The organism is Moorena sp. SIO3A2 (assembly GCF_010672265.1).
Lineage (GTDB): Bacteria > Cyanobacteriota > Cyanobacteriia > Cyanobacteriales > Coleofasciculaceae > Moorena > Moorena producens.
Map to the genome: position 1 here is coordinate 1 of NZ_JAAHHC010000016.1, position 57,671 is coordinate 57,671.

Genomic DNA, 57,671 nt, shown 5'->3' on the forward strand with positions numbered 1-57,671 from the left:
AAAACATTTTGGTTGAAATCAGTATTAATGATTAGACAACTTTGGCCACCCTACTGTCAAGGTGGTAGGTGGTAGGGTGGGCAAAAGCATTTTGGTTGAAATCAGTATTAATGATTAGACAACTTTGCCCACCCTACTAACTCTATTGGTATCTGTGCAGCTCAACCATTAGTTGTTATGATTGGGAACTAACCCAAAAAATCCCAAGGGAGGGAAAGTTGACCGAATTTCTAGATTTTCTTAAGCACAAATATGCTTATGTTGCCATTGGTGAATTCAAGCCAGGCAAATTTCAAGAAGCTCAGGATCTTTACGAGAAAGCTGTATCTACCTATATCCAAGGGTTCAAAGGCGCTTACCTACTGCAAGAACCGGGAACCGATAGAGGCATTGCTGTGATCTTTTGGGAAAGCATAGCAGACATGGAAGATCATCAAAGTGAAGCCTATGAGGCAATCTTAAACCAAATGTCTCACTTGTTTACCAAAGCTCCCACCACATCGTTCTACGAAGTTTGCAGTGAAATCCAGCCTCCCAATTAGCTGGAGAATTGAGAATTGAGAATTGAGAATGAAGAATTTAGAATGAAGAATTTAGAATGAAGAATTTAGAATTTAGATCGCATTAGCCGTAGGGTGCGTTAGGGGCGGAAAGCCTCTGATTTTTTGCCTCGTTGCCAGGGTTGACATAGCCAGCCCCGTAACGCACCACCTGTCCAGTGCGATCGCATTCAACAAAATATATACAAATAATATCTCAAGAGCGGATGGGGGGAATCGAACCCCCATCATCAGCTTGGAAGGCTGAGGTTTTACCACTAAACTACATCCGCACTGTTTCCAGCACTTCTAGCATCATAACATAAGAAAATCAAAGTGCCACATTTTTTAGCTTCCGGCAAAAGAAGCCCCACAACGAACATGCGCAGCATGAGTGTGGGATGAATTTTGCACAGAGTCTTTCACTTTAGACCAATCGATGTGTTATACTGGAAATACTGACTTTCAAAGCCGAAAATGCTGGGAAGTTGGTCAAACATTATTAAACAAAAGACCAAGAAAACAGAGCGGCAGGGCAGTCCGTTCTTAAAGCCCAGCGCCTCCTAAGCAATAGCTGGATTGGCGCTTGTTGCCCACACTGAACTCAAAGAGTCAGTGTGGGAGCTGTCACATCAAAAATCTGAACTCTTGCCTCTTGCCTTCCCCTCCTGGGAGGGGTTAGGGGTGGGTTCCTCTTGCCTGTTCCCGACAACTGCCACGAAGTCTACTAATGACTAATGGTCAGTTGGAAGCGATAAGCTTGCACAACTGCCTGACCTGCCATGTAAGTGGGGGCAAACAGCCAATCGCGAATCACTTGCTGTGCCAGTTGCTGAGCCTGCTCAATACTAATATTGCCTTGCCGCACTTGAATATAGTCCGGTAGCAGTTCCGGTTTACCATTTGCATAAATTAACACCACCACCTTCAACACTAACTCTTCCGATAAATCAATACCTGTCAAATTCAGCTCCTGAGCGGAAAATTCCGTTTGGTTAGCTGGTAGCGGTAGAGCCAATTGGTCTGGAATATCGTGATTCGGATTAGTCAGACCAAAGTTACTCATCTTAGCCAGAAAGCTATCTTTTGATGCCGACTCTTCCGGGATGCTGGAAGCCGGTGGCTGAATCGGTGGTGGCAGAGGTAAGGGTGAAGGTAGGGGGGTTTGGATTACTGGAATAGGCTTAACAGGAGTGATCGGAGTTGTTGGTTCAGGTGCGGGTACAGGTATAGTTAATTGATAATCTGTTGGCAGTGTTAGGTCTTTAACTGGTAAGCTTTCCTCTGTTGGTGTTGGATCTAAGTCAGGCTCAGTGCTATCAATGGTAGAGTTAGAGAGAGTTTGGTGATTAAGATTCCCCTCTGACCTAGGACTGGTGAGAGCTAAATCAGTGCTTTGATGGATTAGAGCTGTTGATCGGTCTTCTGGTGATGTCTCTTGCTCAGCTATGTCTTCCGGAATGATATCAATCAGATCTATGGCAATCAAATCCTGACTGGGTTGCGAACTCTCGAAGCGCCCCATCAAGAGCATATACAGTATCCACAAGAAGCATAGATGAATGACAATAGATGCCAAAACCATTGCCAACCATAGCATTGGCCGGTGGCAGTGAGGTGGTTCAGGTAAATTAGGGGGATTATTTGGGGGCAAATGTTTTGGCGTTGCTGATTATGCGTATGGTTTTGCCCCCCTAGCCCCCCAATTCTGCGGTGCGACCCGTGGCGAATTTAATTCGCCGACGGAAAGCGCACCGGTGGGGGAACAAAACTATGAAGCGATGCAGCGCGGTCTTGGGGAGGCAGCGCGGTCTTGGGGGTTCCCCCCACTCGCTATTGCCGTGGTTTCCCCCACTCGCTATTGCATCAAGACAAGTCCCCCAGAATTGGGGGACCCACGGGGGCTTTAAGACAACCAAATTATCGCACATTCATTCCTTAATTCAGCAACGCCAATGTTTTAGGGTCATTCCTAGCTAGAGCGTTGATTGAGAAATGCAATATAAGCATCAGCTATCAGCTATCAGCTATCAGCTTTGGGCCTGTGGCCACGCTACACCGAACAGTTTATGCCCATAGCGCACGCTACTGTTCGCGCAGCGTGCGCGTAGCGCAATCGGTGCTTTTAGCTGAGGGCTGAGGGCTGAGGGCTGACCGCTGACGGCTGAATGCAAGATAAGATCAAGCTCCCATCCCAGAGTAATGCTTTAACCCCTTACGCCATAACCAGCGGTTGACTAGGAAAAATACCAAACTCCAACCTAGAATTATCAAGATTCCCCCCACCACATTCACTGGTAAACCAATAAATAGTGCTGCTGGGAAGTGCATCAAATAAGGGAAGGGTGTCCACTGGGCAATTTGCCGTACCAAAGGAGGAAAGACTTCCAACGGAGCAATTAACCCAGAAAGAAATAAGTAGAGCAAAAATGATAATTCTTCAATAGCACTAGCTCGTTCTGTCCAAAAGGCGAACATGGCAAAGGTATACTGCATCAAAAAGCGTAGGGCAAAGCTCATTGCTACCACCAGGCAACCGAGTAACAAATTGCCAAGATTCGGTAGCCAAGCTGCTTGGGGATACAGCAGAAAAAACAAACCGATTAGCCCTAGGTTAAACGGCATACGGATAAATCGTTCTGCTAAGTGAGCGGCTACGTGATGCCACACTGGATCAATTGGCTGTAGTAATCGTGGGGAAAGTTTCCCTTGCAACACTTGTTCTTGAAATTCAAAAATAACCCATACCAAGTTGAACTGGCGGATAAAAAACACTGAGATAAAGTAACGGGCAAATTCTGTAGAATTCAGACCAAATTCTGCTTCTTGGGATGCCTTGATCCAAATCCCCATTAGAATCAGAGGTAACAGATTCGACAGTACCCAAAAAAATATTTCTGCCCGATATTCCATCATATGGGCGTAATAAACACTCAGGAAGGTTTTAACGATTCTTAGGACGCGCTTCATTTATTTTAGATAGTAGGGAGTAGGGAGTAGGGAATCGGGAATCGGGAATCGGGAATCGGGAACTTCCAATCAAAAAAATCTAAATTTTACAGTCTAAATTATTAATTATTAAGGCTGCATTATTAAGGCTACATTATTAATTTTTAATTCTTAATTCTGCCTTCTAAATTCTTAATTTTTAATTCTTAATTTTTAATTCTTAATTCTGCCTTATGACCGACAACCTTTAACCAGCTAACCTTTGCAGCAAAGTTCACTCTACTACTCCTGCCTGGAAAACACGACCAATAACTTCTTCAATGGGAGGGTCAGTTACGCTTAAATCTATCACCTCCAGCTCAGCGAGAATCCGAGCCACAGTCTCGGTAAGCACTTCCCGACGCACTAGGAAACGCACGTGGTGACCATCTATTTCTTTGAGTTCACCATAGCGCTGTAAAGACATTTCCTGGCCATTCTTTACCTCAGGTAAGGGCTGGGCAAGTTCTACCGTGATCTCACGATAGGGAGCAAAGCGGTCAAGTAATCCGTCTAGAGAGCCATCATAAATCAGCCGACCTTCATGGATTAGTAGCACCCGTTGGCAAAGAGCAGTGATATCGGCCATGTAGTGACTGGTTAAGAGTATTGTTGCTCCTGTGCGTTGGTTGTACTCCCGCAAGAAATCCCGCACCGCCAGTTGAGCATTGACATCTAATCCTAAGGTAGGTTCATCTAAAAATAGAACTTGGGGTTGGTGTAGCAGTGCTGCTAGTAGTTCCGCTTTCATGCGCTCTCCTAGGGAGAGTTTTCTTACTGGCTGAGTGAGTTTCCCTTCTAGGGAGAGCATCTCAGTAAGTTCCCCAACTCGATACTTATAGTCAGTATCAGAAATACCATAGACAGCGGCATTGATTCTCAAGGAATCTAGGGCTGGTAAGTCCCAAAGCAACTGTTGCTTCTGCCCCATAACTAGGGTAATTTTTTTCAAAAAGCCTGGTTGACGTCGTTTGGGAATGTAATCCACAACTCTGACTCGACCCTTAGACGGATGAATCAGTCCAGTGAGCATCTTGAGAGTAGTGGTTTTGCCAGCACCATTAGGCCCTAAGAATCCGACCACTTCTCCAAAGCCAATTTCAAAGGAAACGTCTTGGACAGCTTTGACTGAACGGTAGGTACGGCGGAAGAAATGGTTTAAGGTACCTTTTAGTCCTGGTTGTTTGATTGCTACTGGGTAGATTTTGCTGAGGTTTTCGACAATAACAATAGACATGAAGGACACAGGGAGTAGGGAGTAGGGAGTAGGGAGTAGGGAGTAGGGAGTAGGGAGTAGGGTTAAGGTTGTCGAATTTTTCTTGTTACATCATCTGCTAAGCAGATGATGTAAACCTGCATGGTCTTTTTTGATTGGAGAATAAAACTGAGGCTCTCTTGCCTCTTGCCTCTTGCCTGTTGCCTTTGAGAGTATCTTCACAACCCAGACACAAAAGCTATATCTTATCAAAGATACCCAGCTTGAGATGATGTCGGGGATGATTGGCTTCAGCTTCTGCCATGGCAGCTTCCCCTTGGCTAATCGCTTCTGGGCCTACCGACTCATCTCCAGCTAATTCTTGAGCTAATTCTTGCAAACGCGATCGCAAGCAGAACATTGCCGCACTCAGATGCCGTGAATTATTTTCCTGCCATTCACCCATGCTTGACCTATGCTCACCTTCACCAGAATACATTCCACACTATCCACACCAGCTTCCACAGTCAAGACCAGTAAGCTATCAGCGGTCAGCGGTCAGCGGTCAGCGGTCAGCCTAATGCAGACGTAACTCATATTAAAAAAATGGTTACCTGTTTGATTCAAAAGCACCTCAAGTAGCACCATCTGTAGCGCATTAGCTGAATCCTGATAACTGATAACTGAAAGCTGAAAGCTGAAAGCTGAAAGCTGAAAGCTGATACCTGATAGCTGATACGCGACGCGCTGATAGCTTACCAGTCAAGACCAAAAAAAATAGCCGTGGAAAATACTTCCACGACTACAAACGTAAACCAATTCAAGGCAATGACTACAAACGTAAAGCAATTTAAGGCGATGTAGCATCTACTGATTAATTCTAGTTTACGAGGAATTTAGGCTAAACCCCTCTGTGGCTCTGACCCCTCATAACAAGGCATAGTACAAAACCAATAAACTAGTCTTAACTGTCGCACCTGGGGGGAAGACCCCCCAGCTACGTTATAAGTTTAATCTAGAATCAGATTGCGCTGCAAAATACAAATGTATTCCCCAGGATTGTAGGTCCGTTGGAGTGGACTCCACTCGCTGACTGTGGCATAGCCCAGAGTCTGCAAATTCCTGATTGTGATATAAATCGCCCGCTTAGAACCAGTCAAGGTATGTTTAATTGGTTCTTGGTAGGGATAAAACCCATGAGAAGCTGGGAGAATTATTTCACTAGATTGATTCGGAAAAGGTGAAACAATGAAATTGGTGTACATCGCCTTAAAATTAGGACGTTAGTGTTCATTAATTATTTAAACATAAAAATAAACTTTGTGCAAATTCTTACATATATTTTAATATAATTGTAAGCATTCAGCCTTCAGCATTTAGCATTTAGCATTCAGCATTCAGCATTCAGCATTCAGCATTCAGCATTCAGCATTCAGCATTCAGCATTCAGCATTCAGCATTCAATAGGCCAACGGCTGACGGCTGACGGCACCTCAAGTAGCGTGGCCAAAGGCCAACGGCTGACGGCTGAATGCTTACATATAATTTAATCATTAATTTTGTTAAATGCTAATTTGAGGTAACATAGAATCGGGAATCGGGAATCGGGAATCGGGAATCGGGAATCGGGATTTTCGGTAAGGGAAAAAACGGTAATTATTTTTGATAACTAAGTCTACAGTTATAGCTAAGTTTGACAGAGATAGTTGACAGAGTTAGTATAAGTAAGGATAGCAAAAGTGCTGAGATTAGGGTCAGCAAATAATTAAAATTAGATAATTTTGGATAGTTATATCTAGTATTTATTGATTACCGTTTTTTTGACATAACCCAAAATCCCTCTATAGTTGATTAACTCTTGCCTCTTGCCTTTCCCTACTCCCTACTCCCTACTCCCTACTCCCTTGATGAACATTACCATTAAAATCCCAGAGCTAAGCATAGAAGGAATGTAAGTATTCAGCCGTGAGCTTTTAGCTCACGCTATGCGAACAGCTGTCAGCTGTCAGCCGTCAGCTTAAAATAAACCTCTTTTGTAAACTTCTTTTGGTATAATTTAAGGTAAGCATATGCGCTACGCGCACGCTACTTGAGGTGCCGTCAGCTGTCAGCCGTCAGCTTAAGATCAACCTCAAACGGGAGAATTTAATAGTTCGAGATTTTGTAAGCATATGCGCGTAGCCGATAAGCTGAAAGCTGACAGCTGAAAGCTGATAGCTGACGGCTGAATGCTTACGAAGGAATTGACCTGAATCGACTAGAACGGGTACGCTTACAAGCAGCGGTGGAAGCATAATTATCCCGTTTGCTTAAGGTGAAGGGACTACCTCTAAATTGGCAAGATAGTACCAAGATTCCCACTGTACCAGTGAATTTAAACTTAACTAAAACCCACAATCCTACAGATATGGGTAAGGAAATTGCTCAGGCTATTTATAGAGGTATGGCGCAATGACAAATCTAGGAGTAAGTCGGACAAATCAGCTAAAACAGAGGAAGATATTACCTCTTTTCTCGACCACTTTCTGGCAGTTGTCCGACAATACAGTATCATCATTGCCTTGAAAAAAACCTAGTCTAAACCCTGCTATAAACTAGTTTTGGCGGACAGTTACACCGAGACTAGTGTTCAGTGTAAGACCCATTACACCCTTCGCGACTGATGGGTCTTACCCCAATTATTTTTATAAATTTTTATTAAGAAAATTCCGATTATTACACTTAAGAGACTAGTTTACTCTTTAATAAAATAAGATATGAAAATCCTAAGCATCCAGCCGTTAATCCCTCAACCTAAAAAACTGAGTGATAGCTGACTGCTGAAAGCTTACGGCTTACTAAAATTATTGACTAAGTAAAAAAAGATGGTAGCCCAATCAAGTTCTACATCCAAGGTCAATGTCAAAAACTTTAGCCGCTCAACACTGGGAGAGTTTGATGCCCCAGTAATTGAGGGGAGTTGGCCAGAAAATTTATCCGGTTATGTTTTTATTGTTGCTCCTTATCACCGAGAGAAAGAGCGTCATCTATTTGCCGGTGAAGGGGTAATTATTAAATGGGATCTCAAGAGTGATAATGGCAAAATCAAGGTTTACAGTAAAAGACTAAAAACCTGGGATAGTGTTTGGCATAAGATCCTCCCCATATACAATTTATCAAAAGGATTTTTTCCCGCAGTCATCAGTCCGTTAGGGGTGTCAGAAATTGCTAACACAGCCATTGTCAATATGAACGGCAGGCTGATATTGACGGCGGATGCAGGACGTTATTGGGAAGTCGATCCAGTCACCCTTGATACTATAACCCCAATCGGGTATTTTGACGAACATGTGGTTTCTGTTCCCCTATCATTCTTCCCAATGGTAGCCAATACAGCCCACCCATTAGTTGACCCTAAAACCAAACAACTGATTACTTGTGAGTTAAAATCTAAACCCAATCCAGGGGATTTATTCACTGATATGATCAGTGCTGTTTATATTACAACCTGGGATGGGGAAGGAACCTTAAAACACTGGGAATTAGAAGGAACAGTTCTGGAGGGGAGTCCTCATTCAGCGATAGTAACTGAAAAATGTATTATGATTCCAGATATGCCATTCCAAATGGGATTGGCAATGCTATTAGGAGTCAAGATTCCGCCTCTGAAAGCTTATCCAAAAACACAGATTTATATCGTTGATCGTGATGAACTCAAACCAGACCAGGAAACTGTTCCATCCCGTTTAGTCACGTTTGATGGGGATAGCTATCACTTCTTATGTAACTATCATCATATCGATGGCAATATCCATTTAGTTGGGATCCAGCAAGCAACAATTAGCCTCACTGAAGCCTTGCGACCGGATGATGTGAAACACTTTAGTGGTGAGAAGTATGATAAAGACTATTATGGTATCCCTTGGATGTTTGGTTTCGATCCTGGCGTTTTGCGCAAAGTGGTGATCCAAGATACTCAAGTGATTAGTGAAGAAACCTTTGTCCATCCAGGATGGTTTACCACAACCCTCTTCACTGCTGATCCACGAGAATTCTTGGCGGAAAAGGGATACTCTGCTCTCTATCAAGTTTATGCTGGATATTACCAACAGTTTATCTGTCGTCGTCAATATCTTAGTTTTCGGGATAGTAAAAACAGAGTTCTAAGGGATGATCAACTTCCTCAACAGGACTTACCTTCAGTTCTCGCTAAAATTCCTCTAGACACGAATTGGCAAGAACTGACTGAGCAGATCAAACAAGAACAGGAACAAAACCCTGACACCCATGTGTGTGATTTAGGCAAGGGATTGCTTGATTTTTATGTGTATCCTGTAGGAAGTATTTTAAATAGTATTCAATTCATTCCCCAAAACCAAGGGTATCTTTTAACTACTGTGTTGACCCCAGATAGCTTGGAGGCTTGGCTATTTACTGCTGATAATATCAGCAATGGACCAATTGCTAAAATTCGTCTCCCAGACAAGGTAACTTTTGGCTTCAGCTTACATTCAGACTATTTTGAGGAGGTGACTCCTGCTCCACGTACCTACAAAGTGAATAGACTAGAATCCGATTTACGGAGTATAATGGTAGTTCCTTGGGAATTTTTATTCAACCAACGCAAGGATATTTTTAAGAGAAAGTAATATAGTAAAGGGAATAGGGAGTAGGGAGTCGGCAGTCGGGAGGTAAGCTATCAGCGCGTCGCGTATCAGCTATCAGCTTATGGGTTAAGTCCCAGCGTCGAAGCCTGTGCCACGCTACTTTAAATGCTTTTGAATAAAACAGGTAAGCTTTGGCCTATGGCCACGCTACGCGAAACTTTAATCTGAGTTACGGAAGGCTGATGGCTGAATGCTGAATGCTTACATATCCTGCTCCCTATTCCCTACTCCCTACTCCCTACTCCCTGCTCCCTTGCTATATTGACTTTGACCATTGACAATTAACAATTAACAATTAACAATTGATGAGTTAGCTCAATAATAAGTATTCAAACAGACTTGAGAACAGCAGTTTATTAACCACAAGGATTTCATGGCTACATCTCCCCTTTCCCCTCGTTGGTTGAGAGGAGCAATAGTCGCTCTAGACCCTGCTAACCCCCTAGCTAGTGTGATTCTTTTCCAGTACAATCCCGAGACGATGACGCGATCGCTTACGCCCCGGACAGCAGGAGCGGATTTGTCTGCACAGGGTAAATCTGACCTAGACACTACTGAAGCGAAACGAATCAGTGGTCCTCCGAAAGAGAGCATTAGTCTAAAAATGGCCCTTAGAAAAGCAGGGACTGATTGAGATCACTCCTGGAGAGGATCGGCGGACACGATTGGTGGCACTAACGGCAAAAGGCCAGGAAAACCTGACCGAAGCTATTCCCCTCTGGGAACAAGCTCAAACAGAGGTGATTGAGAAGCTGGGTGTCGGTCCGTGGCACAATCTATTGGAGCGCTTGACTGAAACGGTTTCCATCGCATAATTGGCAACAGACTCCTGATCACAAGCCCCTCTTTTTTATTTATTTAAATAAGTGTATATACATTTAAGCGTCAGCATTCAGCTGTCAGCTTTCAGCTCTCAGCCTAATGCTTCAAATAAATCTCATTTGGGAGAATTTAATAGTTCGATATTTTACAGAATTGAAAGTCTGGGGAAAAGCCCTTGGCCTATGGCCATGCTACTGTTCGCGCAGCGTGCGCGTAGCGCAATCGGTGCTTTTGAATAAAATAAGCCGTTCGCGAACGGCTGACGGCTGACGGCTGACGGCTGAATGCTTACCAAAAACCTACCTTTATGAGGTTCCCTCTTGCCCCTCTTTTTATCATTAATTAATAGAGGCATATTCCCGATTGGGTAATTGACAAATGGTTTCCAAAGTCTTATTTGTATTAGTATAGCATAATCTGATCATTGGTAACACATTCACTAAAATAATTATCACAAACGTTGAATAAATATAAAAAAAGATTAATTAATTTTTTATAAATTTTAAATTTTATTAATTATAGTAAAAATCTTAAGAAAGTATAAATTCCACCATTTAATATTAAGTATATTTATATACTAAAAAATTTAAGTAAAATCACTGAGATTTCACCCTAAGGATCAGCTACTAATAATCCCCCTTACTTGGTGCAGCTACCGGGGCACTTTTCCTAGGCATAATAAAGATTTTACCCTGCTTTCGGTAGGTTTGATTTGTCTAGTGTCAGGCAGATATCCGTGGGAAAATCCCTAGCCCTATTTCCTAAATATATGTATTTTTTATTACTTTATTAGTACGGCGGAATAATTTCTACCGTTTGTTAAAACTAAATATGTATTCTTGGAGTTGATAAAAAGAGTTGATAAAAACCTCAAAAGACTCCAAGCAACCACTCAATAACTCAGTTTGTACAGGAGAATGAACAGGAAATTGATCAAAAATTGGAAAACCTTAGAAACCGCTGTTTGTCAGTGCTACTAGGGCAATTATTCCGGAAGCGAAGGGCCTGTGATCAGTTAGTTTGACAGAAGAGGTATTGTAGAGGTATTGTAAAGTATCGGGAGCAAGCCGAGATACCGTGGAGGGATTTGCCGGAGAGATTTGGAGATTTCCGTTAAGAGCTATTTGGAATTTTATTCATAACTACAATAAATGTTTGTCGGGTAGATTATGCCATCACTACATGTTTATCAATACCCTGACTATATAAGTCGGTTATATAGAAGCGATCTAGGATTTTTGATCTGCTACATTAATTCATATAATGCTATCAAAGCTTGAATTGTTTTTTAGCAACATTTTCAGAGTAATCAGAATTATGTATGTCCCAGAAGAATTAAAAGACCGTGATTACACCATCATTATTGATAAAAGTGGCAGTATGACCATTAAGGACGAGAAAAGGGGGACAAAAACTAGATGGGAGGTTATGGAAGAAACTACAGAGGCTTATGCTAGATATTGTGAAGAAATCGACCCCGATGGGATTACTGTTTATGTATTTTCGAGTAGATTTAAGCGATACGATAATGTTACGACAAATAAGGTAGAACAAATCTTTAAAGAAACATATCCTATGGGTGGAACATACCTTGATGAGGTTTTGCGGGATGCTCTCGAGAATTATTTCCAACGTAAAGCAAACGGTAGTGCTAAACCAAATGGGGAAATTTTCTTAGTATTTACAGATGGAGCACCTGATGATAAGCCTCCAGTAATTGATGTACTTGTGAACGCAACTCGTCGAATCGATAAGGATTCGGAAATTGGTATTTCTTTTATTCAAGTTGGTTCAGATCCCCAAGCAGCACAATTTCTACAAGAATTGGACAAATCTTTAGAAGAAAAGGGAGCAAGAACTGGTATTTGTGACACTCTAACTTTAGGAGATTTAGAAGAAATACCTCCACCAGAAGTACTCTTGAGAGCTATTAATATAGGATAAGAAGCGAAAAAAATCTGTTTTTTTTATGAACAATATTATTTGAAAAAAATGTGATCAGTTTCCTTTAGATACGCTTACGGAAATTTAAACAAAGTCATAATTAGTGGTCTCATCTTAAATTATCATGTCAAAGGTTGAACAACTGCGTGATTTTAATAATTTCGCTGAATCTATACTTAATAAACTTGAGGAATATGACTCTGTTATTCAGACTCAATCCCTTCAGCAGGATAGTATTTTAACTGAAATTAGCAATCAAGTTGAAATTGTCCGAAAGCAAGCCGAAGAAGTAGTTAAATCTTCTTCTTCACCAGTTAAAATTGCTGTTATGGGAGAATTCAAAGCTACAAAAACTACGGTCTTAGGTAGTTTACTTGGTTATGCAGGAATGTTACCAGACAGTCGAGTGGCAGCTACTGGGAATGTGACTCATCTCAATATCGTTCAGGTAAAAGGCTCGCAACCAACTGAATTTAAGTTTAGCGTTAAATATTTTAATCAGAACGAAATTGATCAATGTCTTGACTTTATAGTTGAGGAGTTGGTTGTACAGGCTGAAGCACAATTACCTAGTACGCAAATCGCTAGTTTAAAAAACTTTACTTCCAAAGATCCTGATGTTTGGCAAAACATTATCAAATGGTACGATGAAGTAAAAAATTATGACAAAACTCCTGGATTAGAAAACGCAATTCAAGAACTAGTAGTGTTTGTTGAATCTTATCTACGTTATGGAAATAATTTATGCGGTCAATCCTTGCCTATTGATAATTCTACTCATGCTTACGCAGGTCTTCAGCTACCTAATGACCCCCGTTCGATCTTAGATATTAAGAAGTTTGAACAGTTTCCTCCAGAAGACGAGGAGCAGTTTCCTAAGTTTTTGCAAGCCACCTTTCCTCTAATCGGACGAATAAATGTTGAAGTCAAAGTGTCAGATAAAATTTGGGATCTTTCATCTCTTCAAGAAGCAAACAAGTTAGTTTTACTAGACTTGCCTGGATTAGGGGCTGATAAATCTGAGCTTCGAGATCGATTTGTAAATGTCCATGAAATGGAAAATGTACAGACGATTTTACTATTGACCTATGGTCCTCGTCCAGGAAGTACAACAAACAATGAAATCATCGATCTGCTCCGAAAGCAAAGAAAAAACCAAAATCTCGATGATTTTATCCTTGTAGGTGTGGGGCGATTTGATGATTTGCCTGGGGCAGAAGTTGGTATTGACAAGCTTCTTAGTAACACAGAGCAACTAACAGAGCAGAAAATTTTCGATGAAATACCAGCTTTGCGTAAGGTTATTGAAAATTCCCGTAAATTGACGAAAGGGAATGATGAGCAAAGAATCGTTTTTATGTCAGCATTTGCTGCTCTTGAGTATTTGATAAAAAACCTAGACAGCACCATTAAAATTGCGACACCAACTGTACTAGAAAACCTCAATATATTTCAGAAGCATTTTCCTGATCTAAACGAAAAATGGCAGCAGTTAAGCGAAAGGTTAAAAAAATCTGAACCTGATAGTATTTTAGTAACTTGGCTAGATGCTTTCACAAAAGATGGTGGTCTTTCTAGACTACGGTATCTGCTTGAAAATCACGTGGCAACTCATGGTCTTGAACAATTATATAAAGATGTCAACGTTAAAGTACAAACTTTGGTTAAGGAACAACAAAATTTAGCACAGAAAGTTAATAATCCTTCACTGGCTAAATTGCTGGCTTCTGAGAATCCCAAATTACGAATCCTGCGCCAAGCACTCCGAGAATTAGCAGATAGCTATCAAGCGTTAAAAACCCATTTAGAAAAAAATCCATTGGAATTGGGAGTAGGAATAGATGAAACAAGAAGCAAAATTTCCCTTCGAAAAGAGGTTGAAGAAAAAGTCAATTCTGAAATCTCTCGCTGGAGTGAATGGAGAACCCTATTTCTCAAAATTGAAAACGGAATCGTCAATTTGCAACCTAACAGTAGAGGGGAATTTTCTTCTCGAAGAACAACTCGAAGAACAAAGAGAGAACGAAAACCTTTTACTAGAAGCGATGAATTTTACGATCGTTTTAAGGACGCTTGCGATAACATAGAGAAATTTACTCAGGAGCGTGTTGACCAGTCTATCAAAGACTGGTTAGATGAATTATCAAATAACCTAATTTCCTTAAAGGATAATCAAAGGACAATCAATATCAAAAAAATACGGTATGAAATTGAAAATTGTGTTGTGAAAAAAGAAGAAATACAAGAATATATACAAGAGTTACTTGATGATTTAGCATCTCCGAGCGAATGGGAATCAGAGCTACTCGAAATAGTCAAAGAAAATAGTTTTATAACTATAGACCCAGAAACTTTATTTCCTTTACCCCGTGAAGACAAAAACAGTAATGAACCTGCTTTGATATTCGGGTGGTCTCCAGACCATAAACAAGCTAATCAAAGAATACCACTCTACGAAAACCATCTAACTTTTATACTGGGACTTCGAGATACAATGATTTTTAGCGTTAGTGATAGCTTTATTCAACTTTTAAGCAAAACAAATCAAACAGTCAATAAGGAACTCCAAACATCATTTTTAGAAGATGCTATTGGAAGATTGGAAGAAGATTTCTTAGCAGATAGAACGTTGCTAAAACAAATGGTAGGTGAAGAGCCAACTGAAAAAACCACACCAGATTGGTTATTAATTCTACAGGAGCTAGTAAATATTCCTCTTTAAACTTTGCCAAAGATGTTGATATGCCTGTTGGAATTAAGATTGTAAATAAATTTCTGTTGAACCAAAACCAAATTAAAACAGTAAACAATACTAAGTGGTTAAAGCTTCCTGTAATAGACCTGATTCATGAGCACGACGATCCAGCTAATCTTATAAGGATTGATCATATCAACTGTACTATAACAGGAAATCCTCTAGAACTTAGAGATAAAATTCAACAGGCTTACAATAATTCTTTTAAGAATTATCCAATACCATTTTATCTGGATTCGCTATTACGTTTTTCTCCATACTGCAAACTCGATAGATCTCTGCCCATTTCTGCCAATTATTTTTTAGGATTTAAAATAGATTATATCGAGCAAAATAGCAACGTAAGTGAATCGCACACAAAGTCTCAAACCTGTAATTTATTTTACAAAAAAACAAGTAAGGGGGAAAAAATGCTCTCACATGGTGGATGGATTGCTATCGATTTTGGTACTTCAAATTCTACTGTTACTTTTTACGATCCTAGAGAAGCAATAGAACCAAACGAATTATCCTTGGAACAAAAAGACCTATTATTTAAACTTTTTAACGAATGGTTAGGCTCATCTGACTCAAAATTACCAGGAGTTGGTGATGATGAATGGCAGGAATATATCGAACAAGTTGAAAATAATTTGGGAAAATCTTGGCCAGAAATTATCGACAATAAAAATAGCTCGCTCTTGTTAGAGGGAATTCGCCAACTAGAAATTTCCTTAGGTACTAGACTAGATGATCCAATCTACCCGGTAGTTAGTAAAAAACTTAACGAAATTTACCGTCAATTATTTCAGTTACCACCCTTACAAAAGGAACGTATCGTTCTGGCAAAAATAGATAAAAATCTACCCCAAGATACACAAATTACTAGCGAACTGGAACTGGTTGGTGTAAATGGATTCTTGGAAGTGGAAATGGGGGAAATAGCTAGAAATAATCGATTGGCAGCGATGTCCCAAGAGACTACTGATGAAAACCAGGAAGATGAAAACCAGGAAACATTTTGGCGAAAAATAGAAAGTAAGTTTCATCATTCTCCGAAGCGTTACCTTAATAAAACCATAAAAAAAGGAGAAGAAGATAAAATCAAGATATATTGGGAAGGAGAAGAGAAAAATATTGAATATAGTGAGCTAATTCAAGCAGCAATGAAATGTCTGATTGAATTAACAGAAAATTTTAAAGATAAACCGGAAAACAAACAACGTTATGATAGCGGTAAATTTTACAGAGTAATAGTTACTTATCCGACGGTATCTAAGCCAGAAAATCGTCGTAAACTGGAAGACTTAGTAAGTCAAATTCTTGAGCAAAAATTTACAGATACAGATGTCAAAGTAGACGTAAAAAAAGATTTTGATGAAGCAATCGCTGCTGCTATTTTCTATGTATGGCGAGAATTTGGTGGAAACCAAACTATCGGTATAGAAGCTTTTAAAACTCGCTGTCGTCGTAGCGGTCAAAAATGGGCTCAAAACCTAATGGTATTGGACATTGGTGGTGGAACGACAGACTTGGCTTTAATTCGTTTACTTCTGAGAAATGATAGTCCATTTGACCCAGGAGAAGATCGAGGAGCTGGTGGACGTTACTATGTTCTGACTCCAGAGTTGATGGGGTCTTCTGGACACTTATTTTTAGGGGGTGAGTTAATTACTCTACGACTCTTTCGCGTGCTTAAAGTAGCGATTGTTGACAATTTGTTAACGGCATTTACAGAAGGAAAATTAAAGGATGATAAGTTAGACCTGCTGATCAGAGGATTAGAGCCAAGATTTTTGCAACAAGATAATCACAACAAATACCGCACTCGCTCCCTATTAGAGTGCATTGACAAAGAAAACCCAGAAAACGATCCATTTTATTCAACAGTTTTAAACTATGCAGAAGAAATATTACCAACTCGATGGAAAGAGGATCGAAAAAAACTACAAGCTTTTTACACCCTTTGGCGATGGGCTGATGATGCTAAAGTTGAATTAAGCAAAAGTAGCGTTGAATATGATGAATATGAAATTCCGCCGAATCAATTAGAACAATTTATTCGCGTTCAACAAGCTATTGAGCTTGGTGAATATAATCCTGGCATCAAGCTATCTAAACAACAACTTGAAACAGCTGCTTCAAAAGTGGTTGGAGAAGCAATCAATATTGCTAAAGAATTGCTAGAAAGCCGATTGCCTAAAGACAGTTTAACTGGTAAAAAAGAACCTTTGGATTGGTTAATTTTATCTGGACAGACTTGCCATCTAGATTTAGTCAGGCGTAAAATTAATGAAATCTTTAGCAATACCAAGAACGATTTCGAGTGGAACCCAGCCAGGATTACTTTTGTACCTGACTATGCCAAATTAGCTACGTCAATCGGGGCTTGTTATGGCATGAGCCGACAGCAGTTCACTTATTCTCCGAAATCAGCGAAAGACAAGCTAAAAGAAGGTAAAAGCGAACTCTATATCGAAGTTAATAATTTACTTTACACATTGCCTTGTGCTTTCTTGAGGCAAGTTGTAGGTTCTTTAGAACCAGTTTTTCAAGCACGACAGCCATTGTATAAATTTAATCCTAATGAGGAAGCTAAAGCTCGAAGTGAATGGTTCGGTGTTTTACCAACTACGAACATTTATCGTCGAGACTTTGAAAGTCAAAGAGAAATTTTATGGGCTAAATTTAACTTTGAAGAGATTGCCAAACAAATCGGAATATTTTCCCAGAATAATAATCAATGGTATGAGGGATTCCAAGCTCAGTTTGAAGTTAACCAAACCCTAGAAATTGAAATGGTAGTTTGTCGGGGCAAACCTCATTATTTAGTAGGGGATCAGGTGGATGACAATAACTCTACCTTAACAAATATTAACCAAACAATATCGGAAGAGCTAAAAACACGAACAGAAGAGTTGGAGAAAGCAAATATACAAGAAGAAGTTCCTCAAGCTATGATTATCGATAGTGTACTTCAGTGGGATATTGCTATTGGGATCAATGAAGAATCTCCACACCTAGTTTTCAAGGCTGGGGAAAAACTTGATGATATTTTTCACAATGAAGACGAAGGAGAACAAACAACTAAAGAAACTAAAGGAGCTATCAGCAAAGATGAGAACCAGAAGCCTCGACCTCTCCCACCATTCCCCAGAAGTGGCAGACACACCTTCTATGCTTACTATCCCAGCTTAGAGAGCCCAAAACTGAAGGAAATATATCTTGGTACATTAGGATTTGAGGAAAATCAGATTAAGGATAACTGCAGATACTACATTACAATTGATGACCAAAGTAATCTGCGTATTCATGAAGGGGAAGTTCCTTATTGGATATCGGATCAACCAGAAGTTTTAAAAGAAAAAGATGGATGTGTACTTAGAGTTAAGCGTAGTCCCATAGAAGAAGAGAATAACGATGAGCAAAACCCCTTTAGTGGAGTACACTGATGGTGATGGATTGAGTCAACTGCTCAAACAGTTGTTAGTAAGAGACTCGGAGCTAGGGCGATATCTACGGCATACTCTCAAGGGACTGTATGCCTCTTTGGAATCAGCCCGTGCAGAAGCTATTTCATTAGACAATTCAGAAGAAGCTACCCTTTGTGGTCAGCTATCCGAACTACTAGATCAGCTTTTAAAAGAGAATACTTCTAACGAGGCTCTCTCTAACAAAGATACTTCCAAGAATACAAATTCGGAAAATTTAACTGATTTTAAAAATCCAGGATTAATTCTCCAAGATTTCTGTAATGACTTCTTCACAGATAAGAAACTTTACCCTTATATTGGTGATTCAAAACCTCGAAGCACTAATGACTCAGACTTATGGGACGAAATTCAAAAGCTTTTACTGCGTGTTCCAGGGTCTATGGCTCAAAAGTTGCAAAATAAAGCTCTACAGTCAGCTAAAAAAATCAAGGCAAAGGAAGATGATACGAACAACAACGAACTTCCTTTTTCAGAAAATAAACTTCTCTATCCTGGTTTAACAGGAACAGTTAAGGCTCAAGGGTTGTGTTTATCAACTGAAGCTTCCTTAGACTCAGAGATTAACGATAAAAATCTAGATGGGGATCTGAAATTTCTTGCCCAGATCGTATCTATCTGCATATATTTTATTCAAAATGACCCCTCCCTACATCATTGCCTGAAAAGTATTAAATTTTTTGGTATAACCCGTTTTAATTCCCAGCATAGAGAGGATTATATCAAAACCTTGATACTTTTTTTCAAAAAAGTCAAAGACCATGAACAAGATCCGATTAAATCCTTAAAGGCAAGGCTGGACTTAGACGAGGCGATTAACTCATTAGTATATCAGCCTTTAGCTGACCCAAATTCCTGGTGGTGTAATTTGCAGAAAGATGCAAGAAAAACCCTTGACAAAGCAGTGGAAAGAGTTAATAGTATGGAGGGTGATCAAGCAGGATGTCAATGGCTTTTAGGTGTTCGAGATGATATTATTAAATATACAGAGAACAAAGATGACGTAATCGATAAATTACAGGTTAGAGGTACTCCTGGTAAAGTCTTAGCTTGCTTGCGTGTTTACGCTTGGATTAATCAAGAAAAAATGCCTGGTCGAGTAATCTTTTACCCAAAATAGCTTATCCTTTGTCTGACCAAGGCAAGATACTCCTTGAAGTGTGGAATTCCATAACTCCTGAAAAAAACTGACCTAACCGAAAAATCCGCCCATCCCAACTCATTCTTGACCTGCTTAAATCCCAGAAGTGTTGAACGTTTTAAACGTTCAGCACTTCTGATTACACCCATGGAGCAGTCTTGATTGATCTTTACATTGACCCCGCCTATCGCTGACGAGGCTTAGGTGCAGCGTTGATTTATGCGATCGCAAACGAAATGACCTGCATAAACTGGACAGTTATGGGAGGGCTAGGCCGTGTTTTCAAAGTTTTCCGCAAGATTTAGATCCCCCCCAACCCCCCGCGCGGAAGGGGGGAGCCATTCTCAAAGTCCCCCTTTTTTAAGGGGGATTTAGGGGGATCTCCGAGTTTGAAAACACGCCCTAGTACCAGTTAGCTGAAATATAGTAAAAACAGAAAGTTTTTGAGCTATCCTTAAAAATACGATTGATCAAACAATTCTGCGATGAGTATCGGGTGCATCTCATTAAAGCTGTTTGACCCGGTGGCTGGAATGGGCATCTTGTTGTGGAACGGGCATCTTGTTGTGGAACGGGCATCTTTTGTGGAACGGGCATCTTTTGTGGAACGGGCATCTTGTTGTGGAACGGGCATCTTGCCCGTGGGAATCCTGCCCACCCCACTGATATTCATCCGAAGATTCAGCAATGCTAAAAAATGTACCTCACCCAATTGAAAACTGCTATAACTAATAACTAATAACTTTAGTACAAACCCATCAGGAAACAGTAGAAAAGTTATGAGCGCTCCCATCACTAACAGACAGAGAACTCTTCCAGTCCTAGAAAATGGAGATCTGCTGTCTCGTGGAGAATTTGAGCGGCGTTATCAAGCCATGCCCCACCTCAAAAAAGCAGAACTAATTGAAGGAATTGTTTATATAGGATCCCCCTTACGGTTTGAAGCCCACGCTGAGCCCCATGCTAATTTACTCGTTTGGTTGGGCAACTATAAAATAGCAACTCCTGGTGTAAGATTAGGTGATAACCCTACAGTGCGGCTGGATCTGGATAATGAACCCCAACCTGATGCGGTTTTACTCATTGATAGCAATTGTGGTGGCCAAAGTCGTCTGGACGATGATGGTTATATTGAGGGCGCACCAGAACTAGTGGTAGAAATTGCGGCAAGTACTGCTTCCATTGACCTGCGAGATAAAAAACGAGTCTATCGTCGCAATGGAGTAAAAGAATATCTGGTCTGGCAAGTAATTGACCAGCGTTTTGATTGGTTTTCTTGGCAAGACGGAGAATATGTTTCTCTTGTAGCTGATCAAGAAGGAATTATCCGCAGCCAAGTTTTTCCGGGATTATGGTTAGCAGTTTCGGCACTTTTGGCGGGGGATATGCTTGAGGTGATGGCAACCTGGCAAGCTGGGTTGGCGAGTTCGGAACATCAACAGTTTTTGCAGCAGTTGGCAAGTTTTTCTTAATTAATTGTGGTTATTTAGTACTTTAGCAAAGGGAGCAGGGAGCAGGGAGCAGGGAACAGGGAATAGGGAACAGGGAACATTTGAGAATAATTGACGCCAACACTATCAGAAAAATACTTTGGCAAGAGGTCTATTAATGAATTGTGATAATTTTTAATCCGAAGTTTCCGACTCCCGACTCCCTACTCCCGACTCCCTACTCCCTACTCCCTACTCCCTACTCCCTACTCCCTTGCTGTCAAAACCATTAAATTTAAATAAAGACTAGCTAATACAAGCCAATCATTGATAGTGTAATCAGAGTCAATTCATCTATCTTTTGGAGAAAGACAGTCGAAAATGTCGAAAAATAAGGTTTTGATGGTACTGGTATCGCTCATCCTACCCTTTGTGCTTGGTGTCCAACTAGCAATGGCCGATACCAGCAACTCGGCTCAAACCTGCTTACGAGGGTTACTGTACCTAAACAACGGTTGCAGTACAGTAGATTATATGTCCATTGATTACACTCCTCTGATGAATGACAAAGCTGAAAGCTTTTTGAAAGAAATTAAGGCACGGCAGCTCAATGTTGTCACAGCGGAGTCTCTGACCAGTGGCATGATTATTTCCACCATCGTCAACATTCCCCTCTATGGCTCCTACACCTACGGTGGATTTTCCACCTATGATAGTGATGCTAAGCGCAAGATGCTCGGGGTCAAGAAAGGCGATGTTTATACCGAAACCACGGCTCGACAAATGGCTGCCGGTGCTTTGAAAAATAGTCGGGCGATGGTCTCCATTGCAGTTACCGGAAACGCCGGACCGGTTGACAAAAATAAATTGGACGACCTTGGTGTTGTCAACGCAGCAGTTTCTATTCGCACCATCTCTGAGAGCCAAGACAGTGACATCCACGAGCAGCCCATTGTCTTCAATACCAGGCACCGGCGCATGGCACTTTGCGATGGTGATGGATTGCCTATGACTGAAGTTGTTTGTCAACAATATCGTTCCGAAGCTGAGGCCGACCCTAAGGGGTATGTATCCGCTCCAACCTTGTCCATGACGCGGAAATTGATTCGGCAAAATGTGGTGATTGACGCTCTGGAACTGGCGCAACAACACCTCCAAAACTTTGTCTGTACCAGCGACGGCGATAATGTCACTTGTAAAACTCTCGACTCCATGTGTCAAGAACCCTATGATGGCCGTTACATCAGGTATGGTGAACCAACTTGGGTGATCAAGGAGCACATCGAGCGTTGTCCAGTGGGTATGGCAAAGGGAAGAGGGAACAGGAAACAGGGAAGACGGAACAGGAACTAGGGAGTAGGGAATATGGCATCAAAAATTATCACAATTGATTTAGGTACCCTATAGTTAGTCGAGGGAAGTGTGGGGACTGTGGGGCGGGGGAGCGGCGAGTGTGGGGAGCAGTAAGTCCTAGGTCTCAACCCGTGCTTGGTGAGGGTTGGGATACAGGGATTAGCCCCTTCAAGTTGATCATGGAGAGGAATTAGATCAAATCAGGATAATTGCCCACACTTACGATATCCAGAACATTATCTTTCTCCCCCTGCTCCCATTAACCCAAGACGAAGGGACCTCACCCAATTGAGAACTGCAAGAATGAATCAGGAGTAAAAACATAACAATTTCTTAAGAAATTGTTATGTTTTTACTCGAATACCCCATTGTATAATAGTATTATTTTTGGCAACAAAATTTGATAGTAGGATAAATAGACTATGAGTGCAACTACTACGAATGACAACCTATCAGTGTTTGGTAACGAAGTTGAAATTGACGGCGTATTGTATGTCTCTGTAGACTTCCTCAAGCATTATCCAGAATATCTAGATAACGAATTAGATCGGGAAATGGATATTGATGATCAAGAGGATGATACTGACACTCCTGAAGAGGGAGAATTTGACGAATCTTTGAGTATCCATAAGAGCGAGATTGATATCAACGGCACGACCTATATTGCTGTTCCTGTGCTGAAGAGCAATCCCAACTATGTGGAACTTAAATACAACCAGAAAGCGGATGTTTCCTTAAGCACCTTTATCCCCAATAAGATGCTAAATGAAAATGCAGCTGTTGCTGCATTTCGCTTACGTCGTCGGAGTCGTAATTAGTACCGGGGTGGATGACAAGTTATGACAAATCCTATAGAATCTTAACTTGTCACTAATGGTCCGAGGGAGAGTCCGGTTTTATTGTGAGTTTGAATGACGACGGGCGCGAATTTATTCGCCGTCTAATTCTTATTCAATTGACCACGCTGGGTTTATAGGAATCCCCGCCAATTCAATGCGGGGATTCTCAACTGCGAAGGATTTTTGTTTTAGTTAGAGAGACTATTTTGAGGATTTATCAGCCTCTCACCCTAGGGGAATTTTATTGATATCCACCTAATTATCAAAGAACGGTGCTAGGAGCGATGCAAAGAGAAGTACCTGTATTAACCAGTATTACCCAAGCCGAATTTTATCAAGATTATTTCCTCAAAAATACTCCGTGCCTGATTCGAGGTGGGGCTAAAGATTGGCCAGCTGTTAAAAAATGGCATTCTGATGATTATTTAGCTAAACTTGCTGGCAATAGAAAAATTTTTAAAACCACATCTATTCGCCATGATTTTGGTTTTAACCACCAATCTCCCATGAAATATATGAAATTTGGTGAGTTTTTAGATCACTATCAAGATAATTCTCAATATTACATTAATGACTCCGATATACCGAGTATTTTAGTTCAAGACATGGGCAACCATGAAATATTGGAGGGATTCAATCGGTTAGAGCACTATCATAAGCGAACTGGATTCTTTCTCGGTGCAGGAGAACAATATGCGCCACTCCATTATGACGATGAGGAAAATATCTATGTTTTGATTGATGGCGAAAAAGAGTTTCCTCTCTTTGATATCGCAGATTTTCGCAAAATGTATGCTTACGATCATCAAGATAGTCCAGACTTTTCGCCAGTAGATGTGAATAATGTGGATTATCAAGCCTTTCCCCTCTTTAAAGAAGTCACCAGATATAATGCTCATCTTTATCCAGGGGATATGTTATATGTTCCCGGATACTGGTGGCATAGCGTCCGTTCCCAAGGCAGGAACATGGCATTATCTTATGTAAGAACCGATCGGATTTCGCAATTAATGGCCTATATAAAGTTAGTAAAAAACGATGCTTTACCTATCTCTGAATCAGAAAAACATACTATGCTGACTATGTTAGAAAATCGAGAGGAAACGGCGATTAATACTCAGCAATATCTGCAAAATGAAGGTGGTTTAATGGAGTTGAATATTTTCTATTTATATTTAAAACTTAGTCTTTTGTATGAATATTTAAAAAATAAACAACAGGATATTAGTCCTGTTTATAATGCGTTTAAACGTGTTAAGCCTATGGTTAAAATTGAACTTCATTCAGGTAACTATAGTTATCCAGTTTTATATTTGATGCAAAATTTTTATCGAATAAACCCTGGTATTTTTGAGGTATAAATTAACCGAATAAATGCATAATTTATAATAACTTATACTTATTATGTTAAATTTAAGCATCGAACAGCTATCAAACCATCATCCAATAAACCTCAAAAATCCAATTCCTGTAGCGGAAGTCAAAACGATTGATAATGAAACTTTTGCCAATGAGTATGTTGCCAAGCACCGCCCCGTCATTATTCGCCAAGGTATTCAGCATTGGCAGGCCATGCAGTGGGAAGACGACTATTTAAAAAAAGTCGTCGGAGAACAACCAGTCAAGGTTTATATCTTTTCCTATTATCAGGAAGGAAAGGTAAATCTTAAAGATAGTCTTCAGGAAAAGATGAGCGTCGCCGACTTCATCGAACGCTATAAAAGTATTGATAAGAATTACTATATTTCAGACCAGAACCTATTTCCTGTTTTACATCAAGATTTGGGAACTCATCCTGTTTTGGAGACCTTCCCTATTTCCAGGAGAAGGACGTTATTCTGGGGCAATGGCGGTCAAAAATCCCATTTGCACTATGACGACAATGAAAATATCATGTGCCAATGTGATGGGGAAAAAGAATTCCTGCTGTTTGATATCACCGATTTCAAGTACCTGTATCCGGCAACCCCTGAACAGTTTATTTCTGCTATCGATCTCGATCGGCTGGATTCTGGGCAATTCCCTCTCCTAAACCATGCCACTCCTTACGTAGCTCGCATTAAAAAAGGCGATATTTTGTATGTTCCTTGTTACTGGTGGCATCGCGTAACGTCCTTTGGCAGGAATATTGCAGTGTCTTACATCATCAACGAGACAATGGCTCAACGGCTCAATGTTGTAGAGAAATTGGTAGACTGCGACACCCTTCCGGTGGATGAATCGGTAAAGAACGACTTACTTGCCATCATTAGATCTGAAGAAAAAGCTTCTAAACGTAACGCTCAACTGAAAAAATATCACCGGAAATACCTCAAAGAGCAGGGAACTTCTTACTATTTTCATCAAATTTTTCGCCGTTTAATAGAAGAAAGCCTTTTTGATATTCTCTACGGTCATAGTACCTACTGAGCTTGAGTAAACTTATGGAAAAGCGATCGCGATGAATATATTATCCAGCTACAACATAAAAAATAAAAGAGCGAGGGTTCCCAAAGTCGAACAAATATCCAAAGAGGAGTTCTACGGAAACTATGTGCAAAAGAATACTCCATTAGTTATTTGCGGAGGAGTAAAACACTGGGATGCCATTCACCTGTGGACAAATGAGTATTTGGAGCAGGTTGTGGGGTTTAAGACAGTAGATGTCGAAACATCCAGAGATCAATTTGAGGGGAGAATTTTCGACGATGCTGAGAAAGTTTATATGCCTTTTTCCAGATTTTTAGAGAGATTAACCCTTCCAGAAGGGGAAACCGACTATTTTGTTGGTAGTTGGCTATTCCCAGCTCTGATCCAGAATGTCCCAGATATCGATCTCTTCCATGCCTTTGATGTATTTTCCAGACGTCGCATGTTGATGACCCGAGGAGGAAATCGTATTGCCTTTCACCATGACTGGTATGAGAATCTCCTCTGCCAGGTCAGCGGATATAAGAAGTTGACGCTGGTCGATATTGCCCAAACAGCTTATATGTATCCAAAAGGCGGAGAGGAAAATGCCAACTATTCACCTATTGATATTCATCAACCAGATTACCAACAATATCCTCTTTTTGAACAGGCAACTTTGTATGAAACCGAAATCCATCCCGGAGATGTCCTCTACATTCCTTGTAGTTGGTGGCATACAGTGGAGAGTTTTAAACGCAATATTGCCCTTTCGTTTTCCTTTTACGAAGCCAATTCGGAATTACTATTAGTTCTCTCGAAAATGTTTCAAAAAAATGCATTTGCTTTATCGGCAGATGATACCGAAGCTCTGCAAACTATTTTTGATAATGAAGAGAATCCTGGCCAAAAACTAAAACGGATCCAAAAATACGCTCAAAACCATAAAATTTCTACTATTTTACTAATGTTTAACCAGAGAAACAAGCTTTGGTTTGGAGTTTGAAATAAAAACCAGGATAAATCCCATGTCTAAAGGCGAAAAAATCCTCCAAAACTACTATCCTAACGAAAGCATAGATTACCTAGATGCTAGTGTAACTAGTCGCACAATTATTGATGATTATCTTTATAAAAGAAAACCGGTTATCATTCGAGGTCTAATTGATGACTGGGAAGCAAGCAAGAAGTGGAGTTTTTCCTGGTTTCAGGAAAAGTATGGTAACATTTATACCAATGTTTTCCCTTCTGGCAACGAAGCTAAGTCATCTCAAATGAGATTGAAAAAAATGTTTGCGAAAATGCAACAGGGAGAAATATTATACTCTAGCCTATATACCAAAGAACTATTTCCCATACTCTCCCCAGATTATCCCCTTGCCGGGACAATTCTTTCCGATACTAAATTTAACTGGTTATTGGATCTTCCCAAAACTATTCATGGGGACATGAATGTAATTTTTATTGGCAATACTGGCACGGGCATTAAGAATCATCAAGATAGTATGGGGACTCATCTCTGGTCAGCTCAAATTATGGGCACAAAGCGCTGGATTGTTTCTCCTCCAGAAGAATCTGAGTTTATGTATGAGGGTAAAGCTGACTGGTTAAAACGAGAAGAATCGATTGAAAAATACCCTAATTTCAAGGAAGCCAAAGCCCTCGACTTCATTTTAGAAACTGGTGAAATTTTAATTATTCCCGTTGGGTGGTGGCATCAAACTGAAATTTTATCAGATTCTATTTCTATTACCCACGATCTTGTCAATGAGACAAATTATCACCATTATATTTCCGAACTCAATAAATCTCACCATATCGATCCTAAAGTAGAGACATTTTATCGCGCCAGTCAGTCAATTAAAGCAAATTGGGCTGCTCAACTTACCCAAAGAAAAACGACTCCTATTGAGCGTATTTATTACTCCATTTCTTTTGAAGAGTTGTTAGAAAAATACCTCATTCCTCATCAAGCAGTTATTCTCCAGAATCAAATCAATCATTGGCCAGCTCTGCACAAGTGGAATTTAGATTATTTTCGAGAGAGGTTTGGCAATGCTTTCATTCAGTATTTCCATGGTCACGACGATAAGTCTAAAAAAATACGATTAAGAAAGTATCTGGAAAGCAACTTCGACCAACCCCATTATTCCATGTGGTGTCTGGATGACTTTTATGACATCCTTGCTGAAGATTTTGATACAATTGAACCCTTGAACAACAAGGAAAAAGATTGGATTTTAGAGCTACCTAAAAAAGAATTAAATGCCTTGACCTGGATTTTTATGGGAACTAAAGGTTCTGGGATTGCCAATCATACGGATAGATTAGGACAGCATGTGTATTCTGCTCAAATTTCCGGTCGCAAAAGGTGGCTACTTCACCCACCTGAAGATACAAAGTGGATGTACGATGGTCAAGTTGACTTAACCAATCCCGATTTAGTTAAATATCCGCTTTATATGAACGCATCTGCGCCTTATGATTTTGTGCTCGAACCAGGTGAAGTATTAATTTTACCAAATGGTTGGTCTCATCAAACCTTAACTTTATCAGATTCTATTTCCTTGTCCCATGATTTTATGAATGTTTCCAATATTGATTCTTTCTTAGAAAGAATGGAGGCGAGAAAAGGGGAAAAATACATGAAATCGGAAACCATGAAACCGATTATTTGCAATTGGAAAGAGAAACGAGATGCTTTACGACAGCAGACAATAATATAATAAAAATTCGATAGATATATTAAATTAATTCAAATATATTTGATTATAAATTAGAGTTCAATCTGGCTCAAAAGTATCTGTTACAAAATATCTTTGGCTTACATTTAAACAACGGCTTTCTGCGATAATGCCTAAATTGCCTCTAACCCTAGACATCAATCAATTAGATCCTTTAATCAACTGTTATCTAGGAATAGCAGAAATTACCGATCGCATTCGGGGTAAATTTTACAACAGTATCGAGGAATTTATCAATATCTTCTTTGCTTACGATTTTAGAGTTAATGAAACATTCTTCAATCAGCGAATTTATCAACAAGAGGGTCGGGAATTCACTCTGTATCAATATTTCCGCTCCAAATCATTTGCAGACTTCCTAGAAATCATGGAGCTAACTCGGAAAAAAAAATTTCCGGATCTGCTGCCTATCCATGATTCCTATATTTGGGAGTTTCCAATTCATTTTTATCTAGTTAACTTTAGCGAAGAAGACTATATCATAGATCTGATCGACCACCCAGAGATTTTAGCCTATGACTTACGACAGTTTCTTCCCAATCATAATTACGACATTCAGAGAGATTATGACTCAATCAAAAAGAATAACGATCGAGCTTACTTGAAATGGTTAATTGAAAAGAATCTGGAAAAGGTAAATTTTGAATTTTCTATGGAAGGGGCAGAGTATGCTAAAGAACATCTGCGCAATTATTTATTACCTTATTCGGATTTTTACCAAACTTGTATTGACCGCATTGGAGCCATGGGATTTCGGTTTCGATTAACTGGAATTTCCGAAGTCCATACTCGCAATCCAGTGAAAACAAACAAAGGAAAGTGGATTGATGAAATTACCACATCCCCAAACTGTTTTAATGTTGCGATCTTAATGCAACGGGATTTATCCAGACGCAATCTTGGGGGTTATGCCAATTTGCCCCAAATCCGATATCGCCGCAAATTTTATCCTCGAAAAATTGGTTTTTTGTGCCTGATTGTTGATACTTTAGGATACGATCGAGCCAACTACCTTAATCAAAAATATGACTGTGAAGCTGGTAGTACTCTTAGCCATGAATTAGGACATTGTTTTCAACTGTATCACCTTGGTAAACATGGTAAAGATTTTAATAAGCCTTGCCTGGGGATAGCTCCAGATACCATCTGGAATCCGATTAATATCAAAAAAGCCAGTATTTGGCCTTGGGATAAAAAATTTGCTGAAAATCTGCATGCCAAAAATATGTTCATGAATCTAATGAGTATAGATACTGAACTGAATGAAAACTTATTCTTTACTAAAGCACAAGCTGCCCGTGCTAGAACTGTCGCTATGATGTACTATCGGCATTGGATGCAAAGATTGGAGTCTTGGGAACAGGCTAAGGATTATTTAGCCATTAAATCCCCAAATAATTCCTACTTACTAACAAAAGACTTCGGAGCATATCCAGAAGACAGACTAATACTCAGAAGAGTTACTGAATCGGATCAAATCTAAATTGTTCATGCCAAAGTTTATAATAAATTCCTTGACTTTTAAGGAGTTCTTGATGTTTTCCTTCTTCGACAATTTTGCCCTGATTCAAAACAAATATGCGATCGCAATTTACCACTGTGGATAATCGATGAGCAATGATTATTGTCGTTCTACCTTCGGCAACTGTTTTAAGTGATTCTTGGATAATATTTTCTGATTCACTATCAAGATGAGATGTGGCTTCATCCAGAATTAAAATTTGAGGATTTTTTAAGATTGCTCTAGCAATTGCAAGCCTCTGCTTTTGTCCTCCAGAAAGTTTTATGCCTCTTTCCCCAACTATAGTTTCATATTTTTCTGGTAAAGTTTCAATAAAATGATGAATATGTGACAGCTGGCAAGCTTCTATAATTTCTCGGTCTGTTGCGTTTAAGTTTCCGTACTTTAAATTTTCTTTGATTGTTGTATTAAATAACAATGTATCTTGAGAACAGACTCCTAAAGCTTGCCTTAATGATTTGATTTTTAGAGAGCTAATATCAATATCATTAATCTTGATCGAACCCTCTTTGGGATTGTATAATCTAAATAATAAATTAGTTATTGTAGTTTTTCCTGCACCGGAATTTCCTACAAAAGCGATGTTTTGACCTGCTTTGATATCAAAAGTGAGATTTTTCAAAATGGGTTGACCTTTTTGGTATTCAAAATTAACTTTTTCAAATTTAAAGGAATTGATTTTGTTGACTGTTAAATCTCCTTCTTTTTCTGTGTCCAGTTCTAAATATTCCAGAATCCTTTTGATAGCTGGGATGGTAGCTTGTAACTTTAGATTAACCTTAAAAACAGAAGATAAAGGCTCAACAATAAGACCCAATAAATAGTCAAAAGCAATTAAACTACCTAAGGTAAGTTGATTATTTATGAGAAGATATCCTCCTAATCCATATAAAACAATTTTTGAAGTTAGAGGTATAAGTTCTCCCAAAGATTCTACTAGTTTGGATAACGTCACAAATTTAATATTATTCCTTATATAATTTTGGGTAATTTTGGTATGTTTTATTAATCTATTTTTTTCTAAACCAAACACCTTTATCAAATAGTGTAGTTCTATATTTTCGTTAAAAAATTTTTGAAATTCAGAAATATATTTTCGATTGATAGCGCTTAATTTCTCTATCTCTTTTTCTTTAATTTTATAGGCCAAATTCAATAAAGATGATAGGGGAATTAATACTAAAGCTAAAAGCCAATTAAACTTAAATAACAATATACTTATCAAACATACAATTAATATATTTTCGATTGTACTCGGGAAAACTACTAATAAAAAATGTTCTAAATAATTAACATCATTAAGTAATCTTGATACCAGTTCACCATTCGGTATTTCACTGTAGGTTATAAAATCGATTTTTTGAATATGAGAATATAATTTTTGTCTTATTCTAAAAATTATTTGCGGGCCAAAAGAAGCAGATAAATAGTCCTCAAATATTTTTAGTAAAAACCAAAAAATCCTGGCTACCCCAAAAGCTAAAACCATTAAAAATAATAAATTAATATCTTTGTTTGGAAAAACATTATCGAAAATATTCTGAATAATAAGGGGTTCTATGAGGTCAGGAATTATTAATAATAGTACTGTTACTAAAATGAGTGCATGCTTGACATAGGGGTATTTGATAATTTGAAAAATCTGTAAAACGTATTTCATCCCTTACTCCATATCATTGTGAAAAATTAAGTAAACGCCGTTTTACTATTACGAGTATTACGAGGCATCGGGTTTCTCCATCTGAGCAGCTAATTGGTCTCCGACTTTGAAAGCAGTATTTTTGGGTTCATATCCATTGTAAATTCAAACTTGAAAATTAAAACAGGACTTACGGTGAGGGGGGCAATAGACGGATTACCACTCCATGTTTATAATGGAATATTTATAATTAAGAGGAATTCTTGGATGATGCTTCCTCCACAAACTGCTGTTGTGTGTGTTTGAGAGGTTGATACATGTTCCATTGCTGTTGACCAGATAACTGACCTATGCATGTATTTATCCTAACTCTCGGTTCCCGTGGCGATGTCCAGCCCTATGTAGCATTGGGCAAAGGTTTAAAAGCAGCAGGACATACCGTCACAGTCTGTACCAGTGCCAGTTTTGAATTATTCATCAGGGAGCATGGCTTAACTTATGGCTATATGAACGATGAGATGATCAAGCTGATCAATTCAGATCAAGGTCGGGATGCCATGGAAAATACGACCAACCTCTGGGAAACCATCAAACTGACTCGCAAGTTATCTAAACAAGTTGCTCCCATGCAACGGATGATGCTTAAGGATAGTTGGAATTCCGCACAACAAGCCAACCCTGATCTGATCATCTTCCACCCCAAAACCTATGGGGGCCCTCATTTCGCCGAAAAATTGGGCATTCCAGTGATCATGGCGGTTCCTTTGCCGATGCTGGTGCCTACCGCTGAATTTCCTAACATGGGCTTCCCGAAATGGCCTTTAGGGGGCTGGTATAACAAACTGACCTATCGCTTCGTCAATCGATTAATGGAGTTTTCAGCAGGCAAACCTGTTAAAAGGTGGCGAGCTGACCATGATTTGCCACCCCAACGGGGGGATTTTAATATTCTGCGTACCACTACCGGTGAACAGATTCCGGTTTTATATTGTTACAGTAAGTTTGTGTGCGATGAAGCTACGGATTGGCCTGAGAGTGTGATGGCAACCGGCTACTGGTTTCTAGAGGAACAAGATACATGGCAACCACCGGCTGAGTTACAGAATTTCCTTGATGCTGGTAATCCTCCGGTTTATGTCGGTTTTGGCAGTATGGCTGGACGAGATCCCCAGCGGTTGACGGAAATTGTGATTGAAGGGTTACAGCAAGCCAATGTGCGGGGTATTATTGCTACCGGTTGGGGTGGCTTGGCAGTGGCTGACTTGCCAGACAGCATTTTCAAAATTGATAGCGCTCCCCACGATTGGCTTTTCCCCCGTATGGCGGCAGTGGTGCATCATGGTGGGGCTGGCACAACCGCTGCTGGCTTACGGGCAGGTCGTCCCACTATCATTTGTCCCTTTTTTGGGGACCAACCCTTTTGGGGCGAGCGTGTTCATGCCCTTGGTGTGGGCAGTAAACCGATTCCCCAGAAGACGTTGACTGCCGAGAAGCTGGCTACTGCTATCCGCGAAGTGACGACAAGCCAGACCATTCGGCAAAATGCTGAAGCCTTGGGGAAACAAATCCGGGATGAAGATGGCATTGCTAATGCGATCGCTATTATTGAATCTCGATTGGGTTAGGATTTTAGGGAGTCGGGAATCGGGAGTCGGGAATCGGGAGTCGGGAGTCGGGAGTCGGGAGTCGGGAACAGGGAAGAAAGAAGAGGGAATTGTTAATGGGATGGGTGGGTTATGAACATACCTTACTACTCACTTCTTGCTTGAATAACTATGGGATGCGATCGCGATGGATGTTGCGATCGCACTTTCTTTTTTCAAAGATAAGTCACCGGGCAAAAGGCACTGCTTCTACGGGGTTTGCTAAACTCGATTAAGTGACCTGGATAACGCCCTGCCATGACTGACTCAATTACCTTAGATGACTTCTATAAACTCTTTCAAGAGAGCGAACGTCAACGTCAGGAAACTGAGCGAATTCTGCGGGAGTCTTTAGAACGGTCTCGCCATGAATTTCAGCAGAACCTGGCTGAATCAAGAGCTGAATTTGATCGACGGGCGGCTGAGGCGGATCGACGGCTGGCTCGCGTGGAAGCTATTGCGGCTCAGACGAATCAGGCCGTTAATGCCTTGACCAGTCGCTGGGGCAACTTTGTGGAGAACCTGGTGGCTCCTGCGGTGGTTCGTCTGTTTCAAGAACGGGGGATTTTGGTCACTGCCATATTCCAACGGGTAAAGGCAAGGGCAGGATCTCAGAACCTGGAAATCGATATTTTGGCAGTCAATACCAATGTGGCAGTGGCGGTGGAAGTAAAATCTCGCCTGACCCAGAAGAATCTACGACAATTCCTGACTAATTTAGAACAATTTAAGACAATCATGCCCCATTACAAAAACTATCGTCTGTATGGTGCTGTGGCTGCCATTGAAATTGATGGGGATGTTGATAAGTTTGCCTATAACCAGGGGTTATTTGTGATCCAACAAGCGGGGGAAAGTGTTTTGATTAGCAATGCCCCTGATTTTGAACCCCGTGCTTGGTAGGTAAACCGATCGTGTCTGTCAAATGACATATATACTGTGGAGTCATCAAATGCGCGAACAACAGCGTAAAAATCCTCCTCCTTTTCTTGAAAAACTCCGACAGTTTAAAGCTGAAAAAGAGGCTGCCTATCAAAAGACTAAAACAGTAGAGGCTAGTTAGATGAATATCAAAACCAAATTAGTTTTATGCCTCTACTTTAAAATTTGATAATAGTAATGTTATCAAACTTCCCTATTTTGAATTAACTACTCCCTGCTCCCTGCTCCCTGCTCCCTACTCCCTACTCCCTAACACCCAAATTTTGTCCTTACCTATGACACAAGAACTTATAGACCTCAAAACTAGCATTGTAGAAGGACGATACGCAGATGCTTTAGCAATTGTCGATGAATTAGAAGGGATGAGTAAACAGGCAATTTTGCGTAATATTGATTCGTTCCTAGTCAGGCTATTTATCCACTTAATTAAAAATCAAGTTGAGCAGCGTTTAACCAATTCTTGGGCAGCTTCAATTGCCAGTTCAATTCTGGAAATTAAAAAGCTAAATCTTAAAGATAACAAGACTTCCTATTATATTAAACCTGAACAATGGCAGCCCAGATTAGAGGAAGCACTAGAAGCAGCGATCGCTCCTGCTAGTCTGGAAGTTTTCAATGGAGAGTTAAGGCGGTCTCAACTTTCCCAGAGGCTGGATAAACCACAGCTGATTTTGACTGCCAATAGTTTACTTAGTCTGACTTACCGCTATTCAGCTAAAGAACTGCCAGCAGTTTTAGATGATTATTTAACTGAATTACCAGGTGGCGAAGAGTGGGGTAGATAATTTATCCTGAGCAATAGTAAGCTATTTTCCTACAGGATTTACCTCATAAATAGCGTAAAAATCCTCCTCCTTTTATTGAAAAACTCCGACAGTTTAAAGCTGATTTGTAAATAAAAGCTTAAGAAGCTAATCGGCGAGTCATAAAACGAAAGAACGAGCCATAAATCATCGCTTCGCACTTTGGTAGTGTACAACTCATAATCCTTATATAGGTTACAGGCTAATCAGCCCGTCATTGAGTTCCCTTTATATTATCTTTACAAATCAGCTCTAAGTTCGCGGGGATAACGTTTATAAATTACCCTTGGTGCATCTCATTTTTACAAAAAAACTAGGATTATCAGGCTTAAACCCTTATAATCCCGTTCCCTGAGTTATTGATTGCCAACTTTGAGATTCACCCATTACCCATTACCCTTTACTAGTCTGTCTAAGCACAAAAAATCAAAAAACTAGATTATATAAGTTATTTTTTTGTCAAAAAATAATCTTATAAGTTTTACTTATAATTAAGAGAAAATTAAGATTAATAGTTGATAAAAATACGTCGAAATACTGATTGTCAATTAGAAGGAAATATGATAAAAATATCACTACAAATAGCGATAGGTTAGGAGTTGGCTGTAGCGATTGGCCGTAGGCCACGCTACGCGAACGCATCATCACTACCCAGCCCAAATGCCAAAACCACATCACCAAGCAGTCAAGTAAAAAAACGCGATGTTCCTTTGGAACCGCTTCGCGATTGGCCGTAGGCCACGCTAAAAGCGATCGCGCTGTTGCTGAATCAAGCTATGAACGAACAATAGAATTAGCTTGTGCTAACGTCAGCTGACCTTAGATCTTATTGGTAAATTAGACATAGCACTGGTTTCCCAAAGCAAAGAGCCTTATGACTGCTAAAACGATCTCGCGCTACGTTACTCGTAATCCGGAAATTTTGAACGGAGAACCAATCATCATCGGCACTCGGACATCTGTGCGTGCTATTGTTGGTTTATGGCGCTTGGGTATTATGCCAGAAGAAATTCTAAACCATCTAACTCATTTGACTCTGGCGCAAGTATTTGATGCCTTAAGTTTCTATCTTGACAATCAGGGTGAGATTAATGAATACATTGAGCCGAACCAAGTCCCTGATGAATTGGTGCATCCATCTGTAAAGTCTATCTTAGGTTGATCGTGAACTAAAAAAACGCGATGTTCCTTTGGAACCGCTTCGCCATCGCGCTGTTGCTGAATCAAGCTATTAACCAAAAATAGAATTAGCTGGTGCCAAGGGAGTCAGTACTTAATTTCCTGACTCCCATAACCGCTGACCGCTGACCGCTGACTGCTGACCGCTGACCGCTGACCGCTGACCGCTGACCGCTGACCGCTGACCGCTGACCGCTGACCGCTGACCGCTGACCGCTGACCGCTGACCGCTGACTGCTTAAGCTCTACAACAAACCAATGATGCTCATAGTGAATATGCTCTTATCAAAAAAGTCGCTATTGCCAGGTGCCAGGGCAAAGTCAACTACCGACCCTTTTTGCACTGTGCTGGATACAGTGAAATCAACCCCAAAACCATCCCTGCCATCGATTGCATCAGACCAAATTTTAGTACCATCAACAAAGATATAGGCAATCACACCATCGCTGGCAGTACGACGGTCTTTCTTGGCCAGGTGACCCTTGAACGTAACTTCCCCCTCAATGTCACTAACCCAGCGACGAACTCCCCACTGCTCAACCCTTTGCCGTCTACCGCTGGTTTTGGGACCGTTGGGATGAGCAATAGTGCTAGATAGCTCAGTCCAGTATTTTCCTTGCTTCACTTTCCAGGACCCCTTAGTGTATTGCTGCATTTCATGGAAATCAGCACTGGTCAGGGAACCATCGTAGTAGCCATAGAACCAGTTATGCTCTCCTTGAGTGTCAGAAAAATCCTCCACTGAATTAGCAATTTCAGTAGGCACGGGAACATGGTTAACCTGAATTTCAAACCCATTGCTGACAGTTTTGCATAGCTCGTCAGACGCTGTTACAGTAATTGTGGTTGTGCCAATGTCCTCGCTACTGGGAGTACCACTGAACGTAGTGCCATCGAAATTCAACCAGCTCGGTATGGTTGCACTAAAGCTCAGACTATCTCCATCGCGATCGCTAAATGTTGCTTCCCCAATTGTCAGGGTAAAAGGCTCATTCTCGTTAATGCTTTGAGCGCCAATGGGATTAGCCACTACAGGGGCAGAATTATTTGGGGGTTCATAGACGTAGAGAGATCCACAGTTTTCCCAGCGAACTTCGTCGAGACTGGAACGGTCTTTGTTGGTATTTGTCAACCAATCGCCATTAATCTTTAAATAATCCAAATCTGTCAGCACTTGCATTATCTCTAAATTCGTCGCTGCTTCATTGCTGTCAGTTTTTATCCATCCACCCTCTGCATTCAGAGGTATGGTGTAGGGAGTCCATTGGTCTATAGTGGGCGTCGATACATGGTTCTGTAGTTCCAAACCACCACCACTTATGGTTAAACCATTTGTTAAACTGTTATTTAAACTATTGATATCCTCGGTAATCTGATCGCTATTTTCCAAATTAACCTGAACAGAAAACCTGAGGTTTCCATTGAAAAAACTGGATTTGTCACCAACAAACTTCTCGGGGGCAACGTAATCGTAGGGTCCATCACCGACTTGATCATCATTATGAATGTAACCACCAGTGATGAATCCACAGATTTTAGACTGTTCGGGGTCAAATTCTTGATCATTGAGGTCAACAACGATCCAATCCTCTGTGCCAGTATCAAAGTAACTGACCGGCTCGATTACGCTTTCAATCGCCTGAGCTGGCTGTGGAATCATGAGCATGGCACAAGACAATAGTGCCGCCCACAGAACAATACGGATTTTTTTCATCAAAATTTTCGCAGCAGAATACACCACTTACACCCTAAGGGTGAGAGTTAGCACGGGGCTTTCAAGGTGTGGACGCAATACCGCACTCAGCCCCTTTCCGCTGCACCTCCAACTAATGGTTTACAGATTAATCCGGTACTACGTGTGAGTAGCCCTGTTGTGTTTTGCTGCAAGTAACTGCAAACAGCTCAATGGTCCCCTTTGTGGAAACCGTAGCTAAAGTATGGTCAAAGGCTTTGCAGATCTTAAATTTTGCCCAAACTCTAATTTTATAGGAGTTTAGGCTTTTTAGATATTTTTTTTGATTTACAAGCTCGTGTATCTTGATAGATAAGGGTTTCAGGAATTATCAATTACCTTTGCTGCTCCCCTTATTGAGAATAGATTTTGTTTAATACCATAAGATGCGCATCTGATCAAATCCTGTTATTTTTGACTGTTGAGTTTTTATAGGACTTACGAAGTTTAGTTGGTTTTGCCCCCCTAACCCCCCAAGTTTGGGGGGGAATGATGTCAAAGTCCCCTGCCCCCCTAACCCCCCAATACTGGGGGGGAAGAGCGCGGATGCTTCGCTTTTTGACAGTGGGGGACCAACGGGGGCATGCGTAAGTCCTGTTTCTCGATGAGCTCCCTGGTGAAAAACCAATGGTATTCCTAAGATGAACCAATCAACCGAGGGGCTATATAATCTATTACCTGCGATCTACCGGCAGCGAGATTTTGCCCAAGGGGAACCCCTACGGGCGCTGTTGGCGGTAATGGAAAAGGTAATGAAGGATATATCCAGTTAAACAATGACCTAGAAGTTAAGTTTGAATCCGGAAACTACAGAACTGGGGATTATTGGTTGATTCCGACGCGAACCTCACAGACCGTTGAATGGAGTCAAGACAAAGCCCATCCCCACGGCATTAGTCATCACTACTCTCCCTTAGCCCTACTGCGCTGTGATGGCAGCAAGTGGGAATTGGTAGAAGACCGTCGCGCTATTTTCTCTCCCTTGACTGGAGTAGTGAGTCAATCCGGGGGTACCATGACTGGCTCCTTGACCATTGAGAGTGCTCTAACCGTCAGTGATAACGTCACCCTAGGGAATAGCGATCAAGATACAGTGACTATTTATGGCACAGTGCGATCGCAACATTCATCTGGGTCACTGCGGATAGCGGATGCCTTAAACGTCTCGGAAAACCTGACCGTTGAGGGTAAGGTTGGGATTGGCACAACACAACCAGGGAATTACAAGCTTAAGGTTGATGGGGGAGATACCCATTTAAATGGAGCAGTGACAGTCTCCGGGAATCTAGAGGTAGAGGGAAATGTAACATTTCGAGGCGATGTAATTGCTCGGGACGTTGAACATCAACCGGGAGATGTGTTACTGGGAGACCAGGATGAAGATCAGATTACCTTTCATGGCACAGTGCGATCGCAAAATTCATCCAGGAAACTGGAAATAGCTAATGGTGTGAACATAGCCGAAGACCTGAGTGTTAATGGCAATGTTGGTATCGCTATAGACACTCCAGAGAAGAAACTTCATGTTGAACTGGGTGAACTCAGAGTTAGAGCTAGCCACAATCAGATAACTGCTGATATTGGAGCCTTCTATGCCCAAAATCTCACCCAAGGCATTGGGATTGGCTATAACCGTATTGAAGCGATTGGCAGTAATGCTAGCCAAGATATTGTGATTCGTCCCAAAGGCACTGGGCAAGTCATTCTAGATAACAGCAACCTTCAAGTTGCCGGTAACCTAACCATTGCTGGGATTACCAAGACCCAAGCCCTTGATGTGGGTGGATTTAGTCGCACTCAGCATATAAATAAAGATGGTGCCTTCTATCGTTACGGTGGACAGGCTTATATAGCCGTTGATGATAATCTCTACATCCGTGATTTTAATAATCCTGAGGATAATTCTAACAATATCAAGATGCACTTCAATACCAATAATGGCAGACTTGGTATTAACAAAACCAGTCCACAGGCAAATCTAGATGTTAATGGTAATCTGAAGCTGCAATTGGGTGTAGCAGTCAATGAGTTTTCCAATGATCAAAATCTTAAAGGTAACAGTGATTCAGCCGTACCCACCGAAAGGGCGGTAAAAGCCTATGTTGATAACAAAATTAGTCAGGGTGTTGTTGCAGACGGAGGCACAGCAACAGGATATAAATTTTATGCAGACATAAAATTTGATGGTCAAAATATTAAAAGTTCAGGAACCCATGTCATATAATTTGTTGAAAAGAATGACCATTACCAGGTTTTTGATGATCAAAGCAATGCGTTTATCGCCCCCAGATCAGGCTATTACTTTTTTGCTGCCACATTACAATTTTCAGGAGGGAATGGTCAGGGCGATGGTGTGATTGTGGGCATTTATAATAATGGTGATAGTAATGACAATAATACAACGATTATTGTGGTTGAACCTGGGCTGATTAAAAATTCCACAGCACAATCGATTACAGCAATGATGAAATTAGATCCTAAAGACCGTGTCGATGTCAGATTAGAAGGTGTAGACAAAAGTACCTTTACTGTGTCTTATAGTTCTTTTATGGGATTCCTGATTGGTCAATAGTTGGTAATATAGCAGTTTGAACTTCCTTGTGGCTTTTAGGGAGTAGGGAGTATTTGAATTAAGAATGTAGAATTGAGAATTGAGAATTAAGAATTAAGAATTGAGAATTGAGAATTGAGAATTTGGAATTCTACATTTTGCATTCTACATTCTACATTCTGCATTCTAGATTCTGCATTCTGACAGACAACCTACCCTTCGGGAACGCCAAAGGCGAACAACCAGCTAACCTTAAACCAGCTAACCTTCAACCGACTAACCTTCAACCGACTAACCTTCAACAGTATGATCAACCCTATAGACCCGGAAGAAAAACTCTACCGGTTGTTGGGTAGATAATGCGTTCGCGTAGCGTGGCCTACGGCCAATCGCGAAGCGGTTCCTTACTGGCAGTGCCAGACGCTGCGCGAACGGAACATCGCCCTTAATTGAGCTTAATCAAAACTCCCTACTCCCTACTCCCTACTCCCTACTCCCTACTCCCTTAGGTTGCTGAACTTCCCATTTTCAACCAGCAAAAAATTTCCTCTGCTGTCAACTGAAGCTCGATACCATCTAACACCACTAGAGAGTCACTTCCCTGACACAATTCCGGTTGTTGGTTAGGTAGAAAAATCAAGACCGAGCGGTCATAAGGATCAATTAGCCATCCTAGTTGAGAACCATGTCTTAGACAATGTAAAATGTTACCTGTCACTCGGTTTGAACTCTGGCCTGGAGAGATAATTTCAATAGTCCAGTCTGGAGCAATAAACACATCATCTATAGGCTCCCCTTCATCATCAAATTTAATTTGGTTCCAGGGAATAACTGCTATATCGGAAACAATTGACCGTCCGCCAAAAGTACATCGTAGCTCTGGGAAAGCGTAGGCAATTTGCCGTTTCTCAACAACAGAATTAATTGTACTCGTCAACTTGCTCTGAAGTCTGGAGTGGCGAGTTTTAGGCATTGGTTTCTGGCTAATTTCACCGTTAATATATTCCCTAGGGGGTTTAGTCTCTGGGAGTTCCAGAAACTCTTCGAGAGTCAAAGGTAAGTAAGCTATCTTTACCATTAGCAGCTGGTTCCAGAAACAGATGTCATCATACTATAGCAATTCTCAATCGGGTTGCTTTTATAGCAATTATCTTTCCTCATGAGGTACAATTTTCTGGGTTTTAGGGAACAGGGAACAGGGAACAGCGATGCAGCGCGGTCTTGGGGGTTTCCCCCATGAGCGACTGCATCAAGACGGGAACAGGGATAAGGAAGCAATAAGCAGTAAGCAGTAAGCAGGTAATAGGTAATAAGGAAATTAAATTTTTGTACCTCATAGCTATGATAAACTATATATAATGTCGGGATAATTGCCCTTAATAAGAATCTCCCCCATCTCCCCATCTCCCCACACTTCCCACCCTCCCCACACTTCCCACCCTCCCCACACTTCCCACCCTTCCCCTGCTCCCTGTTCCCCACAACTGCCACGAAGCCTTATAATTGCCTAGGCGAAAGGCAAATGCCATACGTCCTCCACCGAAGAAAATCGGGGTTTTCCAAACTACCGGAATTATTTCATGACCAATAAAAAGTATCGAATACTAGCTATTACTGATCATCATACCCACGGGGGAATAAGTTCAATCTATCCCCTACTGAGAACTATGGCTAAACATCCTGTTTGTGACTCTATTAAAGTGGCAAGCAGGGGAAACCCCAAAAATAAGGAATTTTTCTATGACTATACTTCCACTGAGTTAATGAGCTTGTTGGTTGACGATAACTTTGTTCCTCAAGAAAACGGGGAACAATTCTTAAATGCTAGCATCAAAACAGACCTCAACGATCATGATTTAATTTTTCTCAGGATAGACCGACCAATACCCGATGATTTTTTTGAATTCATTACCAGTCATGTACCGGAAGATAAAATCATTAATCGTCCATCAGGAATCAAAAAAACAGATACAAAGGCATCGCTTCTGAACTTTCCAGAACTGTGTCCACCCATGAAACTTTGTAGTACTTTGGAGGAAATTTTAGAATTTAACCAAAAGTTTCCCATCGTTTTAAAACCTCTGCGCAGCTATGGAGGTAAAGGGATTATCAGGATAGTTGATGACCAGGCTTGGGAAGGAAATAAGCAATATTCCCTTGATGAATACAAGTCAGTCATTGAAGAAAGCTTAAGGGATAGTGGTGACTATTTAGCCATGAAGTACTTAAAAAATTACAGCAAAGGTGATAAAAGAGTGCTAGTGGTGAATGGTAAAGTTACAGGAGGTTTCCTCAGGATTCCTAAAGAAGACTCTTGGATCTGCAATATGTCAGCAGGGGGGTCTACAACTGTTGGCGAACCGGATCAAGACGAAATCAGAATTGCCGAAACCATTATTCCTAGTTTCTTGGAGCAAGGCATAGTCATTTTTGGCTTCGATACATTAGTCGATGACGATGGTAAGCGAGTGTTATCTGAGATTAACACATTAAATGTTACTGGTTTAGAAGAAGCCCAAACCCACTCTGGGAAACCAGTGGTTCAAGAGTCATCTGATTTAATGTGGTCTTATATTTGTGAACATATTGGATAACTATAGCATTTGTATCTGGGTTGTAAACACACGAATTGCCGAAAAAGGCAAAAGGCAAGAGGCAAAAGGCAAGAGCAACCCACCCCTAACCCCTCCCAGGAGGGGAAAGAGATCCTCAGTTTTATTGTCCAAGAAAAAAAGACCTCCTAGGTTTACATCTCAAATACAAACGCTATATCCATAGGAGCGCAGGAAATGCGGTAGTGGAAGACAAGTAGTGATTTTAGCTCCCGTTACCTTGACAAGACTGTAGCAAAATCACTACATCTTTACCACTACCGCCACAGGTTTTATTTAAGATATAATTTAAATATGACTATGTAAAAAAAATCATTATGGCTACTATTATTTATCCATCAAAACTCAGCCTTAGTGACGTAGAAGATAAATTTAAGCTCCAAGAAGTAATGGAGCCGGAGTTTTTTCCAGAGTGCCTGGAAAACCTCCCCCAACTAAGTGAACTAGAAAGGCAAATGCTCGATAGAGCAAAAGCGAATTACAAGTACTTGTCTAAAGATTTGGTACTAGAAGACCTAGTTAAAATGGTTGTTGTTTCTCCTTTATTGGATTTGGCCGGATTTTACCAACCGCCTTTTAAAGTTAAAGCAGAGTATGAAGTGTCTTTACCCATTGAAGATAAAGATGAAGACACAATTATCAAAGGACGTATTGATATTTTGGTGGCGATGCAGCGCGGTCTTGGGGGTCTCCCCCATGAGCGACTGCATCAAGACGCTAGCAAACCAATTTGGATAGCCGTTATTGAGTCCAAACGTTCTGCTGTTTCCTTACAACCAGCAATTCCTCAAGCACTAGTTTACATGCTCAAGAGTCCCCAAACAGAGCAACCAACATTTGGTCTTGTTACTAATGGTGCTAACTTTATATTTATCAAGTTAGTTAAAGGCGAAACCCGACGCTATGCTTTATCAAAAGCCTTTGATATCTGGAATCCTGGCAATTATTTATATGATGTTTTGGGTATTTTGAAGCGTATTGCTGCTGTCACGGCTAATTCTTAGAGGAGACACAAGTAAGCTATCAGTTCTCAGCTCTCAGCTCTCAGCTCTCAGCTAGTAGTACACAAAAGTGATTTTAGCTCCCGTTACCTTGACGCTTACCATAGCCAAATCAGCACATCTTTACCACTAGCCCGATTTGTTCTAAGATAATTAAGATGTATACTCTATCGAAATTTGAAAATAAGAACTATGTCAACAAAAATTGCGGCTGAAGAATTTTATGATAAATTTGCTGCTACCTATGACGAGGTGTTAAAAGATCCCAGTTGTAATGCACAGCATGTAAATGAGGCGGCTAAAATCTTCAATCGACATAATCACCAGAAAGGCAGTGTTTTAGATATTGCTTGTGGGACAGGGTTTTTAAGTGAATTGTTGGAAGGTGAGTTTGACTATACAGGGATTGATATTTCCAGTAAAATGCTGGATTATGCGGCACAAAGGGGGTATAAAACCATCCACAAGCCGATTGAAACAGCCCTAGCTGAAATTGATAGCCAGTCCTACGATTTTGTTTTTTGTTTAAGTTCTTTACTGTGTGTCGAAGACGCCGCAACAGCGATCAAACACATAAATCGAATTGCCAGAAAAACTAGTATTTTTAGCCTTGATGAAACAACAGAGGAATATATTAAAAACTTTGTTGTTCCAGTTTATGACCACTCTAAAATGGCCATCGAAAATGCCATGGAAGATTATTTTATTGTGGGTTGGACTTCTCCAACCCTAGGGATTACAATCCGAACTCGTATGATTTACATTGAACAAAAAAGCTCAGAATAGTCTTACTTTTTACTTGGTGTGCAGTCTAGAGCATCACTCACTCTCTAACTAAAAGCTGTAGCTGTTTAGCTAAAATCTCAACATCGGGTGAGCGCATCATAGTATAATGATCACCAGGAATCCTGTAAGTTTCTAGACCACCTACTGCTAGCTCATGCCAACCTCGGTCTTCTGCTTCTAACTCCCTGGCACAAAATAGAGCAATCCGACCAGAATAGGGCTGGGGTTGATAGCGATACATAGCCATGAGGTTGGCTTGGAAAACTCCAAATAACTTACGCATCTGCTCAATACCGATTTCCGGTGGCAAGATATTGAGCCCTTTGGCTTCCCGAAGGATGTGTTGCAATTGCTGCTCTAGCCCTCCAAGCTTAAGGTCTTTAACTGCAATCGGCAGTTCTGTACCAAAAACACTACCTAAATCCTGAGCTAGAGAGCTTGCCATCATCTGTTGATCCACCTGTTCTGGTCGGTCAATAGCAACAGGTGAATAGCTATCGATTAATGCTAGAAGAGCCACTTCCTCCCCAGCAGCAGATAATTGTTGAGCCATTTCCCAAGCAATAATACCTCCTAATGACCAACCTCCTAAATAATAAGGCCCGACCGGTTGAATAGTTTGCAAGGCTTCAATGTAGCAAGTGGCCATATCCTCAATTCGGGTTAATGGTTCAGACTCACCAAATAAACCAGGGGATTGTAACCCGTAAAAAGGTTGGTTATTTCCTAGATAACGAGCCAACTCTGCATAACAAAGAACATTGCCCCCAACCGGATGAACACAAAACAAAGCAGGTAAGTTTCCTACCTTGTTAATAGGAACTAGGGGAGAAGAAGATTGGTTTTCAGTGGTATTGACCAGAAGACTAGCTTGGTTTTCAATAGTGGGTTCCGTGAACAAGCTAGCTAAAGGTAAATCAGTTCCAAACTGCTGCTTAATCCGAGCCATGAGACGAACTGCTAACAGGGAATGACCTCCAAGCTCGAAGAAGTTATCGTTAACTCCAACTGGGTTGACATTAAGGAGATCAGACCAAATTTGAGACAGTTGCAATTCAAAGGAATTACGGTGTGAAACAAACCCAGCTTCTTGAGGTCGATTAGATGTATCTAATTCAAGTAAGGCGTGGCGATCAATTTTGCCATTGGGAGTTAAAGGGAGTTTTTCCAAGAATGCAAAGCCAGAGGGAATCATGTAATCCGGTAATTTTTGTTTCAGAAACTGTCGCAATTGGCTACTAGTTAGCTCTTGTTCTTGCTTGGAAACAATATAAGCAACCAGACGTTTTTGGTCAGCTTGGTCTTTCCTGGCTACAACCACTGTTTCCCCCACAGCTGGATGTTGACCTAAGACAGCTTCAATTTCTCCAAGTTCGATGCGGAAACCGCGAATTTTAACCTGGTTATCGATGCGACCTTTATACTCAATATCACCATTGGGCAAATAGCGGGCTAAATCTCCCGTCTTATAAAGCCTACTTTCTTGTTTACGATTAAATGGGTTAGGAATAAACCGTTCATTATTCAACTGTTCGCGATTCAAGTACCCTCGCGTGACACCTGCTCCACCAACATACATTTGCCCTGTTACCCCAATAGGCACTGGTTGTAAGTTTTCATCGAGGATATACATCTGTAAATCGGGAATTGGACAACCAATCGCACTGCCGTTGCTGTTAAGGTCGTTTATGGTTAGAGGTCGATAAGTAACATGCACAGTTGTTTCTGTAATACCATACATATTTACTAACTGTGGACTTTTATCCCCATACTGCTCAAACCATGGCTTCAAGCTCTGTAAATCTAAGGCTTCTCCACCAAAAATAACTAGTCGTAAATTTAGTTGTGCTTGTGTGTTGTTCGATTGTTCAACCTGAATCAGTTGGCGAAAAGCAGATGGAGTTTGGTTGAGTACTGTTACATTCTCGGAACACAGCAAGTCGTAGAAGCTTTGAGGATCTCGACTTATCCAGTAGGGGACAATCACAAGCCGTCCACCATAAAATAAAGCTCCCCAGATTTCCCAGACTGAAAAGTCAAAAGCAATGGAATGGAAATTAGTCCAAACATCATTGGCATTGAAGTGATACCAAGACTGAGTGGCTGCGAATAAACGAACCACATTTTTGTGTTCGACTAAAACTCCTTTGGGTTGTCCGGTAGAACCAGAAGTGTAGATTGCATAAGCCAAATTATCCGAACCTACCCCAACCTCAAGATTCTCCTGAGTGTGTTGCTCTATTGTTCTCCAATCACTATCCAAACAAACCACCCGTGCAGTATGTGATGGCAAAGATGACAACAACTGCTGTTGGGTCAACAACATCTCCACACCCGAATCGGCCAAAATATAACTCAGACGTTCTGCTGGATAATTGGAGTCCAGGGCTACATAAGCACCACCAGCCTTGAGTATCCCCAACAGTCCCACTACCATTTCAATGGAACGTTCCACACAAATACCTACCAATACTTCTGGTTCAACTCCGAGTGAAAGCAGGTGATGTGCTAGTTGGTTAGCTCTTTGATTTAATTCCTTGTAAGTTAGTTGCTCCCCATTAAACACCACGGCTACTTGATCGGGAGTTTTTTCTACCTGCCGCTCAAACAACTGATGGACACATTTATCTTGAGGATAGTCACTATCGGTATTATTCCATTCCACCAATAGCTGCTGGCGTTCCGCTGCTGTCAGTAACGGTAACCTTGAAACTTGTGCTTGTGGATTAGCAACAATACCTGCGAGCAAAGTCTGGAAATGCCCTACCATCCGGATAATAGTTTGCTGATCAAACAAATCGCTATTGTATTCTAACCTGGCCTCAATTCCCGACTCAGTTTTTTCCATTAACAGGGTCAAATCAAACTTGACTATAGCGCTTTTTAGTGACAAAGGAGTTAAGGTCAAACTAGCCAACTCTTGCTTCTGGATTTGGGCTTGCTGAAACCCAAACATTACTTGGAATAGAGGGCTATGGCTGAGGGAGCGCTCTGGTTTTAAGACCTCTACCAATTGCTCAAAGGGCACATCTTGATTAGCGTAAGCATCTAAAGCACAGTTACGCACCCTAGCCAGTAACTCCAAGAAACTGGGATTACCTGATAAATCATTACGCAGCACTAGAGTATTAGCAAAAAAGCCAATTAGGGGTTCAATTTCTTGGCGGGTGCGGTTAGCAATAGGAGAACCAATGGCAATATCCTCTTGAGCACTATAGCGGTAAAGTAACGTTGCCCAAGCTGCCAGTAGTGTCATGTACAATGTTGCTCCCTCTCCTTGACTTAAGGCTTGCAGTTTCTGAGTTAACTCACCATTGAGTTCAAAATCCAAGCTACTACCTTCGGAAGTTTGTACCGGAGGACGGGGGCGATCTGTCGGCAATTCTAGCAGTGTTGGTATTCCAGCTAACTGTTGTTTCCAGTAGTTCAGTTGATTTTCCAGCACCTGTCCAGTCAACCACTGACGCTGCCAACTGGCAAAGTCACTATACTGGATGGGCAGTTCTGATAGTGGGGAGGGTTGTTGTGAGCAAAAAGCTGAATAAAGTGCCGATAATTCCTCAATAAATACTCCCATTGACCAACCATCCCAGATAATGTGGTGAATGGTCAGTAGTAGGACATGCTCTTCTTCAGCTAGGCGCAATAAACTTACTCTCAACAACAGCCCTTCAGACAGTTCAAAAGGATTTTGAGCTTCTTTAACTGCTAACTGTTGGAGCTGGGCAAATTGTTCGGGTTCGGTCAACTGTTGTAAATCAACGATGGGTAACGTTATGTTGAGGTGAGGTGAAATAACCATTACTGGAGAACCATCCACCATCGTAAAGTTGCTACGCATAACCTCATGACGGTTGAAAATTTCTGTTAAGACTTGTTCTAGGATAGTCACATCAACACAGCCACGCAGATGTAGAGCAGTTTGCTCGTTGTAGGCAGAACTTTTCTGTTGGAGTTGTTCCAAAAACCACAGTCGTTGCTGAGAAAAAGATAGGGGTAATTCTTCTTTATTAGCAACCAGTTGTATCGGAGGTAGCAGCTGATTCTGTTTACTTGTGGTGCCTAGAATCTTCTGGCTGAGTTTAGCTATGGTAGGGTCTTCAAACAAGTAGTGTAAAGGCAACTCTACTGAGAAAGTATTCCTGATTCTCGACAGCAGTTGGATTACTTGTATTGAATCTCCTCCCAAATGAAAGAAGTTGTCGTAAATACCAATTTCCTCTAATCCCAACACTTCAGCCCAAATACTGGCCAATATCTCTTCTGTGGGAGTACGAGGAGCAACAAAATCAACTACTAAATCCCGACGAGACTTATTTGGTGCAGGTAGAGCCCGTCGATCTACTTTACCACTAGGTGTCAGAGGCAATGCTTCCAAAACTACAAAAGCAGCAGGAATCATATAATCCGGGAGCTGTTCTTGTAATAAATTGCGTACTTGGGACACCAATTGGGGATTTTTCTGGACTAGGTTGGGCTGGTTAGCATAAGTACTCCAAGGTTTGATGCCCAAATCTGCCCTAGGTACAGTAATTTGGCTATCTAAGACTGCCTCTGAACCCTGTTGCTTAAACACCACATCATAGTAACCATCGGCAGCATTTCCACTCCAGGTCAGGTTAATGGCATAAGGAATCTCAGATTGCAACGACCACCAGTCTTCTGGCTCTATTCCCTTCTCCTGCAGCTGGTCTAGTAACTCCCCTACGCTCCCAGGACAATTAGGACTGGCTAAAGTAGCGTACGCTTGCACATCTGACCAAATCCTAGCATTGGGAACGCGATTAACTACCAGCATTTGAGGCTTTGTTTCCAACAGTTGCTTTTTGACATCAGACAAGGTAAGTCTATCTTTGAGCCAGTCAAGACATAGGGGCGGAACTGCTGGAGCCTTAACCTCTTTGCCTAAATGGAGAATCACATCGTACCGAAAGCGAGTCAATTCATTTTGATAGTGTCCCCGCTTAAGGATAATTTCTACATTACTAACTTCCGGTAGAAACTCCCCAAGAGCAAAGAAGAAAGCTGGGTCAATGATCAATCTCTGTTCTTTGCTAAGACGTTTCTCGATCAGCTGCCGTAGTTCTATGGTAGAGAGGGAAGTAGGAGCTTGATAGATCTGAACTGATGTATGGAAAGCCTCCAGCAAAGGAAGACTAAGAACATCCCCTACAAATATAGAGCCTCCGGGCTGCAATGACTGTGCCAGATTCGTCAAAACCTCTGCCAAGTAATCAATATTGGGGAAGAATTGAATCACAGAGTTGATAACAGCTGTATCAAAAGCTTGGGAGTCTATTCCTACCAAACCGTCTGCTGGAGACTGACGGAGCTGAACTGACTCACCTAACTTAGTTTGGTTAAGCTGTTTTTGGAGATAGCGAATTGCTTCACCGGAAAGATCCGTCCCGCAGTAATGCTCACACTGAGGTGCAATGCGAAATAATAGCAATCCAGTACCGCAACCAACTTCTAGCAATCGTTTGGGTTCCAGGGCGAGAATCCGTTCTACTGTATAATCAACCCACTCCCGTACTTGTTCAGGGTCAAGGGATTTCCCTGTATAGCTATCGTTCCAGCCTCCAATATGAAAGGTAGGATCGATATCATTCTCTGGTTGGCTATAAGCTTCATCCCAAATTTCTTCCCATTGCTCAGTTTGCTGAGCGGTTTCTACTGTTTCCTGAGATCGAACACCAGGAACCACATAAGCAACTAAGCGCTTATCCTCCCCTAAATCTTCCCTAGCCATTACTACAGCTTGTTTGACTTCAGGGTGTTGGCTGAGTACTGACTCGATTTCCCCTAATTCGATACGGTAGCCGCGAATTTTTACTTGATTGTCAAGGCGACCGAGAAACTCAATATTACCATCCTGACGGTAGCGAGCCAAATCACCTGTTTTGTAAAGGCGATCTAATTTGGAATTATTAAATGGATTGGGAATGAATCGTTCATTAGTTAGTTCCGGTTGGTTCAGGTAGCCTCGTGCTAGACCCAAACCACCAATGTACATTTCTCCAGGCATACCTACAGAAACTTGTTCTCGATTGGAATCGAGCAAATAAATCTGAGTATTGGCGATGGGTTGGCCAATAGGAACAGAGCCAACATATGGTTCTACTTGATAGACAGTTGCCCAAACCGTAATCTCTGTTGGCCCGTATAGATTCCAAAGGGAAGAACTTTTTTCTAATAACCGATTGGCTAATTCTCGTGATAAGCTCTCTCCAGTGCAGATAATTTTGAGTTGTTTGCTACCTTGCCAACCAGCTTCTAACAGCATGCGCCAAGTGGCTGGAGTAGCTGACATAATGGTAACGCTATTTCCCATTAGCAGATCGAGCAACTGTGCTGGATCTCTGACTGCTTCGCGGCTAGCTATTACCAATCGTCCGCCAACTAGTAGAGGTAAGTAAATTTCTGGGACTGAAACATCAAAAGATATACTGGTTACGGCTAGGAGAGTATCCTGAGCATTTAAGCCTGGACAATTGCCTATAGAATTTAATAAATTAACTACAGAACCATGGGCAATTTGAACTCCTTTCGGCTTACCTGTAGAGCCCGAAGTGTAGATAATATAAGCCAAGTTATCAACTGTCAGGCTGCTAGTAGGATTTTGTTCGTTATGGGTAGAGATGATTTCCCAATCTGTATCTAAACAAATCACACTAGCTTGATGTTTCGGTAATTGAGAGACTAATTTGCTTTGAGTTAGCAATACCGATGCCTGGGAGTGTTCAAGCATGTAGGCTAGGCGCTCTGGGGGATAAGCGGGGTCTAAGGGCACATAAGCTCCACCTGCTTTGAGAATTGCCAACAGTCCCACCACCATCTCAACCGAACGCTCTACACAAATCCCTACTAACACGTCAGGTTCTACGCCCAAAGTTTGTAAATGGTGTGCTAATTGATTAGCTAATGCATTGAGGGCTCGGTAGGTTAGCTGCTGGTCTGCAAAGACTACAGCAACTGCGTCCGGTGTTCGTTCTACTTGTGCCTCAAATAGCTGAGGAATACAACGGTATTTGTCTTGGTGATTATTCAAGTTAAGCTTCATAAAAAAAAATTTCCTGCTTCCTCTACTTGACACAACTGCGGATTTTATCTCTTATCCTCCCGCTGTTTTGGGGGACTGGTTCTGATTGTTAATGAGCTGAGTTTATGACCTTCGGTAGTATAACACTTCACCGGCGAATATAAAATTATACTGTCGAAGCTGGAGAATAATCGTGAGGTAAAGTATCCCATTATCGCCACTTTTTCAAATGGATAATATGCCATTTATAGCCTTGATCATAGTAATGATAATTTATACAGGATTTTTTTGTTTAGCGATTACCGATTATCGATTACCAATTACCGATTACATGTTACCTAAAGCCATTGATCAATGCTATAATTAATCTTTATAATATATCTAAATTTATAAAGATTAATCATGTCAACAACAAAAATTGGCGCTGAAGACTATTATGATAAATTTGCTGCGAAATATGACGAAGTGTTAAAGGCACCCAGTTCTAATGTACAGTATGTCAATGAAGCGGTTAAAATATTCCATGGACATAATCACCATCAAGGCAGTGTTTTAGATATTGCTTGTGGGACAGGTATCCTAAGTGAATTGTTGCAAGGGGAGTTTGACTATACAGGAATTGATATTTCAAGTAAGATGCTGGATTATGCGGCTCAAAGGGGGTATAAAACTATCCACAAGCCCATTGAAACAGCCCTCGCTGAAATTGATAGCAATTCCTCCGATTTTGTTTTTTGTTTAAGTTCATTACTGTTTGTGGAAGACGTGGCAACAGCTATTAAGCAGATGAATCGGATTGCTTGCAAAACGATTATTATTAGCCTTGATGAAACAACATAGGAATATATTAAAAAGGTTGGTATACCAGTTTATGACCACTCTAAAGTTGCCATCGACAATGCCATCGAAGATTATTTTATTGTAGGTTGGACTTCTCCCACCCAAGGAATTACAATCCGAACTCGTATGATTTATATTGAATTAAATAAATAATAATTGTATAGGATTTTTAATAGCAAAGGGAATCGGGAATTGGGAATCGGGAATCGGGAATCGGGAATCGGGAAACAAGATTGTTTCTATCATTCCAGATAGGCTTACTAATTCTAATAATGTAGTTGTGAACTAGACCAGGAAGAAAACTCTACCGGTTGTGCTGGAGATAATGCGTTCGCGAAGCGGTTCCGTTCGCGTAGCGTGGCCGAAAGGCCAAGGAACATCGCGCCCAATTTCCCTGAATCAAAATCGGGTGCATCTTCTAAAAGTTGTTTGACCCAGCAGTGGTGCGTTACGGGCAGCAACCTAACCCTGGCTACGAGGCCAAACATGAAGGCCCCCCTAACGCACCCTACGCAACTCCCTGCTCCCTACTCCCGACTCCCGACTCCCGACTCCCTTTCCTAAAGCCTGAGCCCAAACCCCTAAGCACGGAATTTTTTGTCAGAATACTAGAGTTGAAATGGTTAAGTCAGTAAAGGTAGTAAGCATGGACACGGTCCGCGAGTTGCATCAACAGCTAATCAACAAAGAACGCTCAGCTGTAGAAATCACCCAAGAAGCCCTAGATAAGATTCAAGCCCTAGAGCCTCAAGTCCAAAGCTTCCTCCACATCACCTCAGACTATGCTTTAGAACAGGCCAGTCAAGTAGATGCGAAAATCGCAGCTGGTGAAGAGCTCGGTACCTTGGCCGGTATACCCATTGGCATCAAAGACAATATGTGTACCCAAGGGATTCCGACCACCTGCGGCTCCCGGATTCTGGCCAAGTTTGTCCCACCCTACGAGTCAACAGTGACCCAAAAACTCAAAGATGCTGGGGCAGTAATGGTAGGTAAAACCAACTTGGATGAATTTGCCATGGGGAGTTCTACGGAAAACTCGGCTTTTCAACTTACTAAAAACCCTTGGAATTTATCCCATGTCCCCGGCGGCTCCTCCGGGGGCTCAGCGGCAGCCGTAGCTTCTGGGGAATGTCCTATTGCTCTGGGTTCTGATACCGGTGGTTCTATTCGTCAACCGGCTTCTTACTGTGGAGTAGTTGGCATGAAACCGACCTATGGTTTAGTATCGCGCTATGGTTTAGTGGCATTCGCATCGTCCTTAGATCAAATTGGACCATTTGCTCGCACTGTAGAAGATGCCGCTATTTTACTGAATGCGATCGCAGGATATGACCCCAATGACGCGACCAGCCTCAAAGTAGACATTCCCGACTATACCCAATTCCTGCAACCAGACCTAAAATCCAACGGTAAAGTTAAGATTGGTATTATTACAGAAACTTTTGGTGAAGGCTTAGACCCAGTAGTAGAGAAAGCAGTCACTAAAGCGATTGATCAGCTCAAAGACTTAGGTGCTGAGATTCAGGAAATTTCCTGTGCTCGATTCCGGTATGGTTTGCCTTGCTACTACATCATTGCTCCGTCAGAAGCATCAGCAAATCTAGCTCGCTACGATGGCGTTAAATATGGCTTACGGGCATCAGATGCTGACAATCTCCTTTCTATGTACACCAAAACCCGTGCTGAAGGGTTCGGTGCAGAAGTCAAGCGCCGGATTATGCTAGGAACCTATGCCCTATCCGCTGGTTACTATGATGCCTATTATCTCAAAGCCCAAAAAGTTCGTACTCTGATTAAACAGGATTTTGAAGCAGCCTTTGACAAGGTCGATGTGCTAGTCTGTCCCACAGCTCCCTCCACAGCATTTAAAGCTGGGGAAAAGACAGAAGACCCCTTAAGTATGTATCTGACTGACCTGATGACTATTCCAGTTAACCTGGCTGGGTTACCAGGGATGAGTATACCCTGTGGCTTTGATGAACAGGGATTACCAATTGGGATGCAGTTGATTAGTAATGTATTGCGGGAAGACCAGCTATTTCAAGTAGGTTATGCTTATGAACAAGCAACCGAATGGCATCTAAGCCAACCGGTTTTCAAGGATGAAGGATGAACTATGAAGATCATTGATTATGTTGATTGTTGCAGGATTTATAGCGATCGCTTACGCCTTAGTCTGTACCTCAGTGTTGCTGTTGCAACATCGGCTAATGTTTTGTCCGGCTTCAGTGATTGAAAATACACCAGCTGACTTTGGTTTGCCTTACGAAGAGCTTTGGTTACCAATATCCAATAAGGGTAAAATTGATAAAATCCATAGCTGGTGGATTCCCTCTGACTCACCAGAAAGTAAGGTGATGCTATATCTGCACGGTAATGCCTGTAATATTGGGTCATATCTTGAAATAGCCCAACGGTTACATCAGCTAGGTTTATCCCTGCTGCTGATTGACTACCGAGGCTATGGTCGCAGCGACGGTAAATTTCCTAGGGAATCCCAAGTTTATCAAGATGCTCAAGTGGCTTGGGATTATCTAGTCCAACAACGAGGCATCAATCCCCAAGATATTTTTGTCTATGGTTATTCCATAGGGGGAGCAATCGGGATTGATCTAGCGGTGCGTAACCCAGACATGGCAGGGTTGATTTTGGAAGGCTCATTTACTTCCATGCGGGATATGGCAGATTATCAGGGAAAATATGGTTTCTTGCCGATCGATCTTCTGCTTACCCAGCGGTTTGACTCAATTAGTAAAATCAAGTCACTCCAAACACCTATATTCTTAATCCATGGCACTAGTGATACCACAGTTCCTGCTAGGATGAGTCAAGTCTTGTTCGATGCTGCTACAGTTCCTAAACAGCTTTGGCTAGTTCCTGATGCAGCTCACAATGATTTGACAACTGTTGCTACTGCCGAATATCAGCAGAAAATTCGGGAATTTGTCACACAGGTTTATGCAGGACAAGCTATAGCCCAGCAATCTAGTAGTAAGCATTCAGCGGTCAGCGGTCAGCGGTCAGCCTAATGCTTAAAATAAACCCAGCGTAGCGTGCGCATCTCAAGTAGCGTGCGCAATGCGCAAATGATAGAATTTAATAGTTCGAGATTAATGAGAATTGAAAATCTGGGGAAAAGTCCATCATAAGCATATGCTGATAGCTGATAGCTGATAGCTGATAGCTGATAGCTGATAGCTTAGCGCTATAGTATTTCACGGCTTTTTCTAATCCCGCCACAAAGCAATACCCCCCAATAACCCAGCGACATTGGGCACTACTTTTACATTGGGGGGTAGCTCAAAGTTAATTTTTTTGGCTTCACCACCACCAATGTAAAGGTAATTATAATTAAACAAACGCTCCAGGCATGCGATCGCTTTTTGGAGCCGATTATTCCATTTCTTCTTACCGTCTTTCTCTAAAGCCGCTCGCCCCAACTGTTCTTCGTAGGTTTCCCCTTTACGAAAAGGATGGTGTCCCATTTCCAGATTTGGCACCAGCTTGCCATCCACAAATAAAGCAGAACCAAACCCTGTGCCTAGGGTAATCGTCAATTCCACTCCCTTGCCAGTAATTGCTCCTAATCCTTGGACATCGGCATCATTAGCTACCCGCACCGGTTTGCCTAAGCGTTGAGATAGGGTAGTAGCCAGATCAAATCCCTGCCAATCAGGATCGAGGTTTACCGCCGTATAGGTTATCCCATTGCGAACCACTCCAGGAAATCCCACCGATACCCGTTCAAAATCCCCTTGTCCGAGAGCTAGGGATGCGATCGCATGAATGATAGCATCCGGCTTAGGAGGTTGGGGTGTTTCTAAGCGACTACGTTCGGTGATGGGATTACCCACTTCATCTAATACCATCACCTTAACGCCACTGCCACCAATATCTACGGTAAGGGTATGCATTGGGCTATTGTTTTGATTCATGAGGTATTTTAGTTCACGGTTCACGGTTTACAGTCAACAGTCAACAGTCAACAGTCAACAGTCAACAGTCAACAGTCAACAGTCAACAGTTATAGCACTACGCATTCAGATGTTTGACATTCCTAAACTCCGAAACTTAAGTAATCGCTTACTTTTAGGTGCGACCCGTGGCGAATTTAATTCGACGACTGTAAGCGCACCTTTGACTTCTGACTTCTAATTTCTGACGCTAAGCGTAGCGCTATAACAGTCAACAGTCAACAAGAAACAAAAAACATGATCGATTCAAACGACCTAACTTATGCTTGTAATAGTTTTTGCCTAGCACGTTCAGCACGAGCTGGAGCACTAGCCATTACCTCTGCCATCTTTTCGAGCATTTCTCCTGGGTAATTTTCTAAAACCCTGGTAGACATAGAAATACGACCTTTGCCTTCATCCAAGTTAATAATCATTACCTGGATCACTTGACCGATTTCAAACACTTTGGAGAGGTCTTCAACGAAACTTTGGCTTACTTGCTTAATGTGCAGCAAGCCATTGGTTTGATTAAAGTCCACAAACACACCAAAGGGCTTGATCGCAGCTACTTTACCTTCCACTAATTGTCCCACTTCTAGCTCAGAGAAAGTAGCAGCACGCACAGCTTCCCGCTGAGAAAGCACTAGCTTCTTGCGATCGCGATCAGCTTCTAGGAAATTGACTGTTAGTTTCTGACCAATCAAGGAATCTAGATTGTCGTGCTGACTCAAGTGCGATCGCGGAATGAATCCCCGCAATCCCCGCACATCCACGGTGACACCACCTTTATTCACTCCAGAAACCCGGACATCTAATGATTTTCCATTCTCTTGGAGTTCAACTAACCCATCCCAAACTTGCTTAATCTCCAGCTGACGCCGGGAAAGGGTAACTTGACCATCAGCATTTTGCTCCCGAATAATCAGGAAATCCATTTCCTCATTCAAGGGCAGTACTTCCGACCAATCCAGATCCGATTCTAAGGAAACTTCACTAATTGGTAGATAAGCCAGGGACTTACCACCGATGTCTACATAAGCACCATCGCTTTCGTAGTTATGTACTCTGCCACGTACCACCTGTCCCTGTTTAAACTCATAGTCGTATTCTTCTAGGGCTTGAGCAAAATCATCCATAGAAAAGGATGAATTGCTGGTGGTCGAAG

Annotated in this window: 47 protein-coding genes, 1 tRNA gene and 3 pseudogenes (1 of these 51 running past the window's edge); 37 read left to right on the top strand and 14 right to left on the bottom strand. The window is 41.3% G+C overall.

From position 1 onward, the window contains the following. Positions 1–218 precede the first annotated feature (218 nt). Entirely contained in the window at positions 219–542 is a 324-nt protein-coding gene (locus F6K64_RS19225; RefSeq protein ID WP_008190297.1) for an antibiotic biosynthesis monooxygenase, read from the top strand. 219 nt (positions 543–761) lie between these two features. Here the strand turns inward: F6K64_RS19225 and F6K64_RS19230 are convergent. Further along, positions 762–832: transfer RNA gene (locus F6K64_RS19230), tRNA-Gly, on the bottom strand. Positions 833–1,118: 286 nt separating this feature from the next. Here F6K64_RS19230 and F6K64_RS19235 point away from each other — a divergent pair. Then, complete coding sequence (locus F6K64_RS19235; protein WP_287266028.1) at positions 1,119–1,277, top strand: hypothetical protein; 159 nt, start codon at positions 1,119–1,121, stop codon at positions 1,275–1,277. Here F6K64_RS19235 and F6K64_RS19240 read toward each other — a convergent pair. Then, a complete protein-coding gene (locus F6K64_RS19240; RefSeq protein WP_131826881.1) occupies positions 1,267–2,124 on the bottom strand; it encodes a hypothetical protein in 858 nt (285 codons plus the stop codon). The two genes, F6K64_RS19235 and F6K64_RS19240, sit on opposite strands and share 11 nt — an antisense overlap. A gap of 137 nt (positions 2,125–2,261) precedes the next feature. Between F6K64_RS19240 and F6K64_RS19245 the strand changes: the two genes are divergently transcribed. Continuing rightward, on the top strand, positions 2,262–2,519 hold the full coding sequence (locus tag F6K64_RS19245; protein ID WP_287263229.1) for a hypothetical protein: 258 nt from the start codon (positions 2,262–2,264) through the stop codon (positions 2,517–2,519). Between the two features lie 201 nt (positions 2,520–2,720). Here the strand turns inward: F6K64_RS19245 and F6K64_RS19250 are convergent, their stop codons facing one another. The 4 genes from F6K64_RS19250 to F6K64_RS19265 all read right to left on the bottom strand — a co-directional run bounded on the left by F6K64_RS19250 (position 2,721) and on the right by F6K64_RS19265 (position 5,987). Next, positions 2,721–3,509, bottom strand: coding sequence for an ABC transporter permease (locus F6K64_RS19250; protein ID WP_287253939.1), 789 nt, complete (start codon positions 3,507–3,509; stop codon positions 2,721–2,723). Between the two features lie 253 nt (positions 3,510–3,762). After that, a complete protein-coding gene (locus F6K64_RS19255; protein ID WP_008190292.1) occupies positions 3,763–4,764 on the bottom strand; it encodes an ABC transporter ATP-binding protein in 1,002 nt (333 codons plus the stop codon). Between the two features lie 217 nt (positions 4,765–4,981). Next, a complete protein-coding gene (locus tag F6K64_RS19260; RefSeq protein WP_165691821.1) occupies positions 4,982–5,221 on the bottom strand; it encodes a hypothetical protein in 240 nt (79 codons plus the stop codon). A gap of 511 nt (positions 5,222–5,732) precedes the next feature. Continuing rightward, positions 5,733–5,987 carry a hypothetical protein gene (locus F6K64_RS19265; protein ID WP_008190286.1) on the bottom strand — a complete coding sequence of 85 codons (255 nt, stop codon included), beginning with the start codon at positions 5,985–5,987 and terminating at the stop codon, positions 5,733–5,735. A 1,155-nt stretch (positions 5,988–7,142) separates the two neighbouring features. On the opposite strand from F6K64_RS19265, the gene F6K64_RS19270 reads away from it, so the two are divergent. From F6K64_RS19270 to F6K64_RS19350, 17 genes are all read left to right on the top strand, one after another. Beyond that, positions 7,143–7,298, top strand: a complete 156-nt coding sequence (locus F6K64_RS19270; protein ID WP_161603207.1) for a hypothetical protein — start codon at positions 7,143–7,145, stop codon at positions 7,296–7,298. Positions 7,299–7,586: 288 nt separating this feature from the next. Beyond that, complete coding sequence (locus F6K64_RS19275) at positions 7,587–9,350, top strand: carotenoid oxygenase family protein (RefSeq protein WP_008190283.1); 1,764 nt, start codon at positions 7,587–7,589, stop codon at positions 9,348–9,350. Between the two features lie 391 nt (positions 9,351–9,741). Further along, positions 9,742–10,002, top strand: a complete 261-nt coding sequence (locus F6K64_RS19280; protein WP_008190281.1) for a hypothetical protein — start codon at positions 9,742–9,744, stop codon at positions 10,000–10,002. Between the two features lie 34 nt (positions 10,003–10,036). Further along, the gene (locus F6K64_RS19285) at positions 10,037–10,183 is read left to right on the top strand and encodes a hypothetical protein (protein WP_287266029.1); all 147 of its coding nucleotides are present in this window, start codon (positions 10,037–10,039) and stop codon (positions 10,181–10,183) included. Between the two features lie 1,324 nt (positions 10,184–11,507). After that, positions 11,508–12,134, top strand: a complete 627-nt coding sequence (locus F6K64_RS19290; RefSeq protein WP_071102748.1) for a VWA domain-containing protein — start codon at positions 11,508–11,510, stop codon at positions 12,132–12,134. A 124-nt stretch (positions 12,135–12,258) separates the two neighbouring features. Next, positions 12,259–14,856 (top strand): P-loop NTPase family protein, encoded by a 2,598-nt coding sequence (locus tag F6K64_RS19295; protein ID WP_287266031.1) that lies wholly within the window; start codon positions 12,259–12,261, stop codon positions 14,854–14,856. Further along, entirely contained in the window at positions 14,814–18,320 is a 3,507-nt protein-coding gene (locus F6K64_RS19300) for an acetate and sugar kinases/Hsc70/actin family protein (protein WP_287266033.1), read from the top strand. The genes F6K64_RS19295 and F6K64_RS19300 overlap by 43 nt, the downstream gene beginning before the upstream one ends. Continuing rightward, complete coding sequence (locus F6K64_RS19305) at positions 18,289–19,479, top strand: hypothetical protein (RefSeq protein WP_008190269.1); 1,191 nt, start codon at positions 18,289–18,291, stop codon at positions 19,477–19,479. The genes F6K64_RS19300 and F6K64_RS19305 overlap by 32 nt, the downstream gene beginning before the upstream one ends. Before the next feature lie 506 nt (positions 19,480–19,985). Continuing rightward, positions 19,986–20,216: a hypothetical protein gene (locus tag F6K64_RS19310; protein ID WP_137985269.1), complete on the top strand. Its 231-nt coding sequence runs from the start codon at positions 19,986–19,988 to the stop codon at positions 20,214–20,216. Positions 20,217–20,279: 63 nt separating this feature from the next. Continuing rightward, positions 20,280–20,972, top strand: coding sequence for a Uma2 family endonuclease (locus tag F6K64_RS19315; protein ID WP_071102743.1), 693 nt, complete (start codon positions 20,280–20,282; stop codon positions 20,970–20,972). Positions 20,973–21,311: 339 nt separating this feature from the next. Then, positions 21,312–22,283, top strand: a complete 972-nt coding sequence (locus F6K64_RS19320; RefSeq protein ID WP_071102742.1) for a CinA family protein — start codon at positions 21,312–21,314, stop codon at positions 22,281–22,283. Positions 22,284–22,705: 422 nt separating this feature from the next. Beyond that, positions 22,706–23,101 carry a hypothetical protein gene (locus tag F6K64_RS19325; RefSeq protein WP_071102741.1) on the top strand — a complete coding sequence of 132 codons (396 nt, stop codon included), beginning with the start codon at positions 22,706–22,708 and terminating at the stop codon, positions 23,099–23,101. 305 nt (positions 23,102–23,406) lie between these two features. Beyond that, positions 23,407–24,483 carry a cupin-like domain-containing protein gene (locus tag F6K64_RS19330; RefSeq protein ID WP_287266037.1) on the top strand — a complete coding sequence of 359 codons (1,077 nt, stop codon included), beginning with the start codon at positions 23,407–23,409 and terminating at the stop codon, positions 24,481–24,483. A gap of 43 nt (positions 24,484–24,526) precedes the next feature. Further along, entirely contained in the window at positions 24,527–25,531 is a 1,005-nt protein-coding gene (locus F6K64_RS19335) for a cupin-like domain-containing protein (RefSeq protein ID WP_287266039.1), read from the top strand. A gap of 31 nt (positions 25,532–25,562) precedes the next feature. After that, entirely contained in the window at positions 25,563–26,516 is a 954-nt protein-coding gene (locus F6K64_RS19340; protein ID WP_287251317.1) for a cupin-like domain-containing protein, read from the top strand. Between the two features lie 22 nt (positions 26,517–26,538). Beyond that, positions 26,539–28,236, top strand: coding sequence for a cupin-like domain-containing protein (locus F6K64_RS19345; protein WP_287251319.1), 1,698 nt, complete (start codon positions 26,539–26,541; stop codon positions 28,234–28,236). Between the two features lie 127 nt (positions 28,237–28,363). Beyond that, the gene (locus F6K64_RS19350; protein WP_287251320.1) at positions 28,364–29,737 is read left to right on the top strand and encodes a bromodomain-containing protein; all 1,374 of its coding nucleotides are present in this window, start codon (positions 28,364–28,366) and stop codon (positions 29,735–29,737) included. On the opposite strand, the gene F6K64_RS19355 is transcribed toward F6K64_RS19350, so the two are convergent. After that, positions 29,715–31,436, bottom strand: coding sequence for an ABC transporter ATP-binding protein (locus F6K64_RS19355; protein ID WP_287266041.1), 1,722 nt, complete (start codon positions 31,434–31,436; stop codon positions 29,715–29,717). The genes F6K64_RS19350 and F6K64_RS19355 overlap by 23 nt on opposite strands. Positions 31,437–31,765: 329 nt before the next feature. On the opposite strand from F6K64_RS19355, the gene F6K64_RS19360 reads away from it, so the two are divergent. The 6 genes from F6K64_RS19360 to F6K64_RS19385 all read left to right on the top strand — a co-directional run bounded on the left by F6K64_RS19360 (position 31,766) and on the right by F6K64_RS19385 (position 35,965). Next, a complete protein-coding gene (locus F6K64_RS19360; protein WP_287266043.1) occupies positions 31,766–33,040 on the top strand; it encodes a glycosyltransferase in 1,275 nt (424 codons plus the stop codon). Continuing rightward, entirely contained in the window at positions 32,994–33,155 is a 162-nt protein-coding gene (locus tag F6K64_RS19365) for a hypothetical protein (protein WP_154659965.1), read from the top strand. Before F6K64_RS19360 ends, F6K64_RS19365 begins: the two co-directional genes overlap by 47 nt. Continuing rightward, a complete protein-coding gene (locus F6K64_RS19370; protein WP_154659964.1) occupies positions 33,136–33,294 on the top strand; it encodes a hypothetical protein in 159 nt (52 codons plus the stop codon). The genes F6K64_RS19365 and F6K64_RS19370 overlap by 20 nt, the downstream gene beginning before the upstream one ends. A gap of 22 nt (positions 33,295–33,316) precedes the next feature. Beyond that, positions 33,317–33,961: a hypothetical protein gene (locus F6K64_RS19375; protein ID WP_008190263.1), complete on the top strand. Its 645-nt coding sequence runs from the start codon at positions 33,317–33,319 to the stop codon at positions 33,959–33,961. 314 nt (positions 33,962–34,275) lie between these two features. Beyond that, the gene (locus F6K64_RS19380; protein ID WP_008190260.1) at positions 34,276–34,785 is read left to right on the top strand and encodes a DUF29 family protein; all 510 of its coding nucleotides are present in this window, start codon (positions 34,276–34,278) and stop codon (positions 34,783–34,785) included. Between the two features lie 892 nt (positions 34,786–35,677). Then, entirely contained in the window at positions 35,678–35,965 is a 288-nt protein-coding gene (locus F6K64_RS19385; RefSeq protein ID WP_008190258.1) for a DUF433 domain-containing protein, read from the top strand. Between the two features lie 111 nt (positions 35,966–36,076). Here F6K64_RS19385 and F6K64_RS38295 read toward each other — a convergent pair. Both F6K64_RS38295 and F6K64_RS19390 read right to left on the bottom strand, forming a co-directional pair. After that, a pseudogene (locus F6K64_RS38295) lies at positions 36,077–36,163 on the bottom strand (hypothetical protein); the annotation flags it as partial. A 64-nt stretch (positions 36,164–36,227) separates the two neighbouring features. Then, positions 36,228–37,697 (bottom strand): putative Ig domain-containing protein, encoded by a 1,470-nt coding sequence (locus F6K64_RS19390; RefSeq protein ID WP_287254360.1) that lies wholly within the window; start codon positions 37,695–37,697, stop codon positions 36,228–36,230. 659 nt (positions 37,698–38,356) lie between these two features. Here F6K64_RS19390 and F6K64_RS19395 point away from each other — a divergent pair. The 4 genes and pseudogenes from F6K64_RS19395 (at position 38,357) to F6K64_RS19410 (ending at position 40,622) form a co-directional block, all read left to right on the top strand. Next, positions 38,357–38,488 (top strand): hypothetical protein, encoded by a 132-nt coding sequence (locus F6K64_RS19395; protein WP_008190253.1) that lies wholly within the window; start codon positions 38,357–38,359, stop codon positions 38,486–38,488. 56 nt (positions 38,489–38,544) lie between these two features. Further along, positions 38,545–39,939, top strand: a complete 1,395-nt coding sequence (locus F6K64_RS19400; RefSeq protein WP_008190251.1) for a bactofilin family protein — start codon at positions 38,545–38,547, stop codon at positions 39,937–39,939. Between the two features lie 36 nt (positions 39,940–39,975). Then, positions 39,976–40,287, top strand: a pseudogene (locus F6K64_RS19405) (C1q-like domain-containing protein); the annotation flags it as partial. Positions 40,288–40,409: 122 nt separating this feature from the next. Continuing rightward, entirely contained in the window at positions 40,410–40,622 is a 213-nt protein-coding gene (locus tag F6K64_RS19410) for a hypothetical protein (RefSeq protein WP_287266045.1), read from the top strand. Between the two features lie 149 nt (positions 40,623–40,771). Here the strand turns inward: F6K64_RS19410 and F6K64_RS19415 are convergent, their stop codons facing one another. Beyond that, a complete protein-coding gene (locus tag F6K64_RS19415; RefSeq protein WP_287266047.1) occupies positions 40,772–41,344 on the bottom strand; it encodes a Uma2 family endonuclease in 573 nt (190 codons plus the stop codon). A gap of 502 nt (positions 41,345–41,846) precedes the next feature. Between F6K64_RS19415 and F6K64_RS19420 the strand changes: the two genes are divergently transcribed. The 3 genes from F6K64_RS19420 (at position 41,847) to F6K64_RS19430 (ending at position 44,665) form a co-directional block, all read left to right on the top strand. Continuing rightward, positions 41,847–42,860, top strand: a complete 1,014-nt coding sequence (locus tag F6K64_RS19420; protein WP_287266048.1) for an ATP-grasp domain-containing protein — start codon at positions 41,847–41,849, stop codon at positions 42,858–42,860. Positions 42,861–43,195: 335 nt separating this feature from the next. After that, positions 43,196–43,882, top strand: a complete 687-nt coding sequence (locus tag F6K64_RS19425) for a restriction endonuclease subunit R (RefSeq protein WP_287266051.1) — start codon at positions 43,196–43,198, stop codon at positions 43,880–43,882. Positions 43,883–44,071: 189 nt separating this feature from the next. After that, on the top strand, positions 44,072–44,665 hold the full coding sequence (locus F6K64_RS19430; RefSeq protein WP_071102725.1) for a class I SAM-dependent DNA methyltransferase: 594 nt from the start codon (positions 44,072–44,074) through the stop codon (positions 44,663–44,665). A gap of 37 nt (positions 44,666–44,702) precedes the next feature. Here the strand turns inward: F6K64_RS19430 and F6K64_RS19435 are convergent. Continuing rightward, a pseudogene (locus F6K64_RS19435) lies at positions 44,703–51,719 on the bottom strand (amino acid adenylation domain-containing protein); the annotation flags it as partial. Between the two features lie 390 nt (positions 51,720–52,109). Between F6K64_RS19435 and F6K64_RS19440 the strand changes: the two are divergent. From F6K64_RS19440 to F6K64_RS19455, 4 genes are all read left to right on the top strand, one after another. After that, complete coding sequence (locus tag F6K64_RS19440; RefSeq protein ID WP_287266058.1) at positions 52,110–52,547, top strand: class I SAM-dependent DNA methyltransferase; 438 nt, start codon at positions 52,110–52,112, stop codon at positions 52,545–52,547. 425 nt (positions 52,548–52,972) lie between these two features. After that, a complete protein-coding gene (locus F6K64_RS19445; RefSeq protein WP_287266060.1) occupies positions 52,973–53,182 on the top strand; it encodes a hypothetical protein in 210 nt (69 codons plus the stop codon). A gap of 11 nt (positions 53,183–53,193) precedes the next feature. Beyond that, a complete protein-coding gene (gene gatA / locus F6K64_RS19450) occupies positions 53,194–54,663 on the top strand; it encodes an Asp-tRNA(Asn)/Glu-tRNA(Gln) amidotransferase subunit GatA (RefSeq protein ID WP_008190230.1) in 1,470 nt (489 codons plus the stop codon). Between the two features lie 19 nt (positions 54,664–54,682). Next, a complete protein-coding gene (locus tag F6K64_RS19455) occupies positions 54,683–55,579 on the top strand; it encodes an alpha/beta hydrolase (RefSeq protein ID WP_008190229.1) in 897 nt (298 codons plus the stop codon). A gap of 67 nt (positions 55,580–55,646) precedes the next feature. Here F6K64_RS19455 and F6K64_RS19460 read toward each other — a convergent pair whose 3' ends face one another. From F6K64_RS19460 to F6K64_RS19470, 3 genes are all read right to left on the bottom strand, one after another. Then, positions 55,647–55,769, bottom strand: coding sequence for a hypothetical protein (locus F6K64_RS19460; protein WP_287251077.1), 123 nt, complete (start codon positions 55,767–55,769; stop codon positions 55,647–55,649). A gap of 8 nt (positions 55,770–55,777) precedes the next feature. Continuing rightward, on the bottom strand, positions 55,778–56,485 hold the full coding sequence (locus tag F6K64_RS19465) for an ROK family protein (protein WP_287266062.1): 708 nt from the start codon (positions 56,483–56,485) through the stop codon (positions 55,778–55,780). A 299-nt stretch (positions 56,486–56,784) separates the two neighbouring features. After that, a protein-coding gene (locus F6K64_RS19470; RefSeq protein WP_044495335.1) for a S1 RNA-binding domain-containing protein crosses the window boundary here: on the bottom strand, positions 56,785–57,671 show its 3' portion. Its footprint extends 19 nt past the window's final position; 887 of the gene's 906 nt are visible here — the last part of the coding sequence; its start codon lies off the right edge, out of view; it ends in the stop codon at positions 56,785–56,787.

Coding starts and splice junctions, on each gene's coding strand:
- F6K64_RS19240 (WP_131826881.1), bottom strand. CDS start 2,124: ATGGTTTTGGCATCTATTGTCATTCATCTATGCTTCTTGTGGATACTG.
- F6K64_RS19250 (WP_287253939.1), bottom strand. CDS start 3,509: ATGAAGCGCGTCCTAAGAATCGTTAAAACCTTCCTGAGTGTTTATTAC.
- F6K64_RS19255 (WP_008190292.1), bottom strand. CDS start 4,764: ATGTCTATTGTTATTGTCGAAAACCTCAGCAAAATCTACCCAGTAGCA.
- F6K64_RS19260 (WP_165691821.1), bottom strand. CDS start 5,221: ATGTATTCTGGTGAAGGTGAGCATAGGTCAAGCATGGGTGAATGGCAG.
- F6K64_RS19265 (WP_008190286.1), bottom strand. CDS start 5,987: ATGTACACCAATTTCATTGTTTCACCTTTTCCGAATCAATCTAGTGAA.
- F6K64_RS19275 (WP_008190283.1), top strand. CDS start 7,587: ATGGTAGCCCAATCAAGTTCTACATCCAAGGTCAATGTCAAAAACTTT.
- F6K64_RS19280 (WP_008190281.1), top strand. CDS start 9,742: ATGGCTACATCTCCCCTTTCCCCTCGTTGGTTGAGAGGAGCAATAGTC.
- F6K64_RS19290 (WP_071102748.1), top strand. CDS start 11,508: ATGTATGTCCCAGAAGAATTAAAAGACCGTGATTACACCATCATTATT.
- F6K64_RS19295 (WP_287266031.1), top strand. CDS start 12,259: ATGTCAAAGGTTGAACAACTGCGTGATTTTAATAATTTCGCTGAATCT.
- F6K64_RS19305 (WP_008190269.1), top strand. CDS start 18,289: ATGAGCAAAACCCCTTTAGTGGAGTACACTGATGGTGATGGATTGAGT.
- F6K64_RS19310 (WP_137985269.1), top strand. CDS start 19,986: ATGAGTATCGGGTGCATCTCATTAAAGCTGTTTGACCCGGTGGCTGGA.
- F6K64_RS19315 (WP_071102743.1), top strand. CDS start 20,280: ATGAGCGCTCCCATCACTAACAGACAGAGAACTCTTCCAGTCCTAGAA.
- F6K64_RS19320 (WP_071102742.1), top strand. CDS start 21,312: ATGTCGAAAAATAAGGTTTTGATGGTACTGGTATCGCTCATCCTACCC.
- F6K64_RS19325 (WP_071102741.1), top strand. CDS start 22,706: ATGAGTGCAACTACTACGAATGACAACCTATCAGTGTTTGGTAACGAA.
- F6K64_RS19330 (WP_287266037.1), top strand. CDS start 23,407: ATGCAAAGAGAAGTACCTGTATTAACCAGTATTACCCAAGCCGAATTT.
- F6K64_RS19335 (WP_287266039.1), top strand. CDS start 24,527: ATGTTAAATTTAAGCATCGAACAGCTATCAAACCATCATCCAATAAAC.
- F6K64_RS19340 (WP_287251317.1), top strand. CDS start 25,563: ATGAATATATTATCCAGCTACAACATAAAAAATAAAAGAGCGAGGGTT.
- F6K64_RS19345 (WP_287251319.1), top strand. CDS start 26,539: ATGTCTAAAGGCGAAAAAATCCTCCAAAACTACTATCCTAACGAAAGC.
- F6K64_RS19350 (WP_287251320.1), top strand. CDS start 28,364: ATGCCTAAATTGCCTCTAACCCTAGACATCAATCAATTAGATCCTTTA.
- F6K64_RS19355 (WP_287266041.1), bottom strand. CDS start 31,436: ATGAAATACGTTTTACAGATTTTTCAAATTATCAAATACCCCTATGTC.
- F6K64_RS19360 (WP_287266043.1), top strand. CDS start 31,766: ATGCATGTATTTATCCTAACTCTCGGTTCCCGTGGCGATGTCCAGCCC.
- F6K64_RS19365 (WP_154659965.1), top strand. CDS start 32,994: ATGGCATTGCTAATGCGATCGCTATTATTGAATCTCGATTGGGTTAGG.
- F6K64_RS19370 (WP_154659964.1), top strand. CDS start 33,136: ATGGGATGGGTGGGTTATGAACATACCTTACTACTCACTTCTTGCTTG.
- F6K64_RS19375 (WP_008190263.1), top strand. CDS start 33,317: ATGACTGACTCAATTACCTTAGATGACTTCTATAAACTCTTTCAAGAG.
- F6K64_RS19380 (WP_008190260.1), top strand. CDS start 34,276: ATGACACAAGAACTTATAGACCTCAAAACTAGCATTGTAGAAGGACGA.
- F6K64_RS19385 (WP_008190258.1), top strand. CDS start 35,678: ATGACTGCTAAAACGATCTCGCGCTACGTTACTCGTAATCCGGAAATT.
- F6K64_RS19390 (WP_287254360.1), bottom strand. CDS start 37,697: ATGAAAAAAATCCGTATTGTTCTGTGGGCGGCACTATTGTCTTGTGCC.
- F6K64_RS19395 (WP_008190253.1), top strand. CDS start 38,357: ATGAACCAATCAACCGAGGGGCTATATAATCTATTACCTGCGATCTAC.
- F6K64_RS19415 (WP_287266047.1), bottom strand. CDS start 41,344: ATGGTAAAGATAGCTTACTTACCTTTGACTCTCGAAGAGTTTCTGGAA.
- F6K64_RS19420 (WP_287266048.1), top strand. CDS start 41,847: ATGACCAATAAAAAGTATCGAATACTAGCTATTACTGATCATCATACC.
- F6K64_RS19425 (WP_287266051.1), top strand. CDS start 43,196: ATGGCTACTATTATTTATCCATCAAAACTCAGCCTTAGTGACGTAGAA.
- F6K64_RS19430 (WP_071102725.1), top strand. CDS start 44,072: ATGTCAACAAAAATTGCGGCTGAAGAATTTTATGATAAATTTGCTGCT.
- F6K64_RS19440 (WP_287266058.1), top strand. CDS start 52,110: ATGTCAACAACAAAAATTGGCGCTGAAGACTATTATGATAAATTTGCT.
- gatA (WP_008190230.1), top strand. CDS start 53,194: ATGGACACGGTCCGCGAGTTGCATCAACAGCTAATCAACAAAGAACGC.
- F6K64_RS19455 (WP_008190229.1), top strand. CDS start 54,683: ATGTTGATTGTTGCAGGATTTATAGCGATCGCTTACGCCTTAGTCTGT.
- F6K64_RS19465 (WP_287266062.1), bottom strand. CDS start 56,485: ATGAATCAAAACAATAGCCCAATGCATACCCTTACCGTAGATATTGGT.